This is a genomic window from Methylobacterium jeotgali (genome assembly GCF_022179345.1).
Taxonomy (GTDB): domain Bacteria; phylum Pseudomonadota; class Alphaproteobacteria; order Rhizobiales; family Beijerinckiaceae; genus Methylobacterium; species Methylobacterium jeotgali.
This window is the reverse complement of sequence record NZ_BPQR01000003.1, coordinates 1-53,378: the sequence shown is the minus strand read 5'-3', so window position 1 is coordinate 53,378 and position 53,378 is coordinate 1. Positions and strand designations below refer to the sequence as shown.

Here is a 53,378-nt window from a genome sequence, read left to right as displayed (position 1 = left end):
GGCCGTCGATGCGGTCACGATCGCCTCCACCCACCGAACGGTCGTGCTGGACCTCGAACGGATCGAGGCGCTGATGGAACAGCGGCACCTCGCCCGCGCCGCGAAGGATTGGGCATCGTCCGACCGCCTTCGGGCCGAGCTCGACGCCCTCGGTGCCAGCGTGAAGGACGAGAAGGACGGCACGTCTCGCTGGATGCCGAAATGATCGTCCCGGCCGACCGCCAGCCGATCGTCGTCGCCGATGCGGGGCCGCCGATCCGCTTGGCGGCCGCCGGGCTGCTCGACACGCTAGACGGCCTCGAGGCCGCCCTCGTCGGCAAGATCGACCCGGAGACGCCCGTCGACCTGCGGACGCTGCCGCAGCCGGTCGCGCCGTGAGCTACAGCCGCTCGCTGACGAACGCCTCCGCCTGCGGGGTCGGGGGCGCGTCGGCGAGCGCCTCGCGGAGCATCGGCATCACCTGGCGCACGTCCTCGGCCACGAGGTAGCTCAGCTCCAGGCCGGGGCGGATGAACTGCTCGCTCGCCATGTGGTCGAGGAGGTCGAGGAGCGGCGTCCAGAATCCGCCGATCGACAGGAGAAGGATCGGCTTGCGGTGCTGCCCGAGCTGCGCCCAGGTCATCTGCTCGACGAGCTCCTCCAGCGTGCCGATGCCGCCGGGGAGTGCCACGAAGGCGTCGGAGCGCTCGAACATCAAGCGCTTGCGGGTGTGCATGTCGCCGACGACGATGGTCTCCTGCACCGCGTCGAGCATCCGCTCGCGGGACTTCAGGAAGTCGGGGATGATGCCGGTGACGTGGCCGCCCCCGTCGAGCGCCGCCTGCGCGACGGTGCCCATCAGCCCGACATTGCCACCGCCGTAGACGAGGCCGACGCCCTCCGCCGCGAGCGCCGCGCCGAGGTCGCGGGCGGCCTTGGCGAAGGCCGGGTCGCGGCCGAAGCCGGAGCCGCAATAGACACAGACCGTCTCAACCGGCGCCATCCGCCCCCTCGCTTCCTCTCACCGGGCTCGCGCACCGGATTCTGCGGCAAACCGCTGATTTTCGGGCCGATTCACTGCCGCGGAGGCCCGCCGCGTTTGGTGCTCCGGTCCCATAAGGTAATATGGAGCCGCCCTTGACGCTTTTTAGGGCATCCCGACCTTCGGGCCGAGGCTGGCGGTGCGCCCCGCGCCGCCGCACTACGGGGACGGCATGACGGCTGAGTTACGGCGCAACCTCTCCCTCGCCCTCGCGGGCCTCGTCGCGGGTCTGGGCCTCGTCGCGATCCTGTTCGGCGGCGGCGAGATCCTGCGCCGCGGCGCCGAGGAGCGGACGCCAGTGCAATCCGCTCCGGGTCCGAGCGCAGACGCGACGCCCCGCGCCGGCCCGGACTCGGAGGCCAAGCCGGACGCCCGAACGGCGGCCAAGCCGCCGGAGAGCGGGTCTCCCGAGAGCAGGCTTCCCGAGACCCGTTCCGCGGAAGCGGCCGGCGTGCCGTCCGAGCCGGCTCCCGAGAGCGCGCGGAGATCCGCCGCGGTGCCGGGCTTCGACATCGTGCGCGTCGAGCCGGACGGCGAGACGGTGGTGGCCGGCCGCGGCGCGCCGAACACGACCGTCGAGCTTCTGGTCGACGGGCGGGCGGTGGCGCGGGCGCTCACCGATCCGAACGGGCAGTTCGCCCTGGTGCCCCCGGCGCTGAAGACCGGCGCGAGCGAGCTCGCCCTGCGGATCACCGATGCGCAGGGCCGGCCCGCGCGCTCCCCGCAATCCGTGTCCGTGGTGGTGGCCGACGACCGAAAGGCCAAGCCCCTCGTCGCCCTGACCGCCCCCGACCGCCCGACCGTGGTGCTCTCGCAGCCCGATGCACCGCCGCAGACGGCGACCGGCAAGGTCGCCGACGCGAAGCCGGCGCCAGGGCCGCCGAAGACGCTGGGCGGCCGGGACGGCGTCGCCAAGTCCCCCGCACCCCAGGGGAAGGCGGCGGAGGCGGCGCCCTCCAGGCCCGCCGCGCCGACGGCGGCCGCGAAGGATGCCGCGCCCCTGCGGATCGTGAGCGTCGATGCCCAGGAGGGCGGACGCCTCGACATCGCCGGCATGGCTCCGCAGGGGGCGACCCTGCGCCTCTATCTCAACGACACCCTGGTGGCGCCCGCCAGCGTCGGGTCCGACGGACGGGTCAGCTTCACCATCGGCAAGGGCGTGGCGCCCGGCACCTACAGGATCCGCATCGATCAGGTCGATTCCGTCACCGGCGCGGTGCGCGCCCGCTCCGAGGTGCCCTTCACCGTCCCCGATCGCGCGGCCCGGGTCGCCGAGCACGGCAAGCCCGGCGGCAATCCGGCCGCCGCGTCCCCGACGCCATCCGCGCCGGCCGCTTCGGGCTCCGCGGCCGCACCTGTGGCCCCGCTCGGCACCGCATCCGATTCGCGCCGGATCGCGGGCACGGCGCCCGCGTCTCCGAGCGCGATCCCGCCGTCGCGCGGCTATCCCGCTCCGATCGGAGGCCAGGCAGCGGCGCCGACGGATAAGAACGTGGCAGATACGGGCATAGCGGATAAGGGCGTGGCCGAGGCCGCCCCGGCCGAGATGGCGCTGGCCCCGCCTGCGCCCGGCGCCGTCTTCGTCCCCGAGATCGGCACGGCCCGCATCGCCCGCGGCGACAACCTCTGGCAGATCAGCCGCCGGGTCTACGGGCGCGGCACCCGCTACACGGTGATCTACGACGCCAACCAGGACCAGATCCGCGACCCCGACCGCATCTATCCGGGCCAGATCTTCGTGCTGCCGAAGGAAGCGGAGCGCCGCGGATAGGCCGCATGCCGGCGTGACCCGCTACCCGTGTCCGGCGCGCATGATCGGGCCGGCGGACGCGGCGGGTGCGGACCGGGCCCGCCGCGCCTATATGCGAGGCACGTTCCTCCCCAAAGCACCTCCCGGCAGCAGATCCCCCATGGCATCCGACCCCGCGCCCGCGCCGGGGACCGAGCCCGCTCCCCTGGAGCGTCCCGGCCTCCTCACGACCTATCGCCGGCTCTGGCCCTATCTCTGGCCCCACGGCCGGCCCGATCTCCAGCGGCGGGTGTTCCTCGCCTTCGGCCTGCTCCTCGTCGCCAAGCTCGCGACGATGGTCACGCCCTTCACCTTCAAGTGGGCGACGGACGCCCTCGTCGCCGCGACGGGCGACAAGCCCGGCGAGGCGCTGCCCACGGGGCTCTTCGCCGCGCCGATGCTGCTGATCGGCCTCTACGGCCTGTCGCGGGTGGTGATGTCGGCGCTGACGCAGGTGCGCGACGGACTCTTCGCCAAGGTCGCGATGCACGCGGTGCGCCGCCTCGCTCTCCAGACCTTCGAGCACATGCACCGCCTGTCGCTCCGCTTCCACCTGGAGCGCAAGACCGGCGGCCTCACCCGCGTGCTGGAGCGGGGCCGCGCCGGCATCGAGGAGCTGTCGCGCCTGATGGTGCTGACGCTGGTGCCGACCATCGTCGAGTTCGTGCTGATCCTCGGCATCCTCGCCTACGAGTTCGACTGGCTCTACTCGGCTGTCGTCTTCGTGATGGTCGCGGTCTACCTGGGCTTCACCTACAAGGCCACGGAATGGCGCATCGAGATCCGGCGCCGGATGAACAACTCCGATACGGAGGCCAACACCAAGGCGGTCGATTCGCTGCTCAATTTCGAGACGGTGAAGTATTTCGGCGCCGAGCGCCGGGAGGCCGAGCGCTACGACGGCTCGATGGCGAAGTACGAGAAGGCCTCGACGCAGACCTACGTCTCGCTGGCCGTGCTCAACGCCGGACAGGCGGTGATCTTCACGATCGGCATGACGGTGGTGATGTGGCTCGCTGCCCGCGACATCATGGCCGGGCGCACGACGCTCGGCGGCTTCGTGCTCGTCAACACGATGCTCGTGCAGCTCTCCATGCCGCTCAACTTCATGGGCATGATCTACCGGGAGATCAAGCAGGCGCTCATCGACATCGACGACATGTTCCGCATCCTCCACCAGAACCCGGAGATCGCCGACCGGCCCGGCGCCGCGCCGCTGGTCGCCGGCTCCGCAGCGGTGCGGTTCGAGAACGTGCATTTCGCCTACATCCCCGAGCGGCCGATCCTGAAGGGCATCTCCTTCGAGGTGCCGCCGGGGAAGACGGTGGCCATCGTCGGGCCGTCGGGGGCAGGCAAGTCGACCCTGTCGCGGCTGATGTTCCGCTTCTACGAGCCGCAAGTCGGCCGCATCCTCGTCGACGGCCAGGACATCGCCGCGGTGACGCAGGAGTCGCTGCGCGCGGCGATCGGCATGGTCCCGCAGGACACGGTGCTGTTCAACGACACCATCGGCTACAACATCCGCTACGGATGCTGGGACGCGACCCCCGCGCAGGTCCGCGAGGCCGCCCGCCTCGCCCAGATCGACCGCTTCATCGACGCCCTGCCGGAAGGGTTCGACACGCCCGTCGGCGAGCGCGGCCTCAAGCTCTCGGGGGGCGAGAAGCAGCGCGTCGCCATCGCCCGCACCATCCTGAAGGGGCCGCCGATCCTGGTCCTCGACGAGGCGACCTCGGCGCTCGATTCCTTCACCGAGCGCGAGATCCAGGATGCGCTCGACCGGGTGAGCCGCGGTCGTACCACGCTCGTCATCGCCCACCGGCTCTCCACCGTCGTCAACGCCGACGAGATCCTGGTGCTCGACCGGGGCGTCATCGTCGAGCGGGGCCGCCATGGCGACCTGCTCGCGGCGGACGGGGTCTATGCGGCGATGTGGAACCGCCAGCGGGAGGTCGACGAGGCTCGCGCCGTGCTCAACCGCGCCGGGGAGGAGACATCGCCGCCTCCCGCGGAGCACGAGCGCCTGCCCGAGGCGCTGCCAGCGGAGTGAGTTTCGCGTTAGCGGGCGAGGCGCCGCAACTCCGCCGTCAGGAGGGCGGCGTCCGCTTCCATGTCGGACCAGAGAGCGAGGCCTTGATCGAGGAGCCGCATGGCGACCGCGGGCTGTGGGTCGAACTCGCCGGCATAGAATTTCGCGATGTGCAGCCGGATCGTCCCGAGCGACTCGAAGAAGCGGACGATGGGTTCGCAGACCTCGACGGGAAGATATCCGAGCCTGCCGAGATGCGCCTCCCACACCGGGTCGCGGGCGGGACAGAGCACGAAGGCCGACCGAAAGTCCACGGGCTCGCCCCATGCCAGCCGGTCACGACTGTCTCGGAAGAATTCCGCGTAGCGCGCCCGCTGCGTGCGATCGATGACGCCGGTTACCGCACCCGCGAGCGCCGCGGCCATCATCCTGCGCTCGTGGCGCCGCTTGTCCCGCTCCAGCAGAATGGGCCCGCCGGCCTGGATCACGGCCGGCAAGGACAGCAGGCTCAATAGGGTCTTCAGCGTCTCGATCGTCATGGCGGAGCGGCCTCCTCGGGCGGGCCGATCGGCCCCCGAGGTTGACGCGCCCGGCCGCCCCTGCCATCCGGCGGGACGCCGTTCGAACGCGCCCGGGGAAGCATGACCGATCTTTTCGAGACGATCCGCCGGGTCCTCGTGCCGATCCACAAGGAGGGCTACCCCTTCATCCTGATCGGCATCGTGCTGACGGTGCTCGCCGGCTACTTCTCGCAGTTCTTCGGCTGGATCTTCCTGATCCTGACGCTGTGGGTCTGCTACTTCTTCCGCGACCCCGAGAGGGTGGTGCCGGTTGGCGACGGGCTCGTCGTCTCCCCGGCGGACGGTCGGGTGAACCTGATCTCGACGGTGCTGCCGCCCCCCGAGCTCGACCTGCCGCCCGAGCCGATGACCCGCGTCTCGGTCTTCATGAACGTGTTCGACTGCCACGTGAACCGGATGCCGGTCGCCGGCCGCATCGGGCAGGTCCACTACACGCCGGGCCTGTTCCTCAACGCCGAGCTCGACAAGGCGAGCGAGGACAACGAGCGCAACGGCATGGTCGTGGAGACCGCGCAGTCCACCGGCCCGGTGCGGATCGGCGTCGTGCAGATCGCCGGCCTCGTGGCGCGCCGCATCGTCGGCTTCGTCGGCGCCGGGGAGACGCTGGCGGCCGGCGAGCGCTTCGGGCTGATCCGCTTCGGCTCGCGGGTCGACGTTTACCTTCCGGCCGGCACGCGGGTGCTCGTCGGTCTCGGCCAGAAGGCGGTGGCCGGGGAGACGGTGCTCGCCGATCTCGGCGGCGGCCCCGAGCGCAGCTTCCGCCGCATCTGAGGGAGACGCCGCTTGGACGATCTCTTCCCGCCCTTCGAGCCGGACGCCAACGAGCCGAAGCCGCGCCGCTTCAAGCCGGTGCCGTTCCGGATGATCGCGCCGAACATGATCACGCTGATGGCGCTCTGCCTCGGGCTGACCGCGATCCGGCTGGCCTTCGAGGGCAAGTTCGAGCCCGCCGTCATCGCCATCATCGTCGCCGCCGTGCTCGACGGCATCGACGGGCGCGTGGCGCGGCTCCTCAAGGGCACCTCGCGCTTCGGGGCGGAGCTCGATTCGCTCGCCGACTTCGTCAACTTCGGCTGCGCGCCGGCGCTCATCCTCTACGGCTTCGCGCTCCACAACCTGCGCTCGGTCGGCTGGATCGTGGCGCTGATCTTCGCCATCGCCATGGCGCTGCGGCTCGCCCGCTTCAACGCGATGCTCGACGACCCGACCCGGCCGGAATGGAAGAAGGACTACTTCGTCGGCATGCCCGCGCCCGCCGGCGCGATGACGGCGATGCTGCCGCTCTACCTGCACTTCCTCGGCTTCACCTTCGAGACCTGGGCCGCCCCGGTGGTGCTCGCATACGTGCTCGCCATCGCGCTCCTCGTCGTCTCGACGGTGCCGACCTACTCCGGCAAGACCATGGGCAAGCGGGTGCCCCGCGGCCTCGTGCTGCCGATCTTCCTGGCGGGGGTCGCCATCTTCGGCATCTTCATCAGCTTCCCCTTCGAGGCGATGGTGACGGTGAGCATCGCCTACCTGATCGGCATTCCCTTCGGGGCGGCGCAGTACCGCCGCCGGGCCCGCCAGGAGGCGCGGGAGCCGCTGCCGCAGCCGGCCGAACTCTGAGGGGTCCCGGCGCGGGCCTCGCAACGAGCGGTGGAGCGGAGCGCCCGGGCGCTTGCCGGACGCTCGGCCGGGTCTCTAGGCTCCGTCCGCGTCGAGAACGCCCGGAGGCCCGTTCATGCTCGAGGAATTCAAGAAGTTCGCCCTGCGCGGCAACGTCGTCGATCTGGCGGTGGGCGTCATCATCGGCGCGGCGTTCGGCGCCATCGTCACCTCGGCGGTGCAGGACCTGTTCATGCCGGTCATCGGCGCCGTCACCGGCGGCCTCGATTTCTCGAACTACTACGTGCCCCTGTCCTCCAAGGTGCAGGGCGGCCTCGCTTACGCGGAGGCCAAGAAGCAGGGCGCGGTGCTCGGCTACGGCCAGTTCCTGACGGTGGCGATCAACTTCGTGATCGTGGCCTTCGTGCTGTTCATGGTGATCCGCGCCATGAACAAGCTCATCGCCAAGGAGGAGAAGAAGCCCGAGGCCGTCGCCGAGGTCCCCGCCGACGTGAAGATCCTCGGCGAGATCCGCGACATCCTCGCGACCCGGCCGAAGGTCTGACCTCAGGCGCCGGCCTTCGGGGCGACGCCGAGATCGTCGAGCAGGCCGTCGAGCGTTCGCTCGACGGCCTCGGTGCCGTGGCGATGGGTCTTGAGGCGGGTCTCCAGCCGCTCGATCTGCGGCGCGAAGGGCTCCGGTACGCTCTCCTCGTCGCCGAGGAAGGCAGGCTTCTGCGTCTCGGTCTGGAGCGCGGCGCGCAGCTGTTGGCCGAGATGGTCGCGCACCGGCTCGGGCAGGGCGGGCGCGTCGGTTTCGTCGCTCATGACAATCGTCCGATACAGTATCCGTCGCGGTCTCAACGGTCCTCGTGCGGACCCGTTGCGCCCGCCGTGTGAAAAACCCACGCCTCGGCTACGCCGGACCTTGCCGCGGACATGAAAAAGCCCCCGCGCCGGAGCGCGGGGGCCTGTCTCGGCCCGCGGTTTCTGGCCGCGAGGCCGATCCGATCAGTCGATGACCTCGACGATGCGGTGACCGCGGTCGACGAGCACAGGACGGTCGTTGACGACCGTGTAGCGGTAGCCCGGCTGGACGCGGTACTGGTCCGGCACGTCGTAGTAGGTCACGCCGCTGGTCGGCAGGGTCGTGCCCACGGCGACGCGGCCGTCGTAGTCGTAGGAGCGCACGTTGCGCTCGCGGACGTAGGAGCGGAAGCGGGGACGGTCGTCCACGCCGAGGATGCCGCCGACCGTGCCGGTCGCCGCACCCACCGCGCCGCCGACGATGGCGCCCACCGGGCCGGCAGCGTCGCCGCCGTCACGAGCACCCTGCTCGGCGCCGCGGACGAGGCCCTGGGCCTGGGCGGCCATGGGCAGGGCGAGGGCGATCGCCGAAGCGGCGAGAAGCGTCTTGACGTTCATTCTGGTGTCTCCGTTCTTGGACGGGCCCGCCGCGGTACCGGGCTCTCCCGGCTCGCATGGCGGAGCTTGGGCCAGTAACGCGTCAGGTCCCGAACGGATGCGTCAGAAAATCACTTTGTTCGATCTGCCCATCGTTTAGGCAGGCCGCGACGGTCGCATTCCTTGTTGGCGGGCGCGGGCGAAAGTTCCTTCCCGCGCCCCGCGCTCACGCCTCCTTCGGCATGGCCGACTGGATGAAGCGGTCGGAGGCGAGGTCCTCCTCGTCGTAGCCGAGCAGCTCGGCGAGGCGGCCGCGGGCGCGGCTGACGCGGCTCTTCACGGTGCCGACCTTGCAGCCCATGATCGAGGCGGCCTCCTCGTAGGAGACGCCCTCGGCGCCGACGAGCACCAGCGCCTCGCGCTGGTCCGGCGGGAGTTTCGCCAGCGCCGTCTGGAGGTCCTCGACGTCGAGCCGGTCGCCCTGGTGAGGGGCGGTGGCGAGCCGGGCGGCGTAGGAGCCGTCCTGATCCTCGACCTCGCGGACCCGCTTGCGGTGGTCCGAGTAGAAGACGTTGCGCAGGATCGTGAAGAGCCAGGCGTTGAGGTTGGTGCCCGGCTGGAAGCGGGCCCGGTGCTGCCAGCCCTTGAGCAGGGTGTCCTGCACGAGGTCGTCCGAGCGGGCCGGGTTCGAGGTGAGCGAGAGGGCGAAGGCGCGGAGCGACGGCACCGCCGCGAGCAGGCCGTTGCGGAACTCCGGCTCGATGGCCTCGCCGCGGGCGCGCAGCGCCGCCTCGAGCTGCTCGACGAGCTCGGCGAAGCGGTTCGGCATCTCGGCCTGGCTGACCGCCTCGTAGGCGGTGCGCAGGTGCTCGCCGAGATGGCTGCGGATGCCGGCCGACAGGTTCGGGCGTCCGTCGTTGTCGCGATCGGTGCGCGTCTCGGTCTCGTCGGGTCGCATGGCTCGTCTGGTTTCGAAGGGGTGGCCGCCCGCGCGGCGCTCCGTGCGGGCCGTGATCTTGAGCCGACATGTAGTGTATCGGGCCTGCCGGCGCACCCCAGGGTCGGAGCTTGGCCGTCCTGCGTCAACAGCCCTGCGTCGACAAGCGTACGTTGTGGTCCGTGCCCTCGCGGCTCGGGGCGGTTCGGCGGGCCCGATCCGGCAGCAGCCGGACCTCGCCGTCGCGCAGGCAGATCATCCGCCCGCGGGGAATCTCGGTCCAGGTCTCGTCGCGGGTCAGCGCCTGGGTCGCGACGACGCTCACCACGTCCCGCTCGGTGGTCTCCTGGGCGAAGTCGACTCGCCAGTCCTCGTCGATGAGGGTCGCGATCCCGAAGGGCGCCCGGCGGGTGATGTAGCAGAGCCGCTTGCCGCAATGGGCGTAGAGGGTGCGGCTGTCGGTCATCAGCATGTTGAACACGCCGAGCCCGTGCAGCTCCGCGCAGAGCTCCGCCACGGCCCGCTCCAGCCCCTCCGCCTTCGGCGCGTCCCGCCACCGGGCCTGAAGGCGGCCGAGCATCCAGCAGAAGGCGTGCTCGCTGTCGGTGGAGCCCACCGGCCGGAAGCCGCCGAGGGGCAGCTTCTTCACGCCGCGCAGCTGGCCGTTATGGGCGAAGGTCCAGCGCCGGCCCCAGAGCTCTCGGCTGAAGGGATGGGTGTTCTCGAGCGAGACCCGGCCGCGATTGGCCTTGCGCACATGGGCGACGACGACCCGGCTCTTGATGGCGTAGTTGCGCAGGAGCTTGGCGAGCTCCGAGCGGGCGCTCGGCTCCGGGTCGTGGAAGCTGCGGCAGCCCCGGCCGCCCTCGTAGAAGGCGATGCCCCAGCCGTCGACATGCGGGCCGGTCTCGCCGCCCCGCCGCGCCAGCGCCGCGAAGGAGAAGCGGATGTCGGTGGGCACGTTCGCGCTCATGCCGAGCAGTTCGCACATGATGTCGGGCCGGACTTCGGTGTCGATGGAGGACGGGCTCGGTGTCTCCGGCTTTAGAAGCCCCGCGCTTCGCCGACAACCGATCCCGCGCGGGTTCGGACCTGCCCGCGCCGTGCCGCACGGCACACGAGCCGCCTATGCGGGGCCCCGCCGATCCCCTAGAGCCCAGAGCGCTCGCGGAACGCGCCGTTCCGCACGAGGCTGGCGAGGGCGATGGAGCGCGATCCGATCCGGCTCGCCTGGCGCGCGGCGCCGGGACTGCACGCGGCGGCGGTCGCGCTGTCCGTGGGGCTCGGGGGCGGGCTCTGCCTGCTGACGCTCCTGTGCCTGCGCGATCTCGTCGGCGTGCTGATGAGCGACGAGGCGGCGATCCAGCCCTTCCTGCGGGTGGTGCTGCCGCTGCCCGGCACGATCCCGGACATCGTCGTCTCGAACGGCTGGCTGCTCTCCTCCGCCGACCTGGAGCGAGCGGCGCTGCTCGGCGTCGCCTTCGGGGCGCTCGCCATGGGCGGCCTCGGCTGGATCGTCACGGGCCTGTGCTTCCGCGCCCAGTCGCGGGCGGTGCTGGCCCTGCGCGCGGAGGTGACGGAGGCGATCCTCGTCGCGCCCCCCGGTGCGCGGGACGAACTGCGCAGCCTCGCCTCCCTCGTCGGCCAGATGCTGCGACGCCTCGACGGCATGCTCGCCGTGGCGATCGTGGTGCCGGCGCTGGCGCTGGGCGGCATCGTGCTGGCGCTTCTCACCGCCGCCATGGCCGCGCCGCGTCTCGTGCCGGCGGCGGCGGCGGGCCTGCTGGCCGGGGGCCTCGCCCGGCTCCTCGTGCTGCGCCGGGCCGCGGCGCGGGCGACGCTGCGCCGGAGCGAGAGCGCCGCGGCAGAGGGCCGTCTCCTCGATCTCGTCCAACGCATGCCGGCGGTGCGCGCCCACGGCACCCGCGCCACGGAGGCGCGCCGCCTCGACGCTCAGGCGCGGGCGACGAAGGACCTCCTCGCCCGCGCCGAGGCGCGCCTCGCCTATGCGCGCACGCCGGCCCTGGTGCTCGCCGCGATCCTGCCCGCGATCGGGCTCGCCGCGGCGCTGTGGCGAGGATCGGCCGATGCCGGCGCGCCCCGCGGCATCCCCGTCGAGCCCGGCGCCTTCGTCGCGGCGACGGGCGCCTTCGCCGTCGCCCTGATCCTGATGGCCGCCGGCATGCGCGTGCTCTCCGCCCGCACCGAGACCGCGCCGCTCTTCGCGCAGGTCGCCCGCCTCCTCGACGGGCTCTCGGCCCGGCGGCGGGGGATGGCGGACCGCCCGGTGCCCCGCTCCGGCCTCCTCGCCGCCCGTGGGGCCGGGGGCTATGATCCGGCGAGCGGAGAGCGGCTGGCCGGCGTCGACCTCGCCCTGCCGATGCCCTCCCACGCCGCGATCACCGGCGGCCGCGGCAGCGGCGCGCGGGTGCTGGCGGCGCTGCTCTCGGGGCAGGTCGAGCCCTCCGCCGGTAGCCTCACCTACGACGGCGTCGAGATGCGGAGCTTCGAGCCCTCCGAGCGGGCCCGGCGCATCGCCCTGGCGCAGGGCGAGGCCATCCTGGTCGAGGGGAGCCTGCGCGAGAACATCCTCTACGGCGCGCAGGCCGGGGACGCCGCCGAGGGCGACCTCGTGACGATCCTGCGGCTGACGGGGCTCGACGCCTTCGCCTACACCCGCGGCCTCGTCGGACGGGTCGACCCGGCCGCGCAGCCGGAGCTCGCCGGCGCCCTCGTCGCCGCCCGGCGGCTGGTGCGGGCGGCGCTGGCGGCGGACGGCGCCGAGCGCCTCGTGGAGCCCTTCGACCCGGCGCTCTACAACCATCAGGCGACGGTCGGCGAGAACATCCTGTTCGGCGAGGCGGTGGGGCCGACCTTCGCGGGGGAGGCGCTCGCCGCGCACCCCTACCTGCGCGCCGTGCTCGAGGCCGAGGAGCTGACCCGGCCGCTGAGCGAGATCGGGCTGCAGGTGGCCCGCTCGACCGTCGAGATCTTCGCCGACCTGCCGGCCGACCATCCCCTGTTCGACGCCTTCTCGCTGTTCCCGGCGAGCGAGCGGGGCTACTTCGAGGATCTCGTCGGGCGCCAAGCCGATGCCAGCGCCTGGCGGCGCGGCCCCGCCGGCCAGCGCGACCGCGACCGGCTGATCGGCCTGGCCCTGCGCTACAGCGAGACCCGCCACCGCTTCGGCCTCATCGACGGTCCCTTCGAGGAGCGCATCGTCGAGGCGCGGCGCTCCTTCGCGCGGATGCTGCCGCCGCATCTCTCCGGCACGATCGAGTTCTACGATCCCGACCGCGTCAACGTCGCCGCCAGCCTCGAGGAGAACCTACTGTTCGGCCGCATCGCCTACGGCGAGGCCGGCGCCGAGGCGCGGGTGCGGGGCGTCGCCCGGCGGGTGCTGGCCGAGCAGGGTCTGGAGCGGGCGGTCTACCGCCTCGGCCTCGACAGCCGGCTCGACCCGCGGCCCTCTGGCGGCGCCCTCGGCGAGGGCAGCGTCGGCAGCCGCGAGCGGGTGGCGATCGATCTCGCCCGCTGCCTCGCCCGGCGCCCCGACATCCTCGTCGTGGCGATCCTCGACGAGCGCGGCAAGGCGGACGATGTCCGCGAGCGCCTGGACACCCTGCGGGCGGCCCGCACCGGCCTCGGCCTCGTCGTCTGCCTGCCTGAGGGCGTCGACCCGGCCGAGCTGGCGCCCTTCGACGCGGTCATCGCCGTCGAGCGCAACACGGTCGCCGCCGTGACGGTGCCCGCCGACGCCCGCCCGCCGACGCCCGCGCGGCAGGACGCTCCGCAGCCGGCCGATGCCTGAGCGGCACGCTTTTCACCGGAACGGCCTGGGGCGAGCCTTACCCGTGCCCCAATGCGCGATCATCCCGGTCGAGGTCGTGCGCCTCGCACGATATCCCGGACCCTCCATGCCGATTCGCTCGCCGGCCAGGCTCGCCATCCTCGCAGGTCTGCTCTGCCTGCCGCTCGCCCGGTCCGCGCTCGCCCAGAACGCCAAGGCCGAGGCGCCGATCCCCGCCGTCACCCTGGCGGCGATGGCCGCCAAGGGCACCTCCGCCTCGGCGCCGGTGCTGTTCCGGGCCTACAAGAAGGAATCCGAGATCGAGGTCTGGAAGAAGGCGGCGAGCGGCCGCTTCGTCCACGTGAAGACCTTCCCGATCTGCCGCTGGTCCGGCCAGCTCGGGCCCAAGCGCAAGACCGGCGACCGCCAGACCCCGGAGGGGTTCTACACGGTGCCGAAGTCGCAGATGAACCCGAACTCCCGCTACTACCTCTCCTTCGACATCGGCTATCCCAACGCCTACGACCGGGCGCACGGGGGCACCGGCTCGGCGGTGATGGTGCACGGCGTCTGCTCCTCGATGGGCTGCTTCGCCATGACCGACCAGAGCGTCGGCGAGATCTACGCCATCGCCCGCGAGGCGCTGGCCGGAGGGCAGGCGGCCTTCCAGTTCCAGTCCTACCCGTTCCGCATGAGCGCCCTGAACATGGCGCGCCACCGCACCGACCCGAACATCGCCTTCTGGCGCGACCTCAAGGCGGGCTCCGACCGCTTCGAGGCGACGGGCGAGGAGCTTCAGGTCCGGGTCGAGGCCGGGCGCTACGCCTTCGCGCCCTCGAAGGATCTCGCCAAGGAGGGGGCGGTCGCCGTCCGCCGCGCGGCGGAGGACGCGAAGGTCGCATCCCTCGTCGAGGACGGTGCGGCGGCGGTGCGCACCACCTATTCCGACGGCGGCCAGAACGCGTTCTGGGCGGCCTATGCCCAGCGCGGCGGCTCCCTCGGCGAGGTCAGCCGGCCGGAGGCGCTCGCCTATGCCGGGCACGAGGTGGTGCTGATCCCGGCGCGGAAGGCCGTGCCGCCGGTGCCCGAGGCGGTCTGGACCGCGTGGATCGCGCCGGGCAGCGGACTCTCGGGCATCACCGTGGCCGGCCTGCCGCGCCTCGACGTGGCGCCCTCGCGGTTCGCGCCGCTCGTCACGGGCTACGCCGAGACTCTGCCGCGCCTGGCGCGGGTGGCGCTCACGGGCGTGCCGACCGTGCCCGCTCCGATGCCCTTCGAGGCGCCCCCCGCCCGCGTTGCCCAGCGGTGACGATGCCGGTGCTCTGCGGGGACGAGGGCCCGACCGTGTGCGCCCGCGCACATCGCGGGAAGGCGCCGACCCCCACCTCTTTCCCATGCACAGAACGTCGGCTCGCCCGAAGGTCCCACGGGGCCCTCGCGGACGCATTGACGCTCGCCCGATCGGCCGTACCTGATCCCTCGACGGGACCGGGGCGGCCGGCAAACGATTTGGTATGAGAATGTCCAAGCATCCCGCCCCGCGCGGCGGCCTGGCCCTTCGGTTCTGGGGCGTCCGCGGGTCCACGCCCGTCAGCGGCCCCGACTACCTCGAGTTCGGCGGCAGCACCCCCTGTCTCGAGGTCACCTGCGGCGACCGCATGGTGCTGATCGACGCCGGCACCGGCCTGTTCAACTGCGGCCAGCACCACCGGGACGCGCTCCCGAAACAGGTGGACCTGCTCTTCAGCCACCTTCATCTCGACCACGTCGGCGGCCTGCCCTTCTTCAAGCCGGCGGTGTTCGATCCCGAGCGGACGATCACCACCTATTGCGGCAACCTCGACGGCGCCTCGGCCGAGGCCACCATCGACCGCCTGTTCGCTCCGCCGATCTTCCCGGTTACGCTCGACGTCATTCCCTGCACCCTGCGCCACCGGGGCTTCCGCGCCGGCGAGAGCGTCACCCTCGACGACGGCCTGCGGGTCGACACCCTGCCGCTGCACCACCCGCAGGGCTCGGTCGGCTACCGCTTCGAGCACGGGGGGCGGCGCCTCTGCGTCATCAGCGACCTCGAGCACACCGATCCGTGGCCCGACCCGAAGCTCGCCGAGTTCGTCGCGGGCGCCGACCTGATGGTCTACGACGGCATGTTCACGGACTGCGAGTATCCCCGCTGCAAGGGCTGGGGCCACTCCACCTGGCAGAAGGGCGTCGAGCTCGCCAAGGCGGCCGGCGTCAAGGCGCTCGCCATCATCCACCTGCACCCGGCCCATTCCGACGCGACCCTGCGCGCCATGGAGGCCGAGATGCAGGCCGAGATGCCCACGGCCTTCATCGCCCGCGAGCGGCAGCAGGTCGAGGTCGGCTCCGAGATCCGCCCGCGCCGTGCCGAGGGGCGGGCCCGGCCCCTGAAGCTCGCCCGGATCGCCTAAGGGCGTCCGCTACGGCAGCAGCCACGCCCGCGGCCAGCGATCGAAGTCCCGCGCCGCCCAGACCGTCTCGCCCTCGACGACCAGGAGCACGTAGCGCGGCGGATCGGGCCAGCCGTGCCAGTCGCGCTCCCGCACGATCCAGCGCCGGCCCTCGAACGCGGCGACCGCGACCGTCTCGTCTCCGAACCGGCCGATCCAGGGGTTCCCGGCGAGCCAGTCCGCGTCCGCCGGCTCCGGCCGTCGCCACGGCACCGGCCGCGCCCGGCATCGCCGGAAGCGCCAGGACCAGCGCAACTCCTCGATGAGGGTCTGGCCGAGGCCGTCCCCGTCCAGGGGCGCGCCCGCTCGCGTTGCGGGGCGCAGGGTCGGATGCAGACGGAGCAGGGGAGCTTCTCCGGGGGCTCAGCGCCCGGCCTTTTCCTCGCGCCCGATGCGGCTGTGGCGCCGGCTCCAGCCGAAATAGATCGCCAGGCCGATAGCGAGCCAGACCGCCAGCCGCAGCCAGGTCTCGCCGTCGAGGGAGACCATCATCGCGCCGCAGGAGAGGATGCCGAGGATCGGCACCAGCGGCACCAGCGGCGTCCGGTAGGCGCGGGGGGCGTCGGGCTGGGTGCGGCGCAGGATGATGACGCCGAGGCAGACCAGCACGAAGGCCAGCAGCGTGCCGATGCTCGTCATGTGGCCGAGCTGGCTGATCGGCAGGAAGCCGCCGAGCGCGCCGGTGAAGACCATGAAGAACAGGTTCGAGCGGTAGGGCGTCTTCCAGGTCGGGTGGATGCGCGAGAACAGGCCCGGCAGGAGCCGGTCCTGCGACATCGTGTAGAACACCCGGCTCTGGCCCAGCAGCAGCACCAGGATCACCGTCGAGAAGCCGGCGATGATGCCGAGCGTCACCAGCGACTTCAGCCAGGGAAAGGGCGTCTGCGCGATGGCGGTGTTCACCGGCGCCGCGTCGCCTCGCATGGCGTCGTAGTGCACGAGCCCGGTCAGGACGCCGGCGAAGAGGATGTAGATGACCGTGCAGATCGCCAGCGAGCCGAGGATGCCGATCATCATGTTGCGCTGGGGGTTCTTGGCCTCCTGCGCCGCCGTCGAGACCGCGTCGAAGCCGATATAGGCGAAGAACACCACGCCGGCCGCGCGCATGATCCCGCTCCAGCCGTACTCGCCGAAGGTGCCCGTGTTCTCGGGGATGAAGGGCACGTAGTTCTGGGCCTTCACGTAGAAGAGCCCGACCCCGATCACGATCGCCACGACCGCGAGCTTGATCGCCACCACGATGGCGTTGACCTTCGCCGATTCCCGGATGCCGATCATCAGCAGCGCGGAGGCCCCGACGATGATCAGGATCGCCGGCAGGTTGACGAGGCCGTGGGCCATGGTGCCGTCGGCCAGCTTGTAGGTCTCGAAGGGCGAGTGGACGAGGGCCGCCGGCAGGTCGATCCCGAGCTGGTGCAGGAAGCGGGTCACGTATTGCGACCAGCTCACGGAGACCGTCGCCGCGCCGACAGCGTACTCGAGCACGAGGTCCCAGCCGATGATCCAGGCCACGAACTCGCCCATCGTGGCGTAGGCGTAGGTGTAGGCCGAGCCCGCCACCGGGATCATCCCCGCCATCTCGCTGTAGCACATGCCGGCGAAGGCGCAGCCGAGGGCGGCGATGGCGAACGAGATCACCACGGCGGGGCCGGCGTGCTGCGCGGCGGCGATGCCGGTCAGCGAGAACAGCCCGGCGCCGATCACCGCGCCGATGCCGAGGCCGATCAGGCTCCAGGGTCCGAGCGTCCGCTGGAGCGTGTGCTCGCCGGCATGGGCGTCGGCGTGCAGCCGCTCGAGCGATTTCGTGCGTACGAGATCGCCCGCGATGCCACCGGCCATCGATTCCCCCACCCCATGCGCTTCGGGCGGACGCGCCCGGATCGGATCAACCTAATCGAAGCGCGGCCGCGCACCAGTGGGCGTCAGCGCGCCCGCGCCGCGGCGAGCGAGCCCTCGACGAGATCGGCGAGGATCGCGTCGGCGGCCTGCGTGATCGCCGCGCCCGCCTCGGCGGGCGTCCCGGCCCGGAAGGGCGGCTGCGGCGCGTATTCGGCGACGAGCTGAGCCGTCCTCGCGTAGTCCTCGCCCCGCAGCCGGGCGGCGAGCGCAAGGGCGAGATCGAGCCCCGCGGAGACGCCCGCCGCCGTGACCCGGTTGCGGTCGAACACCACGCGCTCCTCGACCGGCACGGCGCCGAGGAGCGGCAGCACCCGGTCGCGCACGCACCAGTGCGAGGTGGCGCGGTAGCCCGCGAGCAGCCCCGCCGCGCCGAGGATCAGCGAGCCGGTGCAGACGCTCGCCACCCATCCGGCCCGCGCCGCGCGGCCGCGCAGGAAATCGAGGGTCGCGGGATCGCGCATCTGGGCCGGCGTGCCGTCGCCGCCGGGGACCAGCAGCACTGAGAGGTCGCGGGGGCAGGTCTCGAAATTGTCGCTCGCGACGAGGGCGAGGCCGGTGTCGCTCTCCACCCGGCCCCTGCGGCGGGCGACGGTGCGGATCGGCCCGAGCCCGGCGAGCAGCCCCTGCGGCCCGGCGACGTCGAGGGCGGTCATGCCGGGATAGAGCAGGATCGCGATGCCGCTCCCCTGCGAGGAGGCGTCGGCTGAGAGCGCCCGTGCCTGCCGGGACGTGCCGGCCGCGACCAGCGCCCCGGCCATGACGCTGCGTCGGCTGAGCGGCATCCGCGGCCCCTACAGCGGCCAGTTGGAGCCGCGATAGGCGCCGTCCCAGAACAGGTATTCGAGCCGCGTCGCGTGTGTGAAGGCCCGGTGCATCGCCTCGACCGCAGTCGGGGAGGCGATGGCGGCGGCCTCGTCGGTCGCTTCGATCATCGCGGTGACGGCGGCGGCGAACTCCTCGCCGGCATAGGTGTCGATCCAGGCCCGATACGGGTTGTCGGGCACGGCGCGGCCGTGGATGTCGCGGCCGACCTCGGCGTAGATCCAGAAGCAGGGCAGAAGGGCCGCGAGCGCGACCTCGTGGGCCTGCCCATAGCAGGTGGCGAGGAGCCAGGAGACGTAGTGGTCGCAAGGAGGCGACAGGGGCGTCGCGGAAAAGCTCTCCGGCGTGATGCCGTAGTCGCGCAGGAAGCCCCCGTGGAGCGCCCGCTCCACCACGATCGCGGTCTCGGCGCCCTTGGCGAACTGCACGATCCGGTCCGGGTGGGGCGCGCGGGCGGCGGCGAGGGCGAGCGCCCGGCCGAAGCCGATCAGGTAGTGCGCGTCCTGGAGGATGTAGCGGCGGAAGCGCTCCCGCGAGAGCGTGCCCTCGGCCAGCTCCGCGTTGAAGGGCATCCCCCGGATCGTCTCGTAGGCGGCGGCGTTGCGCGCCCAGGCGTCCGCCGAGAACGTCCCCTGCGATGCCATTCCCGCCTGCCTTTCGGATCAGCCCTGGCGCTGCGCCTGCGTCACCGCGACGTGGATCAGCTCGGCGAGCGTACGCACCCCGAGCTTCTGGCGCATCTGCGAGCAGGCGTTGGTGACGGTCTTGTAGCTGACCGAGAGGTCGCTCGCGATGACGCCATAGGACTTGCCCTGGGCAAGGCGGGTGAGGATCTGCTGCTCGCGGGGGGTGAGCTGCGATTCCGGCGTGCGCCTTGCGTCGGCGCGCAGCATCGCCACCTCGGTGGCGAGCCGCCGGTCGAGATAGACCTCGCCGGCGCGCACCCGCTCGAAGGCCTCGAAGAGCTCCGCCGAGGCGTGGTCCTTGAGGACGTAGCCGAGCGCCCCGGCCTCGAGGGCGCGGGCGACAATGACCGGATCGTTGTGCATCGAGAACACCAGCACCCGCACCTTCGGCTCCACCGCCCGCATCCGGCGGATCAGGCCGAGGCCGGCGAGCCCGCTGCCCTGGAAGGTCAGGTCGCAGATCACGATCGGCGGGCGCAGGCGGTGGAAGGCCCGGTAGCCGGCGACCACGTTGGTGGCCTCGGCCACGGTCTCGACGCCGGCATCCTCGAGCACGCGCCGGCATCCCTGCAGCACGATCGGATGATCGTCGATGACGAGCACCGGGAGCCGTGCGGCGGAGATGACCGGCTTCGGGGTCTGGGCGTTCATGGTTGCGCGCTCGCGCTCGCGGGTTCGCCCGGCTCGGGCTCGACGGGGATACTGATCCGGACAAGTGCGCCGGGCGAGCCCTTGTCAAGGGCAAAGGTTCCGCCGAGGGCGCCCACCCGCTCGCGCATCCCCGACAAGCCGAGGCCGATGCGGTGTCCCTCCCGCGGCCCGCCGCCGTCGTCGCGCACCCGGATCGAGAGGACGCCGTCCCGCTCCTCGGCGCGGGCGGTGACGGTGCGGGCGCCGCCGTGGCGCACGGCGTTGGTGGTGCTCTCCTGGATGCAGCGGAACACCGTGAGGTCGACGACGTCGCCGTAGCCTCGGGCCAGCCCCTCGAAATGGCCGTCGAAAACGGTGTCGGGATGGCGCCGGGCGAAGCCCGTCATCAACAGGTTCAGGCACTCCGCGAGCGGCACCTCGCCGAGCGCGTGCGGGCGCAGGCGGTTGAGAAGGTCCCGGTTCAGCCCTTGCACCTGCGCGACGATGCCGCTGATGTCGGCGGCCCGCGCCGCGAGCCGCTGGCGATCCGGCTCGCCCTCGGCCCCGACGAGACGGGTGATCGAGGCGGCGTTGGCCTCCAGCGCGAACAGGCAGGGGCCGAACTCGTCGTGGAGTTCCAGCGCCGTGCGGCGCCCCTCGTCGTCCTGGGCGGTGAGGAGCTGGCGGTTGAGCTGCCGGTTCGCGCCGCGCGCCGCGGTCAGCGCCTCGGCGACCCGGTTGAAGCGGGCGGCGATCTGCGCGGTCTCGCGGGAGGCCGGCGCTTCCAGGCGGGCGGTGTAGTCGTGGTGCTCGAGCTGCGTCAGGCCCTCGGTCAGCCGCTCCAGCGGGGCCAGCACCCGGCCGAGCGCCACGTAGAGCGCCGCGAGCATCGCGGCGTTGATGGTGAGGCTGGTGAGCGAGAGCGCCACCGCGTAGCCCCAGACCTCGTCGATCTCGTCGAGCGGCTGGGTGGTGATCTGCGCCGAACCGATTCGGGCGCCGCCGCTCTCGATGGGGATGGTGTGCGTCTGCACCGGCGGCGCGATCAGCGCCGCGAACCAGGCGGGCGCCTCGTGCCGGTCCGGCCGCAGGCCGGAGAGCCGCACCCGGATCGGTGCGCCCTCGGCGTCCCGCACGGCGACGCGGACGTGCCGCAGGGCCTGGAAGCGCAAGTCGAGGGTGCGCAGCACCGCCACCGGCGCCTCGGGCTGGGCGAGGCTGATCGTGTCGGCGACGAGCTGCTCGACGGTGGCGAGGGAGGCCCTTGTCTCGACCTTCACCGCCGAGCGGGCGTTGAGCACGATCACCGCGCAGGAGACCAGCGCCGCCACGAGATCGATGACGAGCACCACCGCCATCAGATGGGTGCGGGTCGACCAGGTTCTCCAGGGTCCTCCGCCCGTCCGGCGCGGCGGCTTTGCGGGCTCCGCCGGGGCGGTGTCGTCGGTCATCGCGTCGGGGCGTCTCGGGCTAAGGCGCGACCGTGACCGATGGCGGGGATGTTGTCGACGCGGCCGGGCGCCCCGTCCACATGCAGCATCGACCGGCCCGCGATGATGATCGACGGCCGAGATCAGATGAACCTTACCGTCTTCCAAGTCGCAGCGGAGTTCTCCACAGCTGCGGGAGGCATCGTGGACCCCCGGCGGGCGAGGCGCCGTAGTTAACGCACGGGACATCTTTGCGCCTCAATGTGCGCAGCATCGTCCCGCCTTGCGATGTTCGTTCGCGCGGATCCGCGCGGCTGCTCGGGAGAGGCAGGGACCGGCCGATGCGTTCCGCATGCGAGAGGCCATATCGATGACGGGCGAGGCAGCGACCCCCTTTCCGCGCACGGCCCGCCGGCGCCGGGCGATCCCCTACGGCCGCATCGCCGCCGGTCTCGGCATCGCCGCGGCCGCGGGCGGCGCCTTCGCCGGCGCCAACGCCCTGCTCGCGGGCTTCGCCGGGCCTCCGCCGCGCCCGGTCATCGTCACCACCCGCGCCGCCGAATGGCCTGACCTGCGCGACGGCGTGCCCGCCCTCGCGCCGCGCCCCGAGGCGCCGAAGACCGCGGCCGTGATGCCGGCGGCTCCGGCTCCGTCGCCGCTTCCGGCCGTGGGACCCGCGAGCCTGCGCGCCGCCCTCGATCCGGCGCCCGATGCCAAGGCCGCTCCCTTGCCGGCATCGCGCCCGGCCGCGACGGCCCGTCCGCTGCCGCCGATCGAGCCGGTGAGCCTCGTGTCCGCCGTTCGCGAGGCCGCGCCGATCCTGCCGACCCGCGCCGCCGCGATCATTCGCCCCACGGAGACGGTGCGGGCGCGGGAGGCCGCCACCGCGGCCTTCGCCGCCCTGCCGCCGGAGAACGAGGCGGAGGCCGCCCCCGCCAAGACGCTTCCGAAGCCCGCGCCGAAGCCGGTGGCCTCCCGGCCGGAGCCGAAGCCGGCCGCCAAGCCGGCCAAGGTCGCGCAGCAGCCCGCACCGGCTCCACGGGCGGCGGTCGCCGCCGCCGAGCCCGAGTCCGACGACACCGAGGTGCTCGGGGTGAAGATCCCGTCGCTCGCGGCCACCGGGCGCAAGATCCGCGACGTCTTCACCGGACCCGACACCACGGGCACCGCCACGCCGTAAGGCTTCGACCGCCGCTCGGAATGTGGGCTGGCCGCCCGCCTCAGCGGGCGGGAGCCGGGCTCGCCTCCGTGGCCGGGCGGTCCTTCGGCGGCTCCTTGCCGACGATCGGCCCGTTGCCCGAGCCCGTCGCATCCGGCTGCAGCAGCGAGAGGGTGATGGCGCGGGTGACGTGCTCGGCCATGCAGCGCATGCCGAGATCGTTGAGGCGGAACTGGCGGCCGAGGAAATGGGCCTCGCCCTTGTCGGAGCCCGCCGAGAGGTAGCGCATCGCCTCGTAGCGCTGGACGAGGGGCACCGCCTCCCGGCGCGCGACCTCGAAGACCTTGCGCACGATGCTGTTGTAATACTCGTCCTGCGCGAGGCTCTTCGTGTAGAGCGGATCGACCAGCACCACGTCGATGCGGTGGGACTTGATCCAGCGCACGGTCTCGTCGAGCGCGTCGGCGAAGGCGTCGAGCTCGACGCGAGCGAGGGCGTCCGCGGTGCCGACCTGCCAGATCACGAGGTCCGGCTCGATCTCAGCCACGAGGGCGCGCAGGCGCTCGGCGGCGCCGGAGGCGATCTCGCCCTGGAGGCCGCGCGCTTCCACCACCACGTCGACCTCGGGAAGCGACCGCTCCAGGGCGGTCTCGAGGCGGACGGGGTAGCTCGCGCTGCTCGTCGCGGCGCCGGAGGTCGAGCCGATGGTGAGCACCCGCACCGCCCGATGCTCCTTGAGCGCGGCCTTCACCGCGGCGAGGCGGGCGAGGGTGTAGAGCTTCGAGCCCGGCACCCGGCACTCGGGCGAGAGGCTGGTATCGGCGGCGTCGGCCCCCGTGGCGGCGGGCGGCGAGACGACGGCCGGCGCGGGTTTGGCCGGCGCGTCGGCAGGCGGCGCGGTCTCGGCCCGGACCGGCGACGCGAGGAGCCCGAGGGCGACGAAGAGTGCGGGGAGCCGGCTCATGCCCGGACCCGCGGCTTGCGGGAGCGCCATTCCACGAACCATGCCGTCGTGCCGAGGCCGAGGAGACCGGCGCCGACCACGAGAACGTCGACCAGAAGACCGCCCCCTGTCCAGAACCGGACGAGCTGTCCGGCGAGGCTGAGGATCGACCCCATCGAGAAGACGGCAAGGGAGTTGCGTCCGAGCCGGCTCAGGTAGTCGACGGCAGGTCCGATCCGCGGGGCGATCCAGGCATAGACGAGATGGAACGCCAGGAGCACGCCGACGAAATGGATCAGCCGGGCCGGCGTGAGATAAGTCTTGTCGAAGGTGAAAATAAGGCGCGGCTCGGGAACGAGCAGTGGATCGGGCCGGAGTTCGAATACCGAGAGCACGATCCCGAGAAGAACGATCACGATCCCCAGCGGAACCAGTCGCCGGGCCCAGATCCGCAGCAGCGGGCTGCGGCGGTTCCAGTCCTCCAGCACGAAGCCGAGCACGAGCAGGAGCTGCCAGCACAGCGGATCGAAGAACCAGTCGCCGTCGCCGGGCCAGGAGGGCAGGTTCCACTCCTCCACGAGGCTCGTCGCGTAGAGCGCGAGCGAGAGGCCGAGCGCCGCGAGCCGGCTATAGCGGGCGACGATCACGAAGAGCGGCGCCACCCCGAGCAGCACCACGTAGAGCGGCAGGATGTTGAAGAAGCCGAGCTGATGCGTGAGCAACGCGACGCCGACGACGGTCTGGATCGGGTCGCCGAAGAAGCCGCCGGCATTGTGCCACTCGAGGATCAGCGGGTTGTCGAGGACGAGCGCCGTGCCTGCGATCATCGCCAGCGCCAGGACCATGATGGTGATCTGGGCGCGGTAGACCTCGATCGTGCGGGAGAGAAGCCGCTGGACGCTGCGGAAGACGCTCTCGCGCTCGCCCGACTTGTCCCGCGTCGCGATGCCGATCGACCAGCCCGCCAGGAACACGAACAGCTCCGCCGCGTCCGAGATGCCGTACTGCGAGTAGGTGTAGCGCTCGAAGGTGTTGCCCGGAATGTGATTGATGAAGATCGTCACCAGGGCGAGGCCGCGCCAGAAGTCGATCGCGTTCGGGTCCCGCATCGGGGGGCGGCTCCGCCTCTGGCGGGCCCGAGCGCGCGGGCTCCGGCCTCCGGTCACTGATCGGGTCGATACGCGGGCACGCGGGCATCGACGTGCGGCGCGCCCTGATAGAGCCGTCCCGACCCGTCTGCCAAGCCGTCGAGACGATCCTCGCGCATCCGTGTGGTCGCCTGGACAGGGTCGGCGATCCTGTTCAGAACGATTACAGGATGGCCGCCCTCCGCGGTGCAGCGACAACCGATGGCGCCTCGATGCTGATCCTGATTCTCGGACTGTTGCTGTTTCTCGGCACGCACGCCTTCTCGATGGCGCGGGGGCCCCGCGCGCAGCTCGTCGCGCGGCTGGGGGAGGGTGGCTACAAGATCGGCTACTCGGTGCTCTCGGCCATCGGCCTGGTGCTGGCCGTGGTCGGCTTCCAGTCCTACCGCTCCGCCGGGCTGATCCCGGTCTGGGACCCGCCGGTCTTCACCCGGCACCTCGCCCTGCTGCTGATGCTGTTCGCCTTCATTTCGCTCGCGGCGACCTATCTGCCCGGCCACATCCGGGCGCGGCTGAAGCACCCGATGCTGCTGGCCGTGAAGATCTGGGCGACGGCCCATCTCCTCGCCAACGGCGATCTGGGCTCGATGCTGCTGTTCGGCGGCTTCCTCGCCTGGGCGGTCGCCGCGCGCATCAGCGCCAAGCGCCGGGCGCTCTCCGCCGGGCAGGTCGCCGCGAGCCATGGCGGGCAGGCGGCGCCGGCGGGCTGGCGCAACGACGCGCTGGCGGTCGCGATCGGAGTCGCGGTCTGGTTCGCGTTCGCGCGCGAGCTCCACGCGGTGCTGATCGGCGTGCAGGTCTGGCCGGGCGCCGCCTGACGGTCTTCCCGAGGGCGAAGGACAAACCCTCTGTCGCCATTCCCGCGGGGCTGTGCTAGGCGCGGGCCCTTCCTGGCAAGGCCGGCGGCGCGCGCGTCTCGTGGCGCGCCCGGCCCCGAGGGTGCGATGGCCGAAAACAACGAGTTCTTCCGCGAGGTCAACGAGGACTACCGCCGCGACCAGATCGCCAAGGTCTGGGCCCGCTACGGCGGCGTGATCCTCGCCGTGGCGGTGCTGATCGTGGCCGGGGTCGGCGGCTGGCGCTACTGGCAGGCGCGGGAGCGGACCGCCTCCGAGGCGGCCTCCGAGCAGTACGACAAGGCCAACCGCCTCGCCCGCGACGGCAGCGTCGCGGAGGCCGACAAGATCTTCGACACCCTGGAGGGCGACGGCCCCTCCGGCTACCGCCTTCTCTCCCGCTTCCGTTCCGCGGCCGAGGCCGGCAAGCGCGACCCGGCCGCAGGGGCCGCCGAGTTCGACGGGCTGGCAGGTGATTCCAAGGTCCCGGACGGCCTGCGCGATCTCGCCCGCCTGCGGGCCGCGCTGCTGCGCCTCGACGCCGCCGATCCGGCCCCGGCCCTCGCGAGCCTCCAGGGGCTGGCTGCGACGAGCCCCTACCGCTACACCGCCCGCGAGATGCTTGGCCTCGCCGCGCTCAGGCGCGGGCAGTACGAGGAGGCCGGCCGCTGGTTCGAGCAGCTCGTCACCGATCCGGAGACGCCGCCGAACCTGCGCCAGCGCATCGAGGTCTACACGGCGCTCGTCGCCGGCGGTCCCGTCACCGAGACGGCGGCCCAGAACGAGGCCGCCGCCCCCCCGCCCATCACCCGCTGAACGCCTCCCGCGCCTGTGCGGGACCAGAACCGGACGTTGAACCCATGGACCTGCCGACCGTCGCGATCGTCGGACGGCCGAATGTCGGCAAGTCGACCCTCTTCAACCGCCTCGTCGGCAAGAAGCTCGCCCTCGTGGACGACCGCCCCGGCGTGACCCGCGACCGCCGCGAGGGCGATGTCGGCTTCGGCGGCCTCGCTTTCCGCATCATCGACACCGCCGGTCTCGAGGAGGCGGATTCCGAGAGCCTGCTCGGGCGGATGCGCCTGCAGACCGAGGCGGCGATCCTCGAGGCGGACGTGGTGCTGTTCGTCATCGACGCCCGCGTCGGCGTGCTGCCCGCCGACCGGCCCTTCGCGGAAATGGTGCGCCGGGCCGGCTGCCCGGTGATCCTCATCGCCAACAAGGCCGAGGGCGGGGCCGGGATGGCCGGCGCCTACGAAGCCTTCTCGCTCGGCCTCGGCGACCCGATCCCGTTCTCCGCCGAGCACGGCGAGGGTCTCGGCGAGCTGCACTCGGCTCTGCAAGAGGCGCTCCCCGAAGCGGACGAGGACGCGGACGGCGAAGGCGCCGACAAGGCGCTCAAGGTCGCCATCGTCGGGCGCCCCAACGCCGGCAAGTCGACGCTCATCAACCGGATGATCGGGCAGGACCGGCTCCTCGTCGGCCCCGAGGCCGGCATCACCCGCGACTCGATCTCGCTGGACTGGGAGTGGCGGGGGCGGCGCATCCGCCTCCACGACACGGCCGGCATGCGTCGGCGCGCCCGCATCGACGACAAGCTGGAGAAGCTCGCGGTCTCCGACGGCTTGCGGGCGGTGCGCTTCGCCGAGGTCGTCGTGGTGCTCCTCGACGCGACGATCCCCTTCGAGAAGCAGGACCTGACGATCATCGACCTCGTCGAGAGCGAGGGCCGCGCCGTGGTGATCGGCCTCAACAAATGGGACCTCGTCGCCGACCAGCCGGGCCTGCTCAAGGAGCTGCGCGAGGACTGCACGCGGCTGCTGCCGCAGGTCCGGGGCGTCGCCGTGGTGCCGCTCTCGGGGCTGGCCGGCGAGGGCATCGACAAGCTGATGCAGGCGGTGGTCGCGGCCTCCGAGGTCTGGAGCCGGCGCGTCTCGACCTCGCGGATCAACGACTGGCTGAGCGACGCGCTCTCCCGCAACCCACCCCCCGCGGTCGCGGGCCGGCGCATCAAGATCCGCTACGCCACGCAGGTGAAGACACGGCCGCCGCATTTCGCGCTGTTCGGCAACCAGCTCAACGCCCTGCCGAAATCCTACACGCGCTACCTCGTCAACGCGCTGCGCGAGAGCTTCGACCTCCCCGGCACGCCGATCCGGCTGTCGCTGAGGACGAGCGAAAACCCGTTCGACAAGTAGCGCTCAGGCGGCGCTCGTCTCGGCGAGCCAGTCCACCACGGCGTCGAGGGCCTGGCGGTTGCTGTTGCCGTCCGTCTCGCGGAACTTCTCGTAGATGCCGATCTGCCGGTCGGCGCTAGTGCCGTCGCTCAGGATCGTCCGCGCTCGCTCGACCTCCGCCGTGCAGCCGAGCGCGTCTGCGTCCTCGGCGACGAGGGCCAGCAGCCGCTCCAGGCTCTCGGCGAACGGATGGGCCTCCTCGTCGCGCTCCTCGATCATCTCGGCGTCGATGCCGCTGCGCTGCGCCCGCCAGAGGTTCTCCTCGGCGAGCGCCCGCGAGGCGTCGTCGAGCCCGGCATTGAGGTCCGGCCGGCGCACCGCGAGGCGCACGAGACTGCGGAACAGGGCGGCGATGGTCAGCGCGTCCTCGAGCCGGGTGCAGGAATCGGCGATGCGCAGCTCCAGCGTCGGGAACTTGATCGAGGGCCGCAGCGACCACCACAGGAAGCTCGCGTCCTGGATCGAGCCGGCCCGGGTCATGATCCGCACGTAGCGCGCGTAGGCCTCGGCATTGCGGAAGAGTGGCGGCAGGCCGGTGCGGGGCAGCTCCCCGAAGGCGCTGAGGCGGTAGGCGGTGAGCCCCGTGGGCTTGCCCTGCCAGAAGGGCGAGGAGGCCGAGAGCGCGAAGAGCAGCGGCTGGAACGGCAGCAGCCGGTTCATCAGGTCGACGCGGGCCTCCGGGTCCGGCACCTCGACATGGACGTGCATCCCGCAGATCAGGCTGCGCCGGCCGGCGAGCCCGACATCCTTGAGGATGCCGCGATAGCGGTCGCCCTTGGTCGGAAGCTGACGCGCCCAGTCGGCGACGGGGTGGGTGCCGGCGGCGAAGACGAGGAGGCCGTGGGCGCGCCCGAGATCGGCCAGCGCCCGGCGCTGGCGGCCGAGCACGTCCCGGGCCTGCGCGAACGCCGTCACCGGCGGCGTGCAGACCTCGACCTGGCACTGGAGCAGCTCGCGGCCGATCTCCGGCAGCGTCTCGGCGGCCTCGACATGGAACGGCTTCACCGAGCGCCGCGGGGTGCCGCGGGTCTCGGCATCGGCCAGGAAGTACTCCTCCTCGATGCCGAAGCGGTAGGGCGCGGAACTCATCGGGGCACTCGGGCTGTCAGGGCAGGTGCCCGTCAACTCGCAACGGCTCCGCTCGTTGCCCGGAGCGTCAGCTTCGCAGCGGGCCGCCCACCAGCCAGGCCGGGTCGAACCAGCGGTCCGCCTCGCCGTCGTAGGGAAGCCGCGTGATGTCCCAGTGCTGGATGAAGGGCGCGTAGACGTTCCAGACGGCGATGCCGCCGCCGACGAAGATGCGCCGGCCGGGGTAGCGGGCGAGCACCGCCTTCGGGTCCTCGTGGGAGCGGATCACGTCGATGGTGCGGTCCCTGAAGGCGAACTCCGGCACCGACGCCACGGTCTTCGGGCCGGCGATGAGCACGTGGCCCATGGTCAGCGCGAAGAAGCGCGTCACGTCCTCGACGAAGAGCGGGTCGGTGTTGCCCTCCCAGGGGAGCTGGCCGTTGAGCCCGAGCTGTCCCCGCTGGCCGATGGCGCAGATGCAGCGAACGTCGATCATCGCGCGGCTTTCAGGCGGGGGGCTGGAAGGCGAGCACCCGGTCGCTCGGGAAGTCGTAGAGCTTGCCGGTCTCGGTCCAGCCGGGGCTGGCGAGGCGCACGAAATGGGGTGCGAGGTCCTCGGGCGTGCGCAGGGTCTGCGGGTCTTCTCCGGGCATCGCCTGGTGGCGCATGGCGGTGCGCAGCGGCCCCGGATTGAGAAGCATGGCGCGGATCGCGGTGGTCTCGGTCTCGGCGGCGTAGGTGCGCACCAGCGCATCGAGCGCCGCCTTCGACACCGCGTAGGGTCCCCAGTAGGCACGGGCCTTGTGGGCGGCGCCGGAGGTGACGAACACGGCCCGGCCCGCATCGGATCGGCGCAGCAGCGGATCGAGGGAGCGGATCAGCCGCCAGTTGGCGGTGACGTTCACGTCCATCACCTGCGCCCAGGTCTTCGGCGGCAGGTGCCCGAGCGGCGTCAGGGCGCCGAGGATGCCGGCATTGCCGACGAGCACGTCGAGGCGACCCCAGCGCTCGTTGATCGCCGCGCCCAGCCGGTCGATGGCGTCGGAGTCGGTGATGTCGAAGGGCGCGAGCGTCGCGGTCGAGCCGGCCGCCCCCACGGCGTCGTCGAGCTCCTCCAGCGCGCCCTGCGTGCGGGCCACGGCGACGATATGCGCGCCGGCCCCCGCCAGCGCCAGAGCGGCCGCCCGGCCGATGCCCCGCGAGGCGCCGGTGACGACGGCGATCCGCCCCGCGAGGGGTCTTTCAGCGGCAGCGGTCATGGGGAGCATCTCAGTCGGCTTCAGCGAGGAGAGCGAGGCGGCGGGGCCCTGCGATCGCCAGATCCGTCAGGCCGGTCGGATAGTCGCCGGTGAAGCAGTGGTCGGTGTATTGCGGGCAAGCGTCGTCCCGTCGCTCCTCGCCCATCGCCCGGTAAAGGCCGGGGATCGAGAGGAAGGCGAGCGAATCGGCGCCGATATACTCGCGCATGCCCTCCAGCGAGTGGGTGGCGGCGAGCAGCTTCTCCCGCTCCGGCGTGTCGATGCCGTAGAAGTCGGGATAGGTGATCGGCGGCGAGGCGATCCGGAAATGCACCTCGCGTGCGCCGGCCTCGCGCATCATCCGCACGATCTTCACCGAGGTGGTGCCGCGCACCAGGCTGTCGTCGACGAGCACGATGCGCTTGCCCTCGACGGCGGCGCGGTTGGCCGAGTGCTTCATGCGCACGCCGAGCTCGCGCACGGACTGCGTCGGCTGGATGAAGGTGCGTCCGACATAGTGGTTGCGGATGATGCCCATCTCGAAGGGCACCCCCGTCTCCTGCGCGAAGCCCAGCGCCGCCGGCACGCCGGAATCGGGCACCGGCACGACGATGTCGGCGTCCACGCCGGCCTCGCGGGCGAGCTCGACGCCGATGTTCTTGCGCACCGCGTAGACGCTCTTGCCGTTCACGACGGAGTCGGGGCGGGCGAAGTAGATGTACTCGAAGATGCAGGGGCGGAGCGGCCGCTTCTCCGCGAAGCGGATCGACTCGATCCCCTCGTCCGAGATCACCACGATCTCGCCGTTCTCGATGTCGCGCACGAAGCGGGCGCCGATGATGTCGAGGGCGCAGGTTTCCGAGGCGAGGATGTAGCGCCCGTCGAGTTCGCCCAGCACCAGGGGGCGGATGCCCTGCGGGTCGCGGGCGCCGATGAGCTTCTTGTTGGTGAGCGCGACCAGCGCGTAGGCGCCCTCGATGCGCTGGAGCGCGTCGATGAAGCGCTCGATGATCCGGGGCTTCCGGCTGCGGGCGGCCAGATGCAGGATCACCTCGGTGTCGGAGGTGGACTGGGTGATGGCGCCGTCGCGCACCAGCTCCCGGCGGATCGAGAGGGCGTTGGTGAGGTTGCCGTTATGGGCCACCGCGAGGCCGCCGCCGGCCAGCTCCGCGAAGAGCGGCTGCACGTTGCGCAGGATGGTGCCGCCGGTGGTCGAGTAGCGCACGTGGCCGATGGCGGCCTGGCCCTTCAGGCGCTCGATGGTGCCGCGATCCGAGAAGGAATCGCCGACGAGGCCGGGGCGGCGCTCGGAGTGGAAGACCTCCCCGTCGAAGGAGACGATGCCCGCCGCCTCCTGGCCGCGGTGCTGGAGGGCGTGGAGGCCGAGCGCCACCACCGCCGAGGCGTCCGGATGTCCGAAGATGCCGAAGACGCCGCACTCCTCGCGCAGGGTGTCCCCGTCGAGGTCGTCGCCTGCGGCGTCGGGGCCGTGCGTCGCGGAGGCATGCACGGAGGCGGCGCTCATCGCCCTTGTCGCGGCCATGATCGGTGCGGATTCCTGGTTGCCCCGGGGCGGGACCGGGTTCTTTAGAAGCCGTCTATGTAGGCGATCCGCGTCCCCGGCCCAAGCGGTTCCGGGCCGCGGCGCGGGCATGTCAGCGTCGCGAGGCGGGCGTAGCTGCCGGCGCGTCGCTACGGCGCTGGGGCGGCGTGTCGGTCTCGGCCGGGGCCTCGACGGGCTCGCTCGGCGCCGTCTCGCCCTTCGGCTTCTTGAACTGCTTGAGGAAGCCTTCCGGGTTCTCGGGCAGCTGCGCCACAAGGGCGTCGCCGGACTTCTCCAGCATCGGCCGGCTCTTCGCCTGCGCGGCCCATTCCGGCATCTTGCCCTGCACCAGCCAGGACAGGAACACCCAGCCGATCACGCAGATCAGGAAGCCGCGCGCCGCCCCGAACAGGAAGCCCAGCGAGCGGTCGACGGCGCCGATGCGAGAGTCGAGCACCACGTCGGAGATCTTCACGGTGACGATCGAGACGACGATCAGCGTGACGAGGAAGATCGCCGCGATCGAGGCGACGAGGGCCACGGTGTCGCTGGTGACGTGCTGCTTCACGGTCGGCAGCAGCATCGGATGCAGCGTCCAGGCCACCGCCGCGGCGGCGACCCAGGCGACGATCGCCAGGACCTCGCGGGTCACGCCGCGCACGGCCGCCAGCAGGGCGGAGATCACGACGATGCCGAGCACGGCGAGATCGAGGATGGAGAACGGCATCGCGATCGGTCAGGGCACCTGGGGGAGGGCAGCGGCCATCACAGGGCTTCCACGGGCTCCCCGGACAGAGGCCGCCTTATACTCCGGCCAACCTCGGCCGTCACCCTGGCGATCACGTGGAGAGCGCCTCGGCTTGAACTGAGATCGAGAGAGCCGCAATAGATGGACGATGGCACCCGAGGACAAGCGCCTCGAGGAGCGGGCACGGCGAAACGCCCGTGCCTTACGGCGGAAGACAGCGAACGATGCAAGCTCTGCTTCGAGCAACTTTGATCGCCGCAAGCCTCACATTACCGGCTGCACGCGATGCCTTCGCGCAAACGAGCGAAATTCCGCCCGCGAGCGTGATCGACCTTGAGGCAGCCACCGGTCGCTTCGTGCGACTTTTCGATGAGACCTGCATTCAGCACCGGCGTTCGCTTGAGCAGCTTCGAGTCCACGCAGCCAGCGGCAGCTGGCGCGAGATGCCGGGACCGTTTCCTTCCCGAAGCGATGAAGAAAAGAGCACGACGCTGATCGCCTGGGGTCTTTGGCTTGGCGGCGTCCCTTATCAGGTGGCACTGATCCATTTCGATGACACGGCGCCTGCACTCACATGTGTTGTGATGTCGAGTGCCGTAGACAAGTCATCGCTTCCAGATCGCATGCTCGAGCTTCCCAGGCTGACGGTTCAAAAGCGGCTCAAGCTCGGCGAAAGCAACGTCACATTGTTCGATACCGATGGGGAGCGCGATCTGAGAATAGCTTGTTTTACTGCTATCCCTGTTCCGTTGTTGATTGGACAGTGCGGCCTCGTCATCGTGTCGGACGATGCAGCCGGGCTCTCAGGCCGGCATAGACGATACTCCGACGGTTCCCGTGCTCGGGGCAGTTGAGCGCGTCCCGGCAAAACTGCCTCCCGCCCCTTGGCGCCACGTTGGGTAAAGCCAGCACGCAATCAACGATCAGAATTCAAGACGGGCTGCAGCCGACTTGAGCTAGGCGATCGGCGAGCCGGCATCCTCACGCGTCACTGATATCTTTGCGGTTCGCCCCGCATGGCATCCGAATGTCGAAAGGCCGAGATTCCCGACACGGCCGCTCGACGCGCCGCGGAACCCGGACCAACCATGCCTCTCCTCGTCAAACCTGAAACGCTGCGGCGGACCGCCGATCCGGCCGCGGAGACCGATCCCGTCCCCCGACGAGGGGAGGGGCCGAGCTTCCTCGTCGGCCGTAGCGCGCAGGGCGCGTGGCTCGCCGTCGAGATCCACGGGCTCGGCGCCGGCATCTTCCGCACCCGCTCCGACGCCGTCGCCTACGCCGCCGCCGAGACCGGGTGCCGGCGGGAGGCGGTGCCCGTCAGCGAGGCGCCCCTCGTCCTGCGCCTCCGGTGAGCACCACTCAGGCGTCCTCCTCCTCGTAGCGCACGCCGCGGTGGGGCCCGCGGCCCGGCGCGCTGCGGCGTGGCCCGTTCGCGGCGATGCCGGCGACGAGTTCGCCGATGTGCCGGAGCGACTCGGCCGAGAGCCCGCGCTCGGCCTCCTCGCCGCGCCCCTGCGGCATCAGGGCCCGGGCGAAGCCGAGCTTCTTCGCCTCCTTCAGCCGTGCCGGCGCCTGGGAAACCGGGCGGATGGCCCCCGAGAGCCCGATCTCGCCGAAGTAGACGCTCTCGGGCGGCAGCGCTGCGCCTGAGAGCGAGGAGACGAGGGCGGCCGCCACCGCGAGGTCGGCGGCGGGCTCGGAGACCCGAAGCCCGCCCGCGATGGTCAGGTAGACGTCGTGGGTCCCGAGCCTCACGCCGCCATGGGCTTCCAGCACCGCGAGCACCATGCCGAGACGGTTCGGGTCCCAGCCGACCACGGCGCGGCGCGGCATGCCGAGAGAGGAGGGCGCGACCAGCGCCTGGATCTCCACAAGCAGCGGGCGCGTGCCCTCCATGCCGGCGAAGACCGCGGTGCCGGGCGCCGCGTGGTCGCGCCCGGCGAGGAACAGGGCGGAGGGGTTCGGCACCTCGGCGAGCCCCGAGCCCGTCATCTCGAAGACGCCGATCTCGTCGGTGGGGCCGAAGCGGTTCTTCATCGCCCGCAGGATGCGGAAATGGTGGCCCTGGTCACCCTCGAAGGAGGCGACCGCGTCGACCATGTGCTCGACCACGCGGGGACCGGCGATCTGCCCGTCCTTGGTGACGTGGCCGACGAGGATCACCGCCGTGCCCGTGGTCTTGGCGAAGCGGATGAGCGCCTGGGCGGAGCCGCGCACCTGGGTGACGGTGCCCGGCGCCGATTCTACGGTCTCGGTCCACATGGTCTGGATCGAGTCGATGACGACGAGGGCCGGCGGGCGCCCCTGCGAGAGCGTCTCGACGATGTCCTCGACGTTGGTCTCGGCGGCGAGCTCCACCGCCCGGTCGGCGAGGCCGAGGCGCTCGGCCCTGAGCCGCACCTGTCCCACCGCCTCCTCGCCGGAGATGTAGGCGACGCGCTCGCCCTGGAAGGCCAGCGCCGCGCAGGCCTGCATCAGCAGCGTCGATTTGCCGATGCCGGGGTCGCCGCCGATCAGCAGCACCGAGCCGCGCACGAAGCCGCCCCCGGTGACGCGATCGAGCTCGGCGATGCCGCAGGGCACGCGGGGCGCCTCGCGGGCCTCGCCGGTCAGCCCCTCCAGAGGGAAGACCCGGCCGCGGGCGCGGGAGGGCCGCGTCGCGGCGGGGCCCGTCTGCGAGCCGGCGGAGACCGCCTCCTCGACGATCGTGTTCCAGCCGTTGCAGGCCTCGCAGCGCCCGCGCCAGCGGTTGTAGACCGCCCCGCAGGACTGGCAGACGAAGGTCTGTTGGATCTTGGCCATGGGGCGGATTCGGAGAAGGGTTCGCTCGGGGTCGCGGGCCTACTCTACATAGGCGCGAACATAGCGAGAACCCAGGCCGGTCAGAATCTCGTAGCCGATGGTGCCGGCCGCGCGCCCGACCGTGTCCACGTCGAGGCTGTCGCCGATCAGCGTGGCGAGCGCCCCCCGGCGGGCGCCCGGCGCCTCGGTCACGTCGAGGATCACGAGGTCCATGGAGATGCGCCCGACGATCGGGCAGGCCACGCCCGCAACGAGCGCCCGGCCCTGCGCGCCGCCGGCGCGGGGGTAGCCGTCCGCGTAGCCGAGCGAGAGCGTCGCGAGATGCCGGCGCGAGCGTGCCGTCCAGGTGCCGTTGTAGCCGGCGCGCTCCCCGGCCTCGACGGAGCGGGTCTGGAGGATCGGGCTCTCCAGGCGCACCACCGGCCGCATCGGATTGGGGCGGTGCGGCACCGGGTTGCCGCCGAATAGGGCGTAGCCAGGCCGCAGCAGGTCGTGATGGGCGGCCGCGCCGAGGAAGATGCCCGAGGAGTTGGCCAGCGAGCCGGGAAGGCCGGGCAGCGCCGCGCGGACGCGGGCGAAGGCCTCGATCTGCCGGGCGTTCACCGCGTCGTCCGGAACTTCCGCGCCGACGAGATGGCTCATCAGGAGGTCGATCCCGGCCCGTGCCGGCAGGTCCGAGCCCGGCAGGGCGACCGCCTCCTCCATGCGCAGTCCGAGGCGGTTCATGCCGGTGTCGACATGGAGCGCGGCGGGCAGGCGGCCCTCGGAGAGGTCGGCCCACTCCGCCAGCTCCTCGACGGCGTTCAGCACCGGCCGCAGCCGGGCCTGCGCGAGGACGCGACCGCCGCCCGGAGGCAGTCCGTTGAGCACGTAGATCGCGGCCTCCGGCAGCACCTGCCGCGCGGCGAGTGCCTCTTCCAGATGGGCGACGAAGAATGTCCGGCAGCCCTCCCGCCAGAGCCGGCCGGCGACCGCGCCGAGGCCGCAGCCGTAGGCGTCGGCCTTGACTACGGCGGCGCAGGGCGTGCCGGGCGCCTGCGCGCCGAGGCGGCGCCAATTCTCCGCGACCGCGCCGAGGTCGATGGTGAGCCGCGCCCCGTGGCGCGGGTCCGCGCCGGTCTCTGCGGCTTCGGGCATCGGCTCAGATCCGCGCCGGCAGGCGGTCGTCGGCGGCGAGGTTCGAGAAGCGGGTGATGTTGGCGTCGAACTGCAGCTCCACCGTGCCGGTCGGGCCGTGGCGCTGCTTGCCGATGATCACCTCGGCCTTGCCGTGGACGCGCTGCATCTCCGCCTCCCAGGCGAAGAACTCCTCGGTGCCCTCGCGGGGCTTCTTGTTGCCGACGTAGTACTCCTCGCGGAACACGAACATCACCACGTCCGCGTCCTGCTCGATCGAGCCGGATTCGCGCAGGTCCGCGAGCTGCGGGCGCTTGTCGTCGCGGGCCTCGACCTGGCGGGAGAGCTGCGAGAGGGCGATGATCGGCACGGCGAGCTCCTTGGCGAGCGCCTTCATGCCGGTGGTGATCTCGGTCATCTCCTGAACGCGGTTGTCGCTGCGCCGTCCGGAGCCGGAGAGGAGCTGAAGGTAGTCCACCACGAGCACGTCGAGCCCCTTCTGGCGCTTCAGGCGCCGCGCCCGGGCGGCGAGCTGCGCGATGGAGATGCCGCCCGTCTGGTCGATGAAGAACGGAATCGTCTGCATGTCGCGTGCCGCGTCGGTGATCTTGTAGAAATCCTCCGGCCGGATGTCGCCGCGGCGGATCTTGTAGGAGGGCACGCCGGACTGCTCGGCGATGATGCGGGTGGCGAGCTGCTCGGCGGACATCTCCAGCGAGAAGAAGCCGACGATGCCGCCGTTCTTGGTCTCGATGGCGCCGTCGGCCCGCTTCTCGCCCCGGTAGCTCTTGGCGATGTTGAAGGCGATGTTGGTGGCGAGCGAGGTCTTGCCCATGGCCGGGCGGCCGGCGAGGATGATCAGGTCCGAGGATTGGAGCCCACCCATCTTGGCGTCGAGGTCGGTGAGCCCCGTGGCGATGCCGGAGAGCTTGCCGTCCCGCTGGTAGGCCTTGGCGGCCATGTCGACGGCCGCGGTCAGCGCGTCGGAGAACTTCTGGAAGCCGCCATCGTACTTGCCCGACTCGGCGAGCTCGTAGAGGCGCCGTTCGGTCTCCTCGATCTGGTCGCGGGGCGCGGCCTCGACGGGCGCCTCGTAGGCGCCGTTCACGAGGTCCTCGCCGATGGTGATGAGCCGGCGCCGGATGGCAAGGTCGTAGATGGTGCGGCCGTACTCGCCGGCGTTGATGACGGTGGTCGCGTCGGCGGCGAGCCGCGCGAGGTACTGCATCACCGTCTGGCCGCCGAAATCGGCGTCGCCGAGATAGGTCTTCAGCGTGATCGGCGTCGCGAGCTTGCCCTGCTTGATGAGCGTGCTCGCCACCTGGAAGATCTGCTGGTGGGCGGCTTCCATGAAGTGCTCGGGGAGCAGGAAGTCGGATACCCGGTAGTAGGCGTCGTTGTTGACGAGGATGGCGCCGATCAGCGCCTGCTCGGCGTCGATGTTGTGGGGCGCGACGCGGTACTCGGGCTGCACCTGATCGAGCTTGGCGGTGATCGCGTTCGGCAGGGCCATCGGCTGTGTCGCTCCGGCTCGCGCGGCGGGCACCGCGTGGGAATTCCTGTAGGGGCCGACCATGGCGGCGGCGTGGTTAACCGCCGCTCACGAAGTCTCTGCCTGCGGCGTCCGGTCACCGGAAACAATGCCCGGAGACACGAACGCCCGCTCCACCGCAATCGGGGGGCGGGCGTCCATGCTGGAACAAAAAGCGAACTAGTCAACTGCCGTCCCGATTCCTCCCCGCTGTCCACGGCGGGGAGAAATCTGGGGACGGGCCGCGATCAGGCCCGGTCGTCGCCCTCGCCGGCCTCGGCCAGCGCCTGACCGACCTCGAGGCCGAGATCGTCGAGGTTGAACTGCTCGCGCTCGGTCACGGACTCGCCGCGGGCCTGGCGCTCGGCCTCCTCGGGGGAGCGGGCGACGTTGACGGTCACCTTCACCTCGACCTCGGGGTGGAGGGTGACGGGCACGGTGTGGAGGCCGAGCGTCTTGATCGGCTGGTTGAGCACGAACTGGCCGCGCTCGACGCTGAAGCCCTCCTTGCTCACCACCTCGGCGAGGTCGCGGGTCGAGACCGAGCCGTAGAGCACGCCGGTCTCGCCGGACTGGCGGATGAGGATGAAGCTCTGGCCGTCGAGCTTCTCGGCCACGCCCTCGGCGTCCTTCTTGCGGTCGAGGTTGCGGGCCTCGAGCTGGGCGCGCTGGGCCTCGAAGTGCTTCTTGTTGCCCTCGGTGGCGCGCAGCGCCTTGCCGCGGGGCAGGAGGAAGTTGCGGGCGAAGCCCGGGCGGACGTTCACGGTCTCGCCCATCTGGCCGAGCTTGGCCACGCGCTCGAGGAGGATCACTTCCATGGTCTTGTCCTTTCGTCGTCGGGGTGCCGTCTCGGGCGGCCCCTGGTCTGGTGTGGGTCAGGAGCGGCCGGGCTCGCCCTGGGGGCGGCGACGGTCGAGCACGGTGTCGGCGATGCCGAACAGGGTCAGCGCGAACAGGGCGATGCCCTGGGTCACGAAGAGGATGAGGTAGAGGCCGAAGAGCAGCGCCCCGCGTCCCGGACGGCCGCGGCTGCGGTCGTGGAAGGCCGCGAGCCCCTGGAGCGCGAAGGCCGCGGTGAGGGAGCCGCCGAGCGCCATGCCGAGGACGCCCGCGTAGCCCGGTACGAAGGCGAGGACCACGGCGAGGCCGAGGAGCGCGACGACCGCCCGGGGCATCCGCGTCGAGGGGATGTCGGGCCAGGGGCGCGGCAGGCGGCCGGAGATCTTCACGATCCGCGCCGCCGCCCAGAGGTAGAAGGTCAGTAGCAGGGCGAGCCCCTGCGTGGCCAGCGCCGGCGCGATCCGGGCGAGGGCGTCGGCGACCTCGGCCTGGGTGACTTCCTTCGGGTCGGCCTGAGAGGGCTCGGGCGCGGCGGCGTCGTCCCTGGCGCCCTCCTCGGCCTTGCCGGCCGGCGGCGCCTGGCGGCGCGGGCCGTCGGTCTGGATCCGCACGATCGAGGCGCTCATCTCGCGGATCTGGCGGGCGAAGGTGTCGTAGCTCGGGGCGGCCACGACCGCGATGGCGACGAAGGCCAGCGCCGCGCTTCCAGCAATCCAGCCGAGCAGCCGGCCGGTCGGATACCATTCGAGGCTGCCGTCCTCGCCCGGGCGGCCAAGAAGCGCCAGGTAGGCGAGCCACCAGACGGGAAGCGCGAGGTAGAGGGCGAAGCCGAGCCCGAGGAAGGGCGAGACGATCAGCGCGAGGGCGAGGCTTCCCGTCACCGCCGCGACGAGCGCCGCGCGGTGGCTCCAGCCGAGCCCGACGATGAGGATCGGCAGGGGGGCGAGCAGGTAGAGGAAGATCGCGAGCGGGGTCGCCTTCACGAGCACGCCGACCAGGAGTGCCGAGACGAGGCCCGCGCCGATACCGATGCCGAGATACTGTGTCATGCCGATCCGCTGTCCCGCCGTCCGCAGCGGACGGGGTTAGGGGCGATCCTCGCCCCAGCGAGGGCCGGCACCCGGAAAGGCGCCGGCCGAAGGTGTCGAGGGCGTGCGCCTACTTGATGACGTAGGGGAGCAGGCCGAGGAAGCGGGCACGCTTGATCGCCTGGGCGAGCTCACGCTGCTTCTTGGCGGAGACCGCCGTGATGCGCGAAGGAACGATCTTGCCGCGCTCGGAGACGTAGCGCGAGAGCAGCTTCACGTCCTTGTAGTCGATCTTCGGAGCGTTCGCGCCGGAGAACGGGCAGGTCTTGCGACGACGGAAGAACGGGCGACGGCCACCGCCGCTGGAAGCACCGAAAGCCATGGCTCAGTTCTCCCCGCCGAAGCTGCGCTCGGGGCGGTCGCCCCTGTCGCCGCGATCTCCGCCGCGATCCCCACGGTCGCCGCCGAAGCCGCCACCGCCGAAGCCCTCGTCGTCGCGACGACGGCCGCGCTCGCGATCCTTGCGGTCGTCGCGGTCGCGCTTCTGCATCATTGCCGACGGCTCGGACTCGAGCGTCTCGACGCGGATCGTCATGAAGCGCAGCACGTCCTCGGAGATCTGCATCTGGCGCTCCATCTCGGCGAGGGCCGCCGGGGGAGCCTCGATGTTGAGGAGCGTGAAATGCGCCTTGCGGTTCTTCTTGATGCGGTAGGCGAGGGACTTCACGCCCCACATCTCGATCTTCTCGACCTTGCCGCCATTCTGCTCCAGGACGCCCTTGTAGGTCTCGACCATGGTCTCGACCTGCTGGGACGTCACGTCCTGGCGCGCCAGGAATACGTGCTCGTAGAGAGGCATTCTCGGGCCTTTCGTTGTGTCACGAGGCCCGGCGACGCATGGTTTCAGCGGTCGGATCGGGCCGGCTCATCCGCGTCTGCCCGGCGCCAAGCCCTTCGAGCCGTTATCAGGCCCGAGCGGTTGATCGAAGGCGGAGACACCGGACGACGGGCGAGGCCCTGTGCCGACAAGCGGCACCGTCCGTTCAGCCCCCGGCCGGAGCGAACGCAGGGCGCGGCTGGTATCCGCTTTCCCGCGCGAAGGCAAGGTGCGGGGCGGCGCGAGAACGAACTTTCTCGGAAACAATCCGACGCCGGTGGGATTGTCCCTGCATCTGAAGACACTGAAGGATTGACGATGCGCAAGACCACTTACGCCCTCGCCACCGCCATGATCCTGTCGCTCGCCGGCGGCGCGATGGCCCAGACCACGGCGCCCGGCTCCGCCGAGAAGAACATGAACAACCCGGGCAGCGTGAAGAGCAACTCCGAGAAGTCGATGGAGCGGGGCAGCATGCCGGCCACCACCGGCACCGCCGCTCCGGGCACGATGCAGAAGGACGGTATGTCGACGAGCGGCCACAGCAGCGGCGGCTCGACCAGCTCGACCCCGACGCCGGCCCGCTGAGACGCGCATCGTTTGAGAACTTCGGAAAGGCCGGGCCGAGAGGTCCGGCCTTTCTCGTGCGCGGAACTCACAGGCTCCTGACACGGGCCGGCGGCTTCCGGCGACGGGCCGCCTCGGCTAGAGCGGTCCGCCCGCCTGTCCGGAACACGCCATGACCGTCCCGCTGCGCCTCGGCGTCAACATCGATCACGTCGCGACCCTCCGCAACGCCCGCGGCGGGACCCAGCCCGATCCTCTGCGGGCCGCAAGCGAGGCTGTCGCGGCGGGCGCCGACGGCATCACGGCGCATCTGCGCGAGGATCGCCGCCACATCCGCGATGCCGACATCGAGGCCCTGCGCCGCGATCTCGCCGTGCCCCTGAACTTCGAGATGGCGGCGACCGACGATATGGTCGCGATCGCCCGGCGCATCCGACCTCATGCGGCCTGCCTGGTCCCGGAGAAGCGCGAGGAGCGTACCACCGAGGGCGGGCTCGACATCATTCGTGGCCGCGCGCATCTCGCCCCCCGGATCGCGATGCTCTCCGAGGCCGGCATCCGGGTCTCGCTGTTCGTGGAGCCCGACGAGGCGGTGATGGACGCCGCCCGCGACCTCGGCGCGCCGGTGGTCGAGCTGCATACCGGCTCCTATTGCGAGGCCGTCGTGGCGGGCGACGCCGCCGCGGCGGAGCGGGAGCTCGGCCGGATCCGGCGGACCGCCGCCCACGGCGCCTCGATCGGTCTCGAGATCCATGCCGGCCACGGGCTCAGCCTCGACAGCGTCGGGCCGGTGGCGGCGCTGCCGCAGATCGCCGAGCTCAACATCGGCCACGCGATCGTCGCCGAGGCGGTGTTCGTGGGTCTCTCCCAGGCCGTGCGCGACATGCGCGCCGCCATGGGCAGGGCACGGGAGGCATCGGCGCGGCGATGATCGTCGGCATCGGCTCGGACCTCTGCGACATCCGCCGGATCGAGCGCTCCCTGGAGCGGTTCGCGGATCGCTTCACCCACCGGGTGTTCACCGCCGGCGAGCGGGCCCGCTGCGACCGCCGCGCCGCCCGTGCGCCCGGCTACGCGAGGCGCTTCGCCGCCAAGGAGGCCTGCGCCAAGGCGCTCGGCACCGGCATCGCCCGCGGCGTGTTCTGGCGGGACATGGAGGTGGTGAACCTGCACTCCGGCCAGCCGACCCTGCGGCTCACCGGCGGCGCGCTGGCCCGGCTCGACGCGCTGATCCCGCCCGGCCACGTCGCCCGGCTCCATGTCAGCCTCACCGACGATCCGCCGCTGGCGCAGGCTTTCGTGATCATCGAGGCGCTGCCGGCCTGACGCCGGCCTCATGCAGGCGCGCTTCCCCAAAAGAAAACGGCGCGCCGTGGGGCGCGCCGTCTCCGTTTCAGCCGAGGGTCGGAGGCCTTAGACGGCCTTCGCCTGGTGCAGCTCCTCGATCTGCTGCTGCGTGTAGCCCAGATCCTTGAGAACCTCGTCGGTGTGCTCGCCGAGCAGCGGCGAGGCCTTCACGTCGACCTTCATGTCCGAGAACTTGATCGGGCTGCCGACGGTCAGGTACTTGCCGAGCTTCGGGTGATCGACCTCGACGACGGTGCCGCTGGCGCGCAGCGACGGGTCGTTGGCGATCTCCTTCATCGACAGCACCGGCGAGCACGGGATGTCGAACTTGCGCAGGATGTCGACGGCCTCGAACTTCGTCTTGTCGGCGAGCCAAGCCTCGATGAAGTTGAAGATGTCGAAGATCTTGTCCTGGCGAGCGCGGGCCGTGTTGTAGGCCGGATCGTCGATCCACTCGGGCTTGCCGAGCGCCTTGCAGATCGGGGCCCAGGCGTGACCCTGGATGGTGAAGTAGATGTAGGCGTTCGGGTCGGTCTCCCAGCCCTTGCACTTCAGCACCCAGCCCGGCTGGCCGCCGCCGCCCGCGTTGCCGCCGCGCGGCACCACGTCCGAGAACTCGCCGTGCGGGTACTGCGGGTACTCCTCGAGGTAGCCCAGCGCGTCGAGGCGCTGCTGGTCGCGCAGCTTCACGCGGCAGAGGTTGAGCACCGAGTCCTGCATGGACACGGCGACCTTCTGGCCCTTGCCGGTCTTGTTCTTCTGGTGCAGCGCCGTGAGGATGCCGATGGCCAGGTGCATGCCGGTGTTGGAGTCGCCGAGGGCGGCGGCCGACACGGTGGGCGGGCCGTCCCAGAAGCCCGTGGTCGAGGCGGCGCCGCCGGCGCACTGGGCGACGTTCTCGTAGACCTTCAGGTCCTCGTAGTGGTGGCCGTCCGAGAAGCCCTTCACCGAGGCGAGGATCATGCCCGGGTTCAGCTCCTGGATGCGCGCCCAGGAGAAGCCCATGCGGTCGAGCGCGCCGGGGCCGAAGTTCTCGACCATGACGTCGGACTCGCGGATGAGCTTCTCGAGCACTTCCTTGCCCTGGGGCGTCTTGGTGTCGAGGGTCAGCGAGCGCTTGTTGGAGTTCAGCATCGTGAAGTAGAGCGCGTCCGCATCCTCGATGTGGCGCAGCTGCGAGCGCGTCACGTCGCCGGCGCCGGGACGCTCGACCTTGATCACGTCCGCGCCGAACCAGGCGAGGAGCTGCGTGCAGGCGGGGCCGGCCTGGACGTGCGTGAAGTCGATGATCTTGATGCCCTCTAGAGGCTGGGTCATTGTCGTCTTTCTCCCTTGTCGACTGCTTCGAACTTCGGTCCCGGGCCGACTTTTGCAGGCCGGTGCTGGCCCCGGAACTTGCTTGACCGCGCGCCGCCCCGAGGCTCGGGGCGCGCGCGCGAAACCGTTGCGCCCTCTCAGGCGCTCGCCGTCTCGAGCTCCGACAGCCGCTTGCGCAGCCGGCGCTCCTCGTTCCAGCGCTCCGTCTCGTCGCGGATGACCGCGAGGATGCCGGTGACCGCCCCGTCCGGCCCGAACAGGAGCCCGACGGTGAAGGCGATCGAGAGCGCGCGTCCCTCCTTGTGGAGCGCGGGCACCCGCAGCAGCTGGGTGCCGTAGCGGGTCACGCCCGTGCTCATGGTCTTGTGGTAGCCCTCCCAGTGCCGGGCGCGCTGGCGCTCCGGCGTGATCAGGTCGAGGGACTGCCCGAGGGCCTCGGCCTCGGTGAAGCCGAAGATGCGCTCCGCCGCCGCGTTCCAGAGGGTGATGAGACCCTCCGCATCCGAGACCACCATGGCATCGCCGGAGGCAGCGACGAGCTGCTTGAAATCGATGTCGCTCGACATCAACCTGCCGTCGACGCCGCTATCGGGAGCGAAGGGCGAAGGGGCGGGTGCCGGAAGAGCCGCGTTGCGCCCACGCGGGCCGCAAAAGGCCGTGCGCGCGTCGGATGCGATCCGTCATGATTTCCATTTCCTCCGCTCGTCGGAAGAGGGCTCTCCCCAATTCCGCAGCACATCGATGGCATGACTTGCTCGTGCTCTTGAGGTGGCATTTGGTATACCACTAAGGCGCTTGTCAAGGGCGGCGCCGGAACGACGCCGTGGGGTCCGGAACATCCCGCGGCGGATGTCTCTCCTCCGTTTGGGCCCTCATGGATGCAACCGCATCCATTGCCGGGGCGCCGGGCAGAACCAGTTGTTGCGGGGCGACGGGCGGCAGCGTGCCGGCCTGGGAGCAGGAGCGGACAGGGATGTCGGGCAACCCGACGATCAGCATCACCCAGGTCGCGGACTACCGCTTCACCGTCGATTTCGGCGGCGCCCTGCCGGCGCTGCTCACGGACGAATCCGTTCCCATCGGCACCGGGGAGGGGCCGTTCCCCGAGCAGCTCCTCATCGCCGCGGTGAGCAACTGCCTGTGCGCGAGCCTCGTCTTCGCGCTCGGCAAGTTCAAGCAGGAGGGCGGGGGCGTCTCCGCCCGCGCCCGTTGCGAGGTCGGACGCAACGCCGAGGGGCGGTTGCGCATTCAAGGGATCGACGTGGCGATCGCGCTCGGGGCCGTCGAGGCCGAGATGCCGCGCATCGACCGGGTGATCGAGCAGTTCGAGCGCTTCTGCACGGTCTCGGAGAGCGTGAAGGCGGGCGTGCCCGTGCGCGTCACCGTCGAGGACGGGGCGGGCGCCCGTCTGAAGTGACGTCTGCCGGAGGGGGCGAGGAGGATCGATGAGCGGAAACGGAAAGGACACCGCGCGGGAGCCGGAGGACCTGGCGCGCCTCTTCAACGCGAGGGCGAATGCCGGGGACGTCGAGGGTCTCGTCGCCCTCTACGAGCCGGGCGCGGTCATCGCGGTCGGCGTCGTCAAGGCGACCGGGCACGAGGAGATCCGCGCGTTCTTCACCAAGCTCCTGTCGCGCAAGTCCGAGTTCCCGCCGGTGGACACGCAGCCGGCGATCCGCAACGGCGACCTCGCGCTCACCTCGGCGCTGCTGCCCAACGGCGACGTCTCCGTCGAGGCCGCCCGGCGGCAGGGGGACGGGACCTGGCTCTGGGCGATCGACCAGCTGCGCATCCGACCGAGCTTTCCGCACCGCGACTGACCGGAGCGGCGATCACATCGTCGCGCGCTCCACCCTTAGCCGGGATGGCTGGCGGGCGCTTGCGCGTTGCGGGTAGCCCCCTCATGGTCTAGACCGCCGCTCGCGACCGGCCGGCCCCGTTGCGCGTCGCGGCCGCGCCCCGAGACCCGGCCGGGCCACGGCGCTCGCGAAGGATGGAAGGCGCAGGCGTGGATCAGGACACCAACCGGCCGATGCGGGCCGCACCGGCTCAGGCGCCCGCCTCGAGCACCTGGGCGAGCCTGCGCGAGACGATCAAGGTCGGCATCCAGGCGCTGCTGATCGCGCTGGTGGTGCGCACGCTGCTGTTCCAGCCCTTCAACATCCCCTCGGGATCGCTGGTGCCGACGCTGCTGATCGGCGACTACCTGTTCGTGTCGAAGTACTCCTACGGATACTCGAAGTACTCCCTGCCTCTGAGCGAGTACATCCCCGGCAAGCTCGAGGGACGCGTCTGGGCTGCGGAGCCGAAGCGCGGCGACATCGCCGTGTTCAAGCTGCCGAAGGACAACGCGACCGACTACATCAAGCGCGTCATCGGCCTGCCCGGCGACCGCATCCAGATGATCGACGGCGTGCTCAACATCAACGGCAAGGCCGTCAAGCGCGAGCGCATCGCCGACTACGAGACCTTCGACCCCTACGGGCAGGCGACGAAGGTGCCTCAGTACCTCGAGACCCTACCCAACGGCATCGCCCACCGCATCATCGAGCGGGACGGCGACAACGGCTTCTGGGACCGGACCGAGCTCTACACCGTGCCGGCCGGGCACTTCTTCATGATGGGCGACAACCGCGACAACTCCACGGATTCGCGCGACCTCGCCAATGTCGGCTACGTGCCCTTCGACAACTTCGTCGGCCGCGCGGAGATGATCTTCTTCTCCATCGACGAGGGCACCCCCGCCTGGCAGATCTGGAACTGGCCCGCCAAGGTGCGCTGGGGCCGCCTGTTCTCGACCATCCACTGACGTGACCAAGGGCGCCGAACGCGCGGGCGAGGCCGGGGCGTCGAGCCGGGCGCGCCGCGCCCACCGTCCGAAGCCGCCCCTCTCCGAGCTGGAGGAGCGGATCGGCCATGCCTTCGCAGACCGCGAGCTGCTCGTGCGCGCGCTGACCCACACGAGCAAGGCGGCGGGCCGGGGCGGCAGCTACCAGCGGCTCGAGTTCCTCGGCGACCGCGTGCTCGGTCTCGCCGTGGCGGACGGGCTCTACGCCGCCTTCCCGGACGCCGACGAAGGCGACCTCTCCCGCAGGCTCGCCGGGCTCGTGCGGCGGGAGACCTGCGCCGGGGTCGCCGAGCGCTGGGAGGTCGGGCCGCACCTGATCCTCGGCCAGGGCGAGGTGATGGGCGGCGGCCGGCGCAACCAGACCATCCTCGCCGACGTCTGCGAGGCGATCCTCGGGGCGGTCTACGTCGACGCGGGCTTCTCCGCCGCGTGGGCGGTGGTGGAGCGGCATTTCCAGCCCGCCGAGCCTGCGGCGGCGGGTCCACGTGGGCGCGACGCCAAGTCGGCCCTGCAGGAATGGGCCATGGGCCGGGCGCTGCCGGTGCCGGCCTACACGGTGGTCGAGCGCACCGGGCCGGACCACGCCCCGCATTTTCGCATCGCGGTCGCCGTCGAGGGGCTGGAGCCCGGCCACGGCGAGGGCACCTCGAAGCGCGTCGCGGAGCAGGCGGCCGCCCGCGCCCTGCTGGAGCGGGAGGGCATCGGTGCCGCGCCGCCCGAGAGCGGTTCCGGGGAGGACGCATGAGCGAGGTTGACGAGAGCGGCAGGGACGACGTGCCGCCGCCGCAGGCCGAGGCCGCGCAGGCGGCACCGGGGATGCCGGCCGACGCGCGGGCAGGGTTTGTCGCGCTGATCGGCGTCCCGAACGCCGGCAAGTCGACGCTGCTCAACAGCCTCGTCGGCACCAAGGTCTCGATCGTCTCCCGCAAGGTGCAGACGACGCGGGCGCTGATCCGCGGCATCGTCATGGAGGGCGCGTCGCAGATCGTGCTCGTCGACACGCCGGGTATCTTCGCGCCCAAGCGCCGGCTCGACCGCGCCATGGTCCATTCCGCCTGGGGCGGAGCCGCCGATGCCGACGCGGTCTGCCTGCTCGTCGATGCGCGCAAGGGCGTCGACGAGGAGGTCGAGGCCGTGCTCGGCCGGCTCGCCGAGGTGAAGCGCCGGCGCTTCCTCATCCTCAACAAGATCGACCTCATCCCCCGCGAGCGGCTGCTCGCGCTCGCCGCCGACCTCAACGGCAGGCTCCCCTTCGCCGAGACCTTCATGATCTCGGCGCTCAACGGCGACGGCGTCGCCGACCTTCGCCGGGCGCTCGCCGGCCTGATGCCCCCCGGCCCCTGGCTCTACCCGGAGGATCAGGTCTCCGACGCGCCCCTGCGCATGCTCGCCGCCGAGATCACCCGCGAGAAGATCTACGACCGCCTCCACGAGGAGTTGCCCTACCGCTCCACCGTCGAGACCGACCAGTGGCAGGTCCGGGCCGACGGTTCCGTGCGCATCGAGCAGACCATCTTCGTGGAGCGCGAGAGCCAGCGCTCGATCGTGCTCGGCAAGGGCGGGCGTACCATCAAGGCGATCGGGCAGGCCGCCCGCGTCGAGATCGCCGAGGCCGCCGAGGCGACGGTGCACCTGTTCCTGCACGTGAAGGTTCGCGAGAACTGGGCCGACGATCCTGCCCGCTACCGGGAGATGGGGCTGGAGTTCCCGCGCGGCTGAGGCCCGTCGAGGGCCAGAATCCCGCTGCCGTCCGGACGAGGACGACGGCAGTGACGCAGAATGCGCATCCGATCTGCCCGGATGTGCGATGTTCGACATATCGGCTACGCGCCGAAGCCCGGTGGAAACACGCCGAACATCTTGAGAGACCGGCCTTTTCGACTGTGCGAGGGCCGAATCGCGGCGCGGGCGGTCGCAGGAAACCCGCGGACGTGGCCGCGGTAACCTTTCGCGCGGTTCGGACGATGGCTAATAATCGACCCCCGGCCGCGATTCGGTTCGCGTCGTGCCGCCGGCGCCCTCACCCCTCGTTCCGTCCAACGCTACGGCCTCTGCGCCATGGCGCCGGACCCGTCGTCGCGGATGCCGCTCCGATGAATGCCCCGTTCTCCGCGTCCCTCGTCTACGGCCTGCCCCCGCGGGAGCTCGCGGCCGTGCCGCCGGACGCGGCCCAGGTCTCGCCGCTGATTCCGGGCTCGGCCCGGCTCGAGGACTGCGCCGAGGGCAGCGCGCGCGCGCTGGTGATGCTGGCGGCCCCCGGCACCATCGAGCGCCGCCACGCCCTCGCGCTCGCCCTGCGCGCCCTGGAGCCCGGCGGCGCGCTTACCGTGATGGCGCCCAAGGACCGGGGCGGCGCGCGGCTGGCCAAGGAGCTTCGCGCGCTCGGCCTCGACCTCGCCGAGGAGGCGCGCCGGCATCACCGCATCTGCACCCTGCGCCGGCCGTCGGGAGCGCTGCCGCTCGCCGAGGCCCTCGACGCGGGCGCCCCGCGCCATATCGACAATCTGGCCCTCTGCACGCAGCCCGGCGTCTTCTCCTGGGACCGGATCGATCCGGGCACGGCGCTGCTCCTCGAGACACTGCCGCCGCTCTCCGGCCGGGGCGCGGATCTCGGCTGCGGCCTCGGCATCCTCGCCCGCGCGGTGCTCGGCTCCCCGGCCGTCACGGCGCTGACGCTCGTCGACATCGACAGGCGCGCCGTGGAGATGGCCCGCCGCAACGTCGTCGATCCCCGCGCCAGCCTGCGCTGGGAGGACCTGCGCGTGGCCGAGTTCGAGACCGGCCGACTCGACTTCGTGGTGATGAACCCGCCCTTCCACGACGGCGGCACCGAGGACCAGGCGCTCGGCCAGACCTTCGTGCGGCGCGCCGCCGAGATGCTGCGCCCCGGCGGCGCGCTCTGGGTGACGGCCAACGCCCACCTGCCCTACGAGGCGGTGCTGAGGGGCGCCTTCCGTGAGGTGACGCAGCGGGCGGGCGCCGGCGGCTACAAGGTCTACGAGGCGCGCCGTTGACGGGCGCCGCCAAGGCCCCGTCCCTGCGCCTCGACCGGCTTCTCGGCAATCTCGGCTACGGCTCCCGCCGGGAGATCGCCGGGCTCGCCCGCGCCGGCCTGATCCGCCTCGACGGCGCCGTCCTCGACCGGGCGGACGGGCGCATCGCGGTGACGCGGGACCTGCCCGAGCGCATGAGCGTCGACGGCGAGCCCCTCGACCCGCCGCCGGGCCTCGCGCTCCTCCTCCACAAGCCCCTCGGCGTCACCTGCTCCCACAAGGAGGCGGGCCCGCTCGTCTACGGCCTCCTGCCGCCCCGCTGGCGCCGCCGCGAGCCGGCGCTCTCCACCGTCGGGCGCCTCGACAAGGACACCTCGGGGCTGCTGCTGCTCACCGACGACGGCGCGCTCCTGCACCGGATCATCTCGCCGAAGGCGGAGGTCGCGAAGCGCTACCGCGTCGCCCTCGACCGGCCGCTCAAGGGCGACGAGGCGGCGGTCCTCGCCGCCGGCACGCTGATGCTGGAGGGCGAGGAGAAGCCGCTCCTGCCGGTCCGCTTCGAGGCCGAGGGCGAGCGGCAGGCCGCGGTGACGGTGACCGAGGGGCGCTACCACATGGTCCGCCGGATATTCGCGGCGCTCGGCAACCACGTCACCGCGCTCCACCGCGACCGGGTCGGCGGGCTGGACCTGCCCGATGATCTCGCGCCGGGAAGCTACCGGGTGCTCGGCGAGGCCGAGATCGCGCGGATCTTCGCCGGAGGCTGAGAGGCGGCCGCCGCCGGCTTGCCTCGGATGGCGGCCTCTGATAAGGCCCCGCCCATTCCACACGCGGAGCCGGCCTCATGCCTGAATGAGGCGTTTCCGGTGGCCTGTCGGGATCGACGGGTCGCTTCCTCCGCGGCGGCACAACCGGGAAGAAAGCAACAGATCATGGCCGTCGATTTCACCATGCGCCAGCTCCTCGAGGCCGGCGCCCATTTCGGGCACCAGTCCCACCGCTGGAACCCGAAGATGCAGCCCTACATCTTCGGCACCCGCAACAACATCCACATCATCGACCTCGCCCAGACGGTGCCGGCGCTCCACCAGGCCCTCCAGGCCGTGAGCGACACCGTCGCCAAGGGCGGCCGCGTGCTCTTCGTCGGCACCAAGCGCCAAGCCTCGGACACCATCGCCGAGGCGGCCAAGCGCTCGGCCCAGTACTACGTCAACTCCCGCTGGCTCGGCGGCATGCTGACCAACTGGAAGACCATCTCCGGCTCCATCCAGCGCCTGCGCAAGGTGGACGAGACCCTCGACACGGGCGGTCCCGGCCTCACCAAGAAGGAGCGCCTGATGCTCTCCCGCGAGAAGGAGAAGCTCGAGAAGGCGCTCGGCGGCATCAAGGACATGGGCGGCGTGCCCGACCTCCTGTTCGTCATCGACACGAACAAGGAGCAGCTCGCCATCAAGGAGGCGACCCGCCTCGGCATCCCGGTGGCGGCCATCGTCGACACCAACTGCGATCCGGACGGCATCACCTACGTGGTCCCGGCCAATGACGACGCCGGCCGCGCCATCGCCCTCTACTGCGACCTGATCGCCCGGGCCGCCATCGACGGCATCTCCCGCGGCCAGGGCGCCTCGGGCGTCGACCTCGGCGCCTCCGAGGAGCCGATGGCCGAGGAGCTGCCGACCGAGCACGCGGCGGCCTCGATCGATTCCGAGGCGATCAGCCAGGCCGACGTCGCCGCGCTCGCCGAGTCGACCGAGCATTTCGAGCTGCTCGCCGCGCCCCGCGGCGCCCCCGACGACCTGACCAAGCTCAACGGCGTCGGCCCGCAGATCGTGCAGAAGCTCAACGACGCCGGCGTCTACCACTACTGGCAGATCGCCGCGATGAGCGACGAGGACATCGCCAAGGTCGACGCCGACCTCAAGCTCAACGGCCGCATCGGCCGCGACGGCTGGGTGAGCCAGGCCCGCGGCTTCGTCGAGGCGGCCGCCGCCGCCTGAGGCCGGACGCCGCGCCTCGCGGCCCGCATCGTTGAACCGACACCGGGCCCGGCTCTCCCCTGAGCGCCGGGCCCTCTCATCTCGAAAGACTGAGGAAGGACCGGCCATGGCCAACATCACCGCCGCGATGGTGAAGGAGCTCCGCGAGACGACCGGCGCGGGCATGATGGACTGCAAGGGCGCGCTCAACGAGACCGACGGCAACATGGAGGCCGCGGTCGACTGGCTGCGCAAGAAAGGCCTCGCCAAGGCCGCCAAGAAGGCCGGCCGCGTCGCCGCCGAGGGTCTCGTCGCCGTCGAGTCCGCCGGCCGCCACGCCGCCATCGTCGAGGTCAACTCCGAGACGGACTTCGTCGCCCGCAACGACGGCTTCCAGGCCTTCGTGCGCGAGGCCGCCAAGCTCGCGCTCAACACCGACGGCACCCTCGAGGGCCTCCAGGCCGCCAAGTTCCCCGGCGAGTCGGTGACCGTCGCCGACAAGCTCCAGAGCCTCATCGCCACCATCGGCGAGAACATGAACCTGCGCCGCGTCGCCAAGCTTGAGGTCCCGCACGGCCTCATCGCCAGCTACGTGCACAGTCAGGTCAGCGAGGGCCTCGGCAAGATCGGCGTGCTCGTGGCGCTGGAGTCGGAGGGCGACGTCGAGGCGCTCGCCACGCTCGGCCGCCAGCTCGCCATGCACGTCGCCGCGACGAACCCGGTGGCGCTCGACGCTTCCGGCGTCGACCAGGCGACGCTGGAGCGCGAGAGCAACATCCTGCGCGAGAAGAACGCCGGCAAGCCCGACCACGTCCTCCAGAAGATCGTCGAGAGCGGCCTGAAGACCTACTACAAGGAGGTCACCCTCCTGGAGCAGCCCTTCGTCCACGACGGTTCCAAGACCGTGACCCAGGTCCTCAAGGAGGCCGAGTCCAAGGCCGGCAAGCCGGTCAAGCTCACCGGCTTCGTGCGCTTCGCGCTCGGCGAGGGCATCGAGAAGGAAGAGGGCCCGGACTTCGCCACCGAGGTCGCCCAGCAGGCCGGCCGCGCCTGAGCTGCAGCGCTCACATCCGTCCTCGCAAGCCCCGGCCTTCAAGCCGGGGCTTTTTTGTCATCGGCCTTCGCGGCGCGGCGGCCCGCATCAACCGAAAGTTGACGTTCCTGAAACATACGCTGACGCAGCGCAGCATTCCGTTTTTGGACGTCCCACCATGATCTCGAACACCACCGTCCGGTCTCGGCTGATCGGGGCGCTGATATTGTTGCTGAGCCTGATCTGCGGCGTCGGCGTGTTTTCCTACACGCAGTTCAGGTCCCTCGATGCAGCGATTGGCGAGCTCGCCGGGAACACCGTGCCGAGCACGCGGGTGCTTGGCCGGCTAGCGACGAACTTCGAGGCGCTCCGCAGCCGGCAGGCGGCATATCTCCTGTCGAGCGAGGAGCGGCGCCCGGTCTCCCTGACCCGGCTGAGCGCCAGCATGTCCGACCTTCGCACGGATATCGCTGAGTACGAGCCCCTCGCCAGCCCCGGCGAGGGCGATATCTGGAAGAGCGTGAAGACGGACGTCCTTGCCTATCTCGGAATGGGCGATGAGTTCGTCGGGCTGCTCGACCGGAAGGAGAGCAAGGCGGCGAGCGACTACCTGCTCGACGGGATGCTCCCGGCCCTCAACAAGGCTCGCGCCGCCATCAAGGCGGATCTCGACTTCAATGTCCGCCAAGGTGTCCGGACGAGCGAGGCGGCGGTGGAGCTCGGGAGCCGCGCCCGCCTCTACATCCTGATCGTCGTCGTCGCCTCGGTCGCGCTCACCCTCGGCATCGCCTGCATGTGCGTGCTGACCATCTCGACCCCGGTCCGGAAGATGGCGCAGGTCATGAATCGGATCGCGAAGGGCGAGACCTCGGCCCGCATCCCGAACGCGGGCGAGCGCAGCGAGATCGGCGAGATGGCCGCCGCCGTCGAGGTGTTCCGCCAGGGGCTGATCGAGAACGAGGCCCTGTCCGCCGAGGCGGCCCGCTCGCGCGAGGCGGCGGAGGTCCAGCGCAAGCGGATGATGAACGAGCTTGCCGACCGGTTCGAGGACGCCATCGGGGGCATCGTCTCGATGGTGTCGTCCTCGGCCACCGAGCTTCAGGC

General features: G+C 71.4%; 58 protein-coding genes (1 of these 58 running past the window's edge). 30 read left to right on the top strand and 28 right to left on the bottom strand.

Going from position 1 to position 53,378, the window contains the following annotated elements; translation table 11 throughout:
- A protein-coding gene (gene cysS / locus MFF04_RS01295; RefSeq protein WP_238273683.1) for a cysteine--tRNA ligase crosses the window boundary here: on the top strand, positions 1-205 show its 3' end. It extends 1,223 nt beyond the left edge of the window; only the last 205 of its 1,428 coding nucleotides appear in the window; its start codon lies beyond the left edge, outside the window; the stop codon is at positions 203-205.
- Positions 202-378, top strand: coding sequence for a hypothetical protein (locus MFF04_RS01290; protein WP_238273682.1), 177 nt, complete (start codon positions 202-204; stop codon positions 376-378). The genes cysS and MFF04_RS01290 overlap by 4 nt, the downstream gene beginning before the upstream one ends.
- A gap of 1 nt (position 379) precedes the next feature.
- Here the strand turns inward: MFF04_RS01290 and MFF04_RS01285 are convergent, their stop codons facing one another.
- Positions 380-982, bottom strand: coding sequence for an LOG family protein (locus tag MFF04_RS01285; protein ID WP_238273681.1), 603 nt, complete (start codon positions 980-982; stop codon positions 380-382).
- 211 nt (positions 983-1,193) lie between these two features.
- Here MFF04_RS01285 and MFF04_RS01280 point away from each other — a divergent pair, with 211 nt between their 5' ends.
- Together MFF04_RS01280 and MFF04_RS01275 are read left to right on the top strand one after the other, a co-directional pair.
- The gene (locus tag MFF04_RS01280; protein WP_373319926.1) at positions 1,194-2,792 is read left to right on the top strand and encodes a LysM peptidoglycan-binding domain-containing protein; all 1,599 of its coding nucleotides are present in this window, start codon (positions 1,194-1,196) and stop codon (positions 2,790-2,792) included.
- 139 nt (positions 2,793-2,931) lie between these two features.
- Complete coding sequence (locus tag MFF04_RS01275; RefSeq protein ID WP_238273680.1) at positions 2,932-4,860, top strand: ABCB family ABC transporter ATP-binding protein/permease; 1,929 nt, start codon at positions 2,932-2,934, stop codon at positions 4,858-4,860.
- An 8-nt stretch (positions 4,861-4,868) separates the two neighbouring features.
- Here the strand turns inward: MFF04_RS01275 and MFF04_RS01270 are convergent, their stop codons facing one another.
- A complete protein-coding gene (locus MFF04_RS01270; protein ID WP_238273679.1) occupies positions 4,869-5,378 on the bottom strand; it encodes a hypothetical protein in 510 nt (169 codons plus the stop codon).
- 102 nt (positions 5,379-5,480) lie between these two features.
- Between MFF04_RS01270 and MFF04_RS01265 the strand changes: the two genes are divergently transcribed.
- From MFF04_RS01265 to mscL, 3 genes are all read left to right on the top strand, one after another.
- Positions 5,481-6,191: a phosphatidylserine decarboxylase gene (locus tag MFF04_RS01265; RefSeq protein WP_238273678.1), complete on the top strand. Its 711-nt coding sequence runs from the start codon at positions 5,481-5,483 to the stop codon at positions 6,189-6,191.
- 12 nt (positions 6,192-6,203) lie between these two features.
- Positions 6,204-7,028, top strand: coding sequence for a CDP-diacylglycerol--serine O-phosphatidyltransferase (gene pssA / locus MFF04_RS01260; protein WP_238273677.1), 825 nt, complete (start codon positions 6,204-6,206; stop codon positions 7,026-7,028).
- A gap of 115 nt (positions 7,029-7,143) precedes the next feature.
- Complete coding sequence (mscL, locus tag MFF04_RS01255; protein ID WP_238273676.1) at positions 7,144-7,572, top strand: large conductance mechanosensitive channel protein MscL; 429 nt, start codon at positions 7,144-7,146, stop codon at positions 7,570-7,572.
- Positions 7,573-7,574: 2 nt separating this feature from the next.
- On the opposite strand, the gene MFF04_RS01250 is transcribed toward mscL, so the two are convergent.
- The 4 genes from MFF04_RS01250 to MFF04_RS01235 form a co-directional block, all read right to left on the bottom strand.
- On the bottom strand, positions 7,575-7,835 hold the full coding sequence (locus MFF04_RS01250) for a hypothetical protein (RefSeq protein ID WP_238273675.1): 261 nt from the start codon (positions 7,833-7,835) through the stop codon (positions 7,575-7,577).
- A 183-nt stretch (positions 7,836-8,018) separates the two neighbouring features.
- Positions 8,019-8,432 carry a DUF1236 domain-containing protein gene (locus MFF04_RS01245; protein ID WP_238273674.1) on the bottom strand — a complete coding sequence of 138 codons (414 nt, stop codon included), beginning with the start codon at positions 8,430-8,432 and terminating at the stop codon, positions 8,019-8,021.
- Between the two features lie 205 nt (positions 8,433-8,637).
- Positions 8,638-9,369 (bottom strand): NepR family anti-sigma factor, encoded by a 732-nt coding sequence (locus MFF04_RS01240; protein ID WP_238273673.1) that lies wholly within the window; start codon positions 9,367-9,369, stop codon positions 8,638-8,640.
- A gap of 124 nt (positions 9,370-9,493) precedes the next feature.
- The gene (locus tag MFF04_RS01235; protein ID WP_238273672.1) at positions 9,494-10,339 is read right to left on the bottom strand and encodes a class II glutamine amidotransferase; all 846 of its coding nucleotides are present in this window, start codon (positions 10,337-10,339) and stop codon (positions 9,494-9,496) included.
- 213 nt (positions 10,340-10,552) lie between these two features.
- On the opposite strand from MFF04_RS01235, the gene MFF04_RS01230 reads away from it, so the two are divergent.
- The 3 genes from MFF04_RS01230 (at position 10,553) to MFF04_RS01220 (ending at position 15,570) form a co-directional block, all read left to right on the top strand.
- Complete coding sequence (locus MFF04_RS01230) at positions 10,553-13,159, top strand: ABC transporter ATP-binding protein (RefSeq protein WP_238273671.1); 2,607 nt, start codon at positions 10,553-10,555, stop codon at positions 13,157-13,159.
- A 106-nt stretch (positions 13,160-13,265) separates the two neighbouring features.
- On the top strand, positions 13,266-14,447 hold the full coding sequence (locus MFF04_RS01225; protein ID WP_238273670.1) for a L,D-transpeptidase family protein: 1,182 nt from the start codon (positions 13,266-13,268) through the stop codon (positions 14,445-14,447).
- Positions 14,448-14,658: 211 nt separating this feature from the next.
- Complete coding sequence (locus MFF04_RS01220) at positions 14,659-15,570, top strand: MBL fold metallo-hydrolase (protein ID WP_238273669.1); 912 nt, start codon at positions 14,659-14,661, stop codon at positions 15,568-15,570.
- A gap of 9 nt (positions 15,571-15,579) precedes the next feature.
- On the opposite strand, the gene MFF04_RS01215 is transcribed toward MFF04_RS01220, so the two are convergent.
- The 6 genes from MFF04_RS01215 to MFF04_RS01190 form a co-directional block, all read right to left on the bottom strand.
- Positions 15,580-15,822 (bottom strand): hypothetical protein, encoded by a 243-nt coding sequence (locus tag MFF04_RS01215; RefSeq protein ID WP_238273668.1) that lies wholly within the window; start codon positions 15,820-15,822, stop codon positions 15,580-15,582.
- A gap of 150 nt (positions 15,823-15,972) precedes the next feature.
- Positions 15,973-17,448, bottom strand: a complete 1,476-nt coding sequence (locus MFF04_RS01210; protein ID WP_238273667.1) for an amino acid permease — start codon at positions 17,446-17,448, stop codon at positions 15,973-15,975.
- Between the two features lie 83 nt (positions 17,449-17,531).
- Positions 17,532-18,290, bottom strand: coding sequence for a DJ-1/PfpI family protein (locus tag MFF04_RS01205; protein WP_306308057.1), 759 nt, complete (start codon positions 18,288-18,290; stop codon positions 17,532-17,534).
- Between the two features lie 9 nt (positions 18,291-18,299).
- On the bottom strand, positions 18,300-18,974 hold the full coding sequence (locus tag MFF04_RS01200; protein WP_238273666.1) for a TenA family protein: 675 nt from the start codon (positions 18,972-18,974) through the stop codon (positions 18,300-18,302).
- Positions 18,975-18,992: 18 nt separating this feature from the next.
- Entirely contained in the window at positions 18,993-19,667 is a 675-nt protein-coding gene (locus tag MFF04_RS01195; RefSeq protein ID WP_238273665.1) for a response regulator, read from the bottom strand.
- Entirely contained in the window at positions 19,664-21,097 is a 1,434-nt protein-coding gene (locus MFF04_RS01190; RefSeq protein WP_373319925.1) for a LapD/MoxY N-terminal periplasmic domain-containing protein, read from the bottom strand. The genes MFF04_RS01195 and MFF04_RS01190 overlap by 4 nt, the downstream gene beginning before the upstream one ends.
- Before the next feature lie 349 nt (positions 21,098-21,446).
- Between MFF04_RS01190 and MFF04_RS01185 the strand changes: the two genes are divergently transcribed.
- On the top strand, positions 21,447-22,256 hold the full coding sequence (locus MFF04_RS01185; protein ID WP_238273664.1) for a hypothetical protein: 810 nt from the start codon (positions 21,447-21,449) through the stop codon (positions 22,254-22,256).
- Positions 22,257-22,296: 40 nt separating this feature from the next.
- On the opposite strand, the gene MFF04_RS01180 is transcribed toward MFF04_RS01185, so the two are convergent.
- Positions 22,297-23,229: an SGNH/GDSL hydrolase family protein gene (locus tag MFF04_RS01180; protein ID WP_287034788.1), complete on the bottom strand. Its 933-nt coding sequence runs from the start codon at positions 23,227-23,229 to the stop codon at positions 22,297-22,299.
- Complete coding sequence (locus tag MFF04_RS01175) at positions 23,196-24,287, bottom strand: OpgC family protein (protein ID WP_238273662.1); 1,092 nt, start codon at positions 24,285-24,287, stop codon at positions 23,196-23,198. The genes MFF04_RS01180 and MFF04_RS01175 overlap by 34 nt, the downstream gene beginning before the upstream one ends.
- Before the next feature lie 251 nt (positions 24,288-24,538).
- Here MFF04_RS01175 and MFF04_RS01170 point away from each other — a divergent pair, with 251 nt between their 5' ends.
- The 3 genes from MFF04_RS01170 (at position 24,539) to der (ending at position 27,360) form a co-directional block, all read left to right on the top strand.
- On the top strand, positions 24,539-25,144 hold the full coding sequence (locus tag MFF04_RS01170) for an NnrU family protein (RefSeq protein WP_238273661.1): 606 nt from the start codon (positions 24,539-24,541) through the stop codon (positions 25,142-25,144).
- A gap of 126 nt (positions 25,145-25,270) precedes the next feature.
- Positions 25,271-25,978 (top strand): tetratricopeptide repeat protein, encoded by a 708-nt coding sequence (locus MFF04_RS01165; protein WP_238273660.1) that lies wholly within the window; start codon positions 25,271-25,273, stop codon positions 25,976-25,978.
- A gap of 44 nt (positions 25,979-26,022) precedes the next feature.
- The gene (der, locus tag MFF04_RS01160; protein ID WP_238273659.1) at positions 26,023-27,360 is read left to right on the top strand and encodes a ribosome biogenesis GTPase Der; all 1,338 of its coding nucleotides are present in this window, start codon (positions 26,023-26,025) and stop codon (positions 27,358-27,360) included.
- 3 nt (positions 27,361-27,363) lie between these two features.
- On the opposite strand, the gene MFF04_RS01155 is transcribed toward der, so the two are convergent.
- The 5 genes from MFF04_RS01155 to MFF04_RS01135 form a co-directional block, all read right to left on the bottom strand.
- Complete coding sequence (locus MFF04_RS01155) at positions 27,364-28,488, bottom strand: carboxylate-amine ligase (protein WP_238273658.1); 1,125 nt, start codon at positions 28,486-28,488, stop codon at positions 27,364-27,366.
- Between the two features lie 67 nt (positions 28,489-28,555).
- Positions 28,556-28,963 (bottom strand): dihydrofolate reductase, encoded by a 408-nt coding sequence (locus MFF04_RS01150; RefSeq protein ID WP_238273657.1) that lies wholly within the window; start codon positions 28,961-28,963, stop codon positions 28,556-28,558.
- Positions 28,964-28,973: 10 nt separating this feature from the next.
- The gene (locus tag MFF04_RS01145) at positions 28,974-29,726 is read right to left on the bottom strand and encodes an SDR family NAD(P)-dependent oxidoreductase (RefSeq protein WP_238273656.1); all 753 of its coding nucleotides are present in this window, start codon (positions 29,724-29,726) and stop codon (positions 28,974-28,976) included.
- 10 nt (positions 29,727-29,736) lie between these two features.
- A complete protein-coding gene (gene purF, locus MFF04_RS01140) occupies positions 29,737-31,230 on the bottom strand; it encodes an amidophosphoribosyltransferase (protein WP_238273655.1) in 1,494 nt (497 codons plus the stop codon).
- Positions 31,231-31,360: 130 nt separating this feature from the next.
- Entirely contained in the window at positions 31,361-31,975 is a 615-nt protein-coding gene (locus tag MFF04_RS01135) for a CvpA family protein (protein ID WP_238273654.1), read from the bottom strand.
- A gap of 245 nt (positions 31,976-32,220) precedes the next feature.
- Here MFF04_RS01135 and MFF04_RS01130 point away from each other — a divergent pair, with 245 nt between their 5' ends.
- Positions 32,221-32,850: a hypothetical protein gene (locus tag MFF04_RS01130; RefSeq protein WP_238273653.1), complete on the top strand. Its 630-nt coding sequence runs from the start codon at positions 32,221-32,223 to the stop codon at positions 32,848-32,850.
- Positions 32,851-33,084: 234 nt separating this feature from the next.
- Positions 33,085-33,351 (top strand): hypothetical protein, encoded by a 267-nt coding sequence (locus MFF04_RS01125; RefSeq protein ID WP_238273652.1) that lies wholly within the window; start codon positions 33,085-33,087, stop codon positions 33,349-33,351.
- A 7-nt stretch (positions 33,352-33,358) separates the two neighbouring features.
- Here the strand turns inward: MFF04_RS01125 and radA are convergent, their stop codons facing one another.
- The 7 genes from radA to rpsF all read right to left on the bottom strand — a co-directional run bounded on the left by radA (position 33,359) and on the right by rpsF (position 40,175).
- Positions 33,359-34,801: a DNA repair protein RadA gene (gene radA, locus MFF04_RS01120; RefSeq protein WP_238273651.1), complete on the bottom strand. Its 1,443-nt coding sequence runs from the start codon at positions 34,799-34,801 to the stop codon at positions 33,359-33,361.
- Between the two features lie 39 nt (positions 34,802-34,840).
- Positions 34,841-35,938: an alanine racemase gene (gene alr, locus MFF04_RS01115; protein ID WP_238273650.1), complete on the bottom strand. Its 1,098-nt coding sequence runs from the start codon at positions 35,936-35,938 to the stop codon at positions 34,841-34,843.
- Positions 35,939-35,942: 4 nt separating this feature from the next.
- Positions 35,943-37,430: a replicative DNA helicase gene (locus MFF04_RS01110; protein ID WP_238273649.1), complete on the bottom strand. Its 1,488-nt coding sequence runs from the start codon at positions 37,428-37,430 to the stop codon at positions 35,943-35,945.
- A 266-nt stretch (positions 37,431-37,696) separates the two neighbouring features.
- Entirely contained in the window at positions 37,697-38,266 is a 570-nt protein-coding gene (gene rplI / locus MFF04_RS01105) for a 50S ribosomal protein L9 (protein WP_238273648.1), read from the bottom strand.
- A 57-nt stretch (positions 38,267-38,323) separates the two neighbouring features.
- The gene (locus MFF04_RS01100) at positions 38,324-39,337 is read right to left on the bottom strand and encodes a DUF2232 domain-containing protein (RefSeq protein ID WP_238273647.1); all 1,014 of its coding nucleotides are present in this window, start codon (positions 39,335-39,337) and stop codon (positions 38,324-38,326) included.
- Between the two features lie 109 nt (positions 39,338-39,446).
- Complete coding sequence (gene rpsR / locus MFF04_RS01095) at positions 39,447-39,698, bottom strand: 30S ribosomal protein S18 (protein ID WP_238273646.1); 252 nt, start codon at positions 39,696-39,698, stop codon at positions 39,447-39,449.
- A 3-nt stretch (positions 39,699-39,701) separates the two neighbouring features.
- The gene (gene rpsF / locus MFF04_RS01090; RefSeq protein ID WP_238273645.1) at positions 39,702-40,175 is read right to left on the bottom strand and encodes a 30S ribosomal protein S6; all 474 of its coding nucleotides are present in this window, start codon (positions 40,173-40,175) and stop codon (positions 39,702-39,704) included.
- Positions 40,176-40,511: 336 nt separating this feature from the next.
- On the opposite strand from rpsF, the gene MFF04_RS01085 reads away from it, so the two are divergent.
- The 3 genes from MFF04_RS01085 (at position 40,512) to acpS (ending at position 42,086) form a co-directional block, all read left to right on the top strand.
- Positions 40,512-40,781, top strand: coding sequence for a hypothetical protein (locus tag MFF04_RS01085; protein WP_238273644.1), 270 nt, complete (start codon positions 40,512-40,514; stop codon positions 40,779-40,781).
- A gap of 151 nt (positions 40,782-40,932) precedes the next feature.
- Positions 40,933-41,691 carry a pyridoxine 5'-phosphate synthase gene (locus MFF04_RS01080; protein ID WP_238273643.1) on the top strand — a complete coding sequence of 253 codons (759 nt, stop codon included), beginning with the start codon at positions 40,933-40,935 and terminating at the stop codon, positions 41,689-41,691.
- The gene (gene acpS / locus MFF04_RS01075) at positions 41,688-42,086 is read left to right on the top strand and encodes a holo-ACP synthase (protein WP_238273642.1); all 399 of its coding nucleotides are present in this window, start codon (positions 41,688-41,690) and stop codon (positions 42,084-42,086) included. Before MFF04_RS01080 ends, acpS begins: the two co-directional genes overlap by 4 nt.
- A gap of 87 nt (positions 42,087-42,173) precedes the next feature.
- On the opposite strand, the gene frc is transcribed toward acpS, so the two are convergent.
- Together frc and MFF04_RS01065 are read right to left on the bottom strand one after the other, a co-directional pair.
- On the bottom strand, positions 42,174-43,424 hold the full coding sequence (gene frc / locus MFF04_RS01070) for a formyl-CoA transferase (RefSeq protein ID WP_238273641.1): 1,251 nt from the start codon (positions 43,422-43,424) through the stop codon (positions 42,174-42,176).
- A 137-nt stretch (positions 43,425-43,561) separates the two neighbouring features.
- Positions 43,562-43,990, bottom strand: a complete 429-nt coding sequence (locus MFF04_RS01065; protein WP_238273640.1) for a PAS domain-containing protein — start codon at positions 43,988-43,990, stop codon at positions 43,562-43,564.
- Between MFF04_RS01065 and MFF04_RS01060 the strand changes: the two genes are divergently transcribed.
- The 11 genes from MFF04_RS01060 to MFF04_RS01010 form a co-directional block, all read left to right on the top strand.
- Positions 43,977-44,174 (top strand): hypothetical protein, encoded by a 198-nt coding sequence (locus tag MFF04_RS01060; RefSeq protein ID WP_238273639.1) that lies wholly within the window; start codon positions 43,977-43,979, stop codon positions 44,172-44,174. The genes MFF04_RS01065 and MFF04_RS01060 overlap by 14 nt on opposite strands.
- 223 nt (positions 44,175-44,397) lie before the next feature.
- The gene (locus tag MFF04_RS01055) at positions 44,398-44,841 is read left to right on the top strand and encodes an OsmC family protein (protein ID WP_238273638.1); all 444 of its coding nucleotides are present in this window, start codon (positions 44,398-44,400) and stop codon (positions 44,839-44,841) included.
- A gap of 28 nt (positions 44,842-44,869) precedes the next feature.
- Positions 44,870-45,244 (top strand): YybH family protein, encoded by a 375-nt coding sequence (locus MFF04_RS01050; RefSeq protein ID WP_238273637.1) that lies wholly within the window; start codon positions 44,870-44,872, stop codon positions 45,242-45,244.
- 212 nt (positions 45,245-45,456) lie between these two features.
- A complete protein-coding gene (lepB, locus tag MFF04_RS01045; protein ID WP_238273694.1) occupies positions 45,457-46,233 on the top strand; it encodes a signal peptidase I in 777 nt (258 codons plus the stop codon).
- A 1-nt stretch (position 46,234) separates the two neighbouring features.
- Positions 46,235-47,017, top strand: coding sequence for a ribonuclease III (rnc, locus tag MFF04_RS01040; RefSeq protein ID WP_238273636.1), 783 nt, complete (start codon positions 46,235-46,237; stop codon positions 47,015-47,017).
- The gene (era, locus tag MFF04_RS01035; RefSeq protein ID WP_373319923.1) at positions 47,014-47,991 is read left to right on the top strand and encodes a GTPase Era; all 978 of its coding nucleotides are present in this window, start codon (positions 47,014-47,016) and stop codon (positions 47,989-47,991) included. The genes rnc and era overlap by 4 nt, the downstream gene beginning before the upstream one ends.
- A gap of 374 nt (positions 47,992-48,365) precedes the next feature.
- Entirely contained in the window at positions 48,366-49,286 is a 921-nt protein-coding gene (locus tag MFF04_RS01030; RefSeq protein WP_238273635.1) for a class I SAM-dependent methyltransferase, read from the top strand.
- The gene (locus tag MFF04_RS01025) at positions 49,283-50,032 is read left to right on the top strand and encodes a pseudouridine synthase (RefSeq protein WP_238273634.1); all 750 of its coding nucleotides are present in this window, start codon (positions 49,283-49,285) and stop codon (positions 50,030-50,032) included. The genes MFF04_RS01030 and MFF04_RS01025 overlap by 4 nt, the downstream gene beginning before the upstream one ends.
- Before the next feature lie 165 nt (positions 50,033-50,197).
- Positions 50,198-51,262, top strand: coding sequence for a 30S ribosomal protein S2 (locus MFF04_RS01020; protein WP_238273633.1), 1,065 nt, complete (start codon positions 50,198-50,200; stop codon positions 51,260-51,262).
- A 106-nt stretch (positions 51,263-51,368) separates the two neighbouring features.
- The gene (gene tsf / locus MFF04_RS01015; protein ID WP_238273632.1) at positions 51,369-52,295 is read left to right on the top strand and encodes a translation elongation factor Ts; all 927 of its coding nucleotides are present in this window, start codon (positions 51,369-51,371) and stop codon (positions 52,293-52,295) included.
- A gap of 157 nt (positions 52,296-52,452) precedes the next feature.
- Positions 52,453-53,378: MCP four helix bundle domain-containing protein (locus MFF04_RS01010; protein ID WP_238273631.1), on the top strand; the 926-nt coding region annotated here is incomplete at its 3' end.

Bases quoted from the DNA above. Each gene is read 5' to 3' on its own strand.
- MFF04_RS01290 (WP_238273682.1), top strand. From the start codon at position 202: ATGATCGTCCCGGCCGACCGCCAGCCGATCGTCGTCGCCGATGCGGGG.
- MFF04_RS01285 (WP_238273681.1), bottom strand. From the start codon at position 982: ATGGCGCCGGTTGAGACGGTCTGTGTCTATTGCGGCTCCGGCTTCGGC.
- MFF04_RS01280 (WP_373319926.1), top strand. From the start codon at position 1,194: ATGACGGCTGAGTTACGGCGCAACCTCTCCCTCGCCCTCGCGGGCCTC.
- MFF04_RS01275 (WP_238273680.1), top strand. From the start codon at position 2,932: ATGGCATCCGACCCCGCGCCCGCGCCGGGGACCGAGCCCGCTCCCCTG.
- MFF04_RS01270 (WP_238273679.1), bottom strand. From the start codon at position 5,378: ATGACGATCGAGACGCTGAAGACCCTATTGAGCCTGCTGTCCTTGCCG.
- MFF04_RS01265 (WP_238273678.1), top strand. From the start codon at position 5,481: ATGACCGATCTTTTCGAGACGATCCGCCGGGTCCTCGTGCCGATCCAC.
- mscL (WP_238273676.1), top strand. From the start codon at position 7,144: ATGCTCGAGGAATTCAAGAAGTTCGCCCTGCGCGGCAACGTCGTCGAT.
- MFF04_RS01250 (WP_238273675.1), bottom strand. From the start codon at position 7,835: ATGAGCGACGAAACCGACGCGCCCGCCCTGCCCGAGCCGGTGCGCGAC.
- MFF04_RS01245 (WP_238273674.1), bottom strand. From the start codon at position 8,432: ATGAACGTCAAGACGCTTCTCGCCGCTTCGGCGATCGCCCTCGCCCTG.
- MFF04_RS01240 (WP_238273673.1), bottom strand. From the start codon at position 9,369: ATGCGACCCGACGAGACCGAGACGCGCACCGATCGCGACAACGACGGA.
- MFF04_RS01235 (WP_238273672.1), bottom strand. From the start codon at position 10,339: ATGTGCGAACTGCTCGGCATGAGCGCGAACGTGCCCACCGACATCCGC.
- MFF04_RS01230 (WP_238273671.1), top strand. From the start codon at position 10,553: ATGGAGCGCGATCCGATCCGGCTCGCCTGGCGCGCGGCGCCGGGACTG.
- MFF04_RS01225 (WP_238273670.1), top strand. From the start codon at position 13,266: ATGCCGATTCGCTCGCCGGCCAGGCTCGCCATCCTCGCAGGTCTGCTC.
- MFF04_RS01220 (WP_238273669.1), top strand. From the start codon at position 14,659: ATGTCCAAGCATCCCGCCCCGCGCGGCGGCCTGGCCCTTCGGTTCTGG.
- MFF04_RS01210 (WP_238273667.1), bottom strand. From the start codon at position 17,448: ATGGCCGGTGGCATCGCGGGCGATCTCGTACGCACGAAATCGCTCGAG.
- MFF04_RS01205 (WP_306308057.1), bottom strand. From the start codon at position 18,290: ATGCCGCTCAGCCGACGCAGCGTCATGGCCGGGGCGCTGGTCGCGGCC.
- MFF04_RS01200 (WP_238273666.1), bottom strand. From the start codon at position 18,974: ATGGCATCGCAGGGGACGTTCTCGGCGGACGCCTGGGCGCGCAACGCC.
- MFF04_RS01195 (WP_238273665.1), bottom strand. From the start codon at position 19,667: ATGAACGCCCAGACCCCGAAGCCGGTCATCTCCGCCGCACGGCTCCCG.
- MFF04_RS01190 (WP_373319925.1), bottom strand. From the start codon at position 21,097: ATGACCGACGACACCGCCCCGGCGGAGCCCGCAAAGCCGCCGCGCCGG.
- MFF04_RS01185 (WP_238273664.1), top strand. From the start codon at position 21,447: ATGACGGGCGAGGCAGCGACCCCCTTTCCGCGCACGGCCCGCCGGCGC.
- MFF04_RS01180 (WP_287034788.1), bottom strand. From the start codon at position 23,229: ATGGCGCTCCCGCAAGCCGCGGGTCCGGGCATGAGCCGGCTCCCCGCA.
- MFF04_RS01175 (WP_238273662.1), bottom strand. From the start codon at position 24,287: ATGCGGGACCCGAACGCGATCGACTTCTGGCGCGGCCTCGCCCTGGTG.
- MFF04_RS01170 (WP_238273661.1), top strand. From the start codon at position 24,539: ATGCTGATCCTGATTCTCGGACTGTTGCTGTTTCTCGGCACGCACGCC.
- MFF04_RS01165 (WP_238273660.1), top strand. From the start codon at position 25,271: ATGGCCGAAAACAACGAGTTCTTCCGCGAGGTCAACGAGGACTACCGC.
- der (WP_238273659.1), top strand. From the start codon at position 26,023: ATGGACCTGCCGACCGTCGCGATCGTCGGACGGCCGAATGTCGGCAAG.
- MFF04_RS01155 (WP_238273658.1), bottom strand. From the start codon at position 28,488: ATGAGTTCCGCGCCCTACCGCTTCGGCATCGAGGAGGAGTACTTCCTG.
- MFF04_RS01150 (WP_238273657.1), bottom strand. From the start codon at position 28,963: ATGATCGACGTTCGCTGCATCTGCGCCATCGGCCAGCGGGGACAGCTC.
- MFF04_RS01145 (WP_238273656.1), bottom strand. From the start codon at position 29,726: ATGACCGCTGCCGCTGAAAGACCCCTCGCGGGGCGGATCGCCGTCGTC.
- purF (WP_238273655.1), bottom strand. From the start codon at position 31,230: ATGAGCGCCGCCTCCGTGCATGCCTCCGCGACGCACGGCCCCGACGCC.
- MFF04_RS01135 (WP_238273654.1), bottom strand. From the start codon at position 31,975: ATGCCGTTCTCCATCCTCGATCTCGCCGTGCTCGGCATCGTCGTGATC.
- MFF04_RS01130 (WP_238273653.1), top strand. From the start codon at position 32,221: ATGCAAGCTCTGCTTCGAGCAACTTTGATCGCCGCAAGCCTCACATTA.
- MFF04_RS01125 (WP_238273652.1), top strand. From the start codon at position 33,085: ATGCCTCTCCTCGTCAAACCTGAAACGCTGCGGCGGACCGCCGATCCG.
- radA (WP_238273651.1), bottom strand. From the start codon at position 34,801: ATGGCCAAGATCCAACAGACCTTCGTCTGCCAGTCCTGCGGGGCGGTC.
- alr (WP_238273650.1), bottom strand. From the start codon at position 35,938: ATGCCCGAAGCCGCAGAGACCGGCGCGGACCCGCGCCACGGGGCGCGG.
- MFF04_RS01110 (WP_238273649.1), bottom strand. From the start codon at position 37,430: ATGGCCCTGCCGAACGCGATCACCGCCAAGCTCGATCAGGTGCAGCCC.
- rplI (WP_238273648.1), bottom strand. From the start codon at position 38,266: ATGGAAGTGATCCTCCTCGAGCGCGTGGCCAAGCTCGGCCAGATGGGC.
- MFF04_RS01100 (WP_238273647.1), bottom strand. From the start codon at position 39,337: ATGACACAGTATCTCGGCATCGGTATCGGCGCGGGCCTCGTCTCGGCA.
- rpsR (WP_238273646.1), bottom strand. From the start codon at position 39,698: ATGGCTTTCGGTGCTTCCAGCGGCGGTGGCCGTCGCCCGTTCTTCCGT.
- rpsF (WP_238273645.1), bottom strand. From the start codon at position 40,175: ATGCCTCTCTACGAGCACGTATTCCTGGCGCGCCAGGACGTGACGTCC.
- MFF04_RS01085 (WP_238273644.1), top strand. From the start codon at position 40,512: ATGCGCAAGACCACTTACGCCCTCGCCACCGCCATGATCCTGTCGCTC.
- MFF04_RS01080 (WP_238273643.1), top strand. From the start codon at position 40,933: ATGACCGTCCCGCTGCGCCTCGGCGTCAACATCGATCACGTCGCGACC.
- acpS (WP_238273642.1), top strand. From the start codon at position 41,688: ATGATCGTCGGCATCGGCTCGGACCTCTGCGACATCCGCCGGATCGAG.
- frc (WP_238273641.1), bottom strand. From the start codon at position 43,424: ATGACCCAGCCTCTAGAGGGCATCAAGATCATCGACTTCACGCACGTC.
- MFF04_RS01060 (WP_238273639.1), top strand. From the start codon at position 43,977: ATGTCGCTCGACATCAACCTGCCGTCGACGCCGCTATCGGGAGCGAAG.
- MFF04_RS01065 (WP_238273640.1), bottom strand. From the start codon at position 43,990: ATGTCGAGCGACATCGATTTCAAGCAGCTCGTCGCTGCCTCCGGCGAT.
- MFF04_RS01055 (WP_238273638.1), top strand. From the start codon at position 44,398: ATGTCGGGCAACCCGACGATCAGCATCACCCAGGTCGCGGACTACCGC.
- MFF04_RS01050 (WP_238273637.1), top strand. From the start codon at position 44,870: ATGAGCGGAAACGGAAAGGACACCGCGCGGGAGCCGGAGGACCTGGCG.
- lepB (WP_238273694.1), top strand. From the start codon at position 45,457: ATGCGGGCCGCACCGGCTCAGGCGCCCGCCTCGAGCACCTGGGCGAGC.
- era (WP_373319923.1), top strand. From the start codon at position 47,014: ATGAGCGAGGTTGACGAGAGCGGCAGGGACGACGTGCCGCCGCCGCAG.
- MFF04_RS01030 (WP_238273635.1), top strand. From the start codon at position 48,366: ATGAATGCCCCGTTCTCCGCGTCCCTCGTCTACGGCCTGCCCCCGCGG.
- MFF04_RS01020 (WP_238273633.1), top strand. From the start codon at position 50,198: ATGGCCGTCGATTTCACCATGCGCCAGCTCCTCGAGGCCGGCGCCCAT.
- tsf (WP_238273632.1), top strand. From the start codon at position 51,369: ATGGCCAACATCACCGCCGCGATGGTGAAGGAGCTCCGCGAGACGACC.